This is a genomic window from Corynebacterium sp. L4757, from assembly GCF_043673995.1.
Taxonomy (GTDB): Bacteria; Actinomycetota; Actinomycetes; order Mycobacteriales; family Mycobacteriaceae; genus Corynebacterium.
The window spans coordinates 1-57,457 of sequence record NZ_JBIMEN010000013.1 but is presented as its reverse complement, the minus strand read 5'-3'; the positions used below and the strand labels follow the sequence as shown (position 1 = coordinate 57,457).

The 57,457-nt window shown below is 53.3% G+C and carries 50 protein-coding genes, 2 tRNA genes, 1 pseudogene and 1 riboswitch (1 of these 54 cut by a window edge); of the genes and pseudogenes, 31 read left to right on the top strand and 22 right to left on the bottom strand.

Features of this window, described 5'->3' with window-relative positions; translation table 11 throughout:
* Nucleotides 1-307, bottom strand: partial view of a helix-turn-helix domain-containing protein gene (locus ACG98I_RS12260; protein WP_394720833.1) — the 5' portion only. The gene continues 8 nt to the left of window position 1, outside the view; the window shows 307 of its 315 coding nt (coding positions 1-307); it begins with the start codon at nucleotides 305-307; the stop codon falls past the left edge of the window.
* Between the two features lie 36 nt (nucleotides 308-343).
* Nucleotides 344-682, bottom strand: a complete 339-nt coding sequence (locus ACG98I_RS12255) for a type II toxin-antitoxin system RelE/ParE family toxin (RefSeq protein WP_394720834.1) — start codon at nucleotides 680-682, stop codon at nucleotides 344-346.
* Between the two features lie 1,527 nt (nucleotides 683-2,209).
* Between ACG98I_RS12255 and ACG98I_RS12250 the strand changes: the two genes are divergently transcribed.
* Nucleotides 2,210-2,680: a hypothetical protein gene (locus ACG98I_RS12250; protein WP_394720835.1), complete on the top strand. Its 471-nt coding sequence runs from the start codon at nucleotides 2,210-2,212 to the stop codon at nucleotides 2,678-2,680.
* A gap of 507 nt (nucleotides 2,681-3,187) precedes the next feature.
* Entirely contained in the window at nucleotides 3,188-3,694 is a 507-nt protein-coding gene (locus tag ACG98I_RS12245) for a hypothetical protein (protein ID WP_394720836.1), read from the top strand.
* Between the two features lie 139 nt (nucleotides 3,695-3,833).
* On the opposite strand, the gene glnA is transcribed toward ACG98I_RS12245, so the two are convergent.
* Together glnA and ACG98I_RS12235 are read right to left on the bottom strand one after the other, a co-directional pair.
* Nucleotides 3,834-5,276: a type I glutamate--ammonia ligase gene (glnA, locus tag ACG98I_RS12240; protein WP_394720837.1), complete on the bottom strand. Its 1,443-nt coding sequence runs from the start codon at nucleotides 5,274-5,276 to the stop codon at nucleotides 3,834-3,836.
* 70 nt (nucleotides 5,277-5,346) lie between these two features.
* The gene (locus ACG98I_RS12235) at nucleotides 5,347-6,504 is read right to left on the bottom strand and encodes a tyramine oxidase subunit B (protein ID WP_394720838.1); all 1,158 of its coding nucleotides are present in this window, start codon (nucleotides 6,502-6,504) and stop codon (nucleotides 5,347-5,349) included.
* 324 nt (nucleotides 6,505-6,828) lie between these two features.
* Here ACG98I_RS12235 and ACG98I_RS12230 point away from each other — a divergent pair, with 324 nt between their 5' ends.
* Nucleotides 6,829-7,512 carry a sce7726 family protein gene (locus ACG98I_RS12230; RefSeq protein ID WP_394732573.1) on the top strand — a complete coding sequence of 228 codons (684 nt, stop codon included), beginning with the start codon at nucleotides 6,829-6,831 and terminating at the stop codon, nucleotides 7,510-7,512.
* Here ACG98I_RS12230 and ACG98I_RS12225 read toward each other — a convergent pair.
* Together ACG98I_RS12225 and ACG98I_RS12220 are read right to left on the bottom strand one after the other, a co-directional pair.
* The gene (locus ACG98I_RS12225; RefSeq protein ID WP_394720840.1) at nucleotides 7,400-8,425 is read right to left on the bottom strand and encodes a hypothetical protein; all 1,026 of its coding nucleotides are present in this window, start codon (nucleotides 8,423-8,425) and stop codon (nucleotides 7,400-7,402) included. The two genes, ACG98I_RS12230 and ACG98I_RS12225, sit on opposite strands and share 113 nt — an antisense overlap.
* A gap of 146 nt (nucleotides 8,426-8,571) precedes the next feature.
* Nucleotides 8,572-10,146, bottom strand: a complete 1,575-nt coding sequence (locus tag ACG98I_RS12220) for a DUF5129 domain-containing protein (RefSeq protein ID WP_394720841.1) — start codon at nucleotides 10,144-10,146, stop codon at nucleotides 8,572-8,574.
* Between the two features lie 270 nt (nucleotides 10,147-10,416).
* On the opposite strand from ACG98I_RS12220, the gene ACG98I_RS12215 reads away from it, so the two are divergent.
* From ACG98I_RS12215 to ACG98I_RS12205, 3 genes are all read left to right on the top strand, one after another.
* Nucleotides 10,417-11,661 carry a Fic family protein gene (locus ACG98I_RS12215; RefSeq protein ID WP_394720842.1) on the top strand — a complete coding sequence of 415 codons (1,245 nt, stop codon included), beginning with the start codon at nucleotides 10,417-10,419 and terminating at the stop codon, nucleotides 11,659-11,661.
* A gap of 127 nt (nucleotides 11,662-11,788) precedes the next feature.
* Complete coding sequence (locus ACG98I_RS12210; RefSeq protein ID WP_394720843.1) at nucleotides 11,789-13,057, top strand: TRIC cation channel family protein; 1,269 nt, start codon at nucleotides 11,789-11,791, stop codon at nucleotides 13,055-13,057.
* Between the two features lie 133 nt (nucleotides 13,058-13,190).
* The gene (locus ACG98I_RS12205; protein WP_394732577.1) at nucleotides 13,191-13,388 is read left to right on the top strand and encodes a helix-turn-helix transcriptional regulator; all 198 of its coding nucleotides are present in this window, start codon (nucleotides 13,191-13,193) and stop codon (nucleotides 13,386-13,388) included.
* Nucleotides 13,389-13,462: 74 nt separating this feature from the next.
* On the opposite strand, the gene ACG98I_RS12200 is transcribed toward ACG98I_RS12205, so the two are convergent.
* The 5 genes from ACG98I_RS12200 to ACG98I_RS12180 form a co-directional block, all read right to left on the bottom strand.
* Nucleotides 13,463-14,359: a histone deacetylase gene (locus tag ACG98I_RS12200; RefSeq protein WP_394720844.1), complete on the bottom strand. Its 897-nt coding sequence runs from the start codon at nucleotides 14,357-14,359 to the stop codon at nucleotides 13,463-13,465.
* A 247-nt stretch (nucleotides 14,360-14,606) separates the two neighbouring features.
* A complete protein-coding gene (locus ACG98I_RS12195) occupies nucleotides 14,607-16,421 on the bottom strand; it encodes a mechanosensitive ion channel family protein (RefSeq protein WP_394720845.1) in 1,815 nt (604 codons plus the stop codon).
* 41 nt (nucleotides 16,422-16,462) lie between these two features.
* Complete coding sequence (locus ACG98I_RS12190; RefSeq protein WP_394720846.1) at nucleotides 16,463-17,326, bottom strand: YwiC-like family protein; 864 nt, start codon at nucleotides 17,324-17,326, stop codon at nucleotides 16,463-16,465.
* Between the two features lie 45 nt (nucleotides 17,327-17,371).
* Nucleotides 17,372-17,935, bottom strand: a complete 564-nt coding sequence (locus ACG98I_RS12185; RefSeq protein WP_394720847.1) for a nicotinamidase — start codon at nucleotides 17,933-17,935, stop codon at nucleotides 17,372-17,374.
* 656 nt (nucleotides 17,936-18,591) lie between these two features.
* Entirely contained in the window at nucleotides 18,592-19,092 is a 501-nt protein-coding gene (locus tag ACG98I_RS12180; RefSeq protein ID WP_394732575.1) for a hypothetical protein, read from the bottom strand.
* Nucleotides 19,093-19,627: 535 nt separating this feature from the next.
* On the opposite strand from ACG98I_RS12180, the gene ACG98I_RS12175 reads away from it, so the two are divergent.
* Both ACG98I_RS12175 and ACG98I_RS12170 read left to right on the top strand, forming a co-directional pair.
* A tRNA-Ile gene (locus ACG98I_RS12175) sits at nucleotides 19,628-19,704 on the top strand.
* 322 nt (nucleotides 19,705-20,026) lie between these two features.
* Nucleotides 20,027-20,896 (top strand): hypothetical protein, encoded by an 870-nt coding sequence (locus tag ACG98I_RS12170; RefSeq protein ID WP_394720848.1) that lies wholly within the window; start codon nucleotides 20,027-20,029, stop codon nucleotides 20,894-20,896.
* Nucleotides 20,897-21,001: 105 nt separating this feature from the next.
* On the opposite strand, the gene ACG98I_RS12165 is transcribed toward ACG98I_RS12170, so the two are convergent.
* The gene (locus ACG98I_RS12165) at nucleotides 21,002-21,751 is read right to left on the bottom strand and encodes an IclR family transcriptional regulator (RefSeq protein WP_394720849.1); all 750 of its coding nucleotides are present in this window, start codon (nucleotides 21,749-21,751) and stop codon (nucleotides 21,002-21,004) included.
* A gap of 184 nt (nucleotides 21,752-21,935) precedes the next feature.
* Here ACG98I_RS12165 and ACG98I_RS12160 point away from each other — a divergent pair, with 184 nt between their 5' ends.
* Genes ACG98I_RS12160 through ACG98I_RS12150 form a run of 3 tightly spaced genes read left to right on the top strand, consistent with a single transcriptional unit; the run spans nucleotide 21,936 to nucleotide 24,938 of the window.
* Nucleotides 21,936-23,309: an NAD(P)-binding domain-containing protein gene (locus ACG98I_RS12160; protein WP_394720850.1), complete on the top strand. Its 1,374-nt coding sequence runs from the start codon at nucleotides 21,936-21,938 to the stop codon at nucleotides 23,307-23,309.
* Between the two features lie 25 nt (nucleotides 23,310-23,334).
* Nucleotides 23,335-24,684 carry a TRAP transporter large permease subunit gene (locus ACG98I_RS12155; RefSeq protein ID WP_394720851.1) on the top strand — a complete coding sequence of 450 codons (1,350 nt, stop codon included), beginning with the start codon at nucleotides 23,335-23,337 and terminating at the stop codon, nucleotides 24,682-24,684.
* 2 nt (nucleotides 24,685-24,686) lie between these two features.
* Nucleotides 24,687-24,938, top strand: a complete 252-nt coding sequence (locus ACG98I_RS12150; protein ID WP_394720852.1) for a hypothetical protein — start codon at nucleotides 24,687-24,689, stop codon at nucleotides 24,936-24,938.
* Between the two features lie 67 nt (nucleotides 24,939-25,005).
* Here ACG98I_RS12150 and ACG98I_RS12145 read toward each other — a convergent pair whose 3' ends face one another.
* Entirely contained in the window at nucleotides 25,006-25,284 is a 279-nt protein-coding gene (locus ACG98I_RS12145; RefSeq protein WP_394720853.1) for a hypothetical protein, read from the bottom strand.
* Nucleotide 25,285: 1 nt separating this feature from the next.
* Between ACG98I_RS12145 and ACG98I_RS12140 the strand changes: the two genes are divergently transcribed.
* The 8 genes from ACG98I_RS12140 to ACG98I_RS12105 all read left to right on the top strand — a co-directional run bounded on the left by ACG98I_RS12140 (nucleotide 25,286) and on the right by ACG98I_RS12105 (nucleotide 32,818).
* Entirely contained in the window at nucleotides 25,286-26,215 is a 930-nt protein-coding gene (locus ACG98I_RS12140) for an alpha/beta hydrolase (RefSeq protein ID WP_394720854.1), read from the top strand.
* Nucleotides 26,212-27,339 carry a PucR family transcriptional regulator gene (locus ACG98I_RS12135; protein WP_394720855.1) on the top strand — a complete coding sequence of 376 codons (1,128 nt, stop codon included), beginning with the start codon at nucleotides 26,212-26,214 and terminating at the stop codon, nucleotides 27,337-27,339. Before ACG98I_RS12140 ends, ACG98I_RS12135 begins: the two co-directional genes overlap by 4 nt.
* A 168-nt stretch (nucleotides 27,340-27,507) precedes the next feature.
* Complete coding sequence (locus ACG98I_RS12130) at nucleotides 27,508-28,176, top strand: CoA transferase subunit A (RefSeq protein ID WP_394720880.1); 669 nt, start codon at nucleotides 27,508-27,510, stop codon at nucleotides 28,174-28,176.
* Nucleotides 28,177-28,178: 2 nt separating this feature from the next.
* Entirely contained in the window at nucleotides 28,179-28,835 is a 657-nt protein-coding gene (locus ACG98I_RS12125; protein WP_394720856.1) for a 3-oxoacid CoA-transferase subunit B, read from the top strand.
* 1 nt (nucleotide 28,836) lies between these two features.
* Entirely contained in the window at nucleotides 28,837-30,006 is a 1,170-nt protein-coding gene (locus ACG98I_RS12120) for a thiolase domain-containing protein (protein ID WP_394720857.1), read from the top strand.
* Between the two features lie 5 nt (nucleotides 30,007-30,011).
* Nucleotides 30,012-30,227: a Zn-ribbon domain-containing OB-fold protein gene (locus ACG98I_RS12115; protein ID WP_394720858.1), complete on the top strand. Its 216-nt coding sequence runs from the start codon at nucleotides 30,012-30,014 to the stop codon at nucleotides 30,225-30,227.
* A 67-nt stretch (nucleotides 30,228-30,294) separates the two neighbouring features.
* Nucleotides 30,295-31,737, top strand: a complete 1,443-nt coding sequence (locus ACG98I_RS12110; protein WP_394720859.1) for a TIGR00366 family protein — start codon at nucleotides 30,295-30,297, stop codon at nucleotides 31,735-31,737.
* Between the two features lie 106 nt (nucleotides 31,738-31,843).
* A complete protein-coding gene (locus tag ACG98I_RS12105; RefSeq protein WP_394720860.1) occupies nucleotides 31,844-32,818 on the top strand; it encodes an alpha/beta hydrolase in 975 nt (324 codons plus the stop codon).
* Nucleotides 32,819-32,934: 116 nt separating this feature from the next.
* On the opposite strand, the gene ACG98I_RS12100 is transcribed toward ACG98I_RS12105, so the two are convergent.
* Nucleotides 32,935-34,107, bottom strand: a complete 1,173-nt coding sequence (locus ACG98I_RS12100) for a globin domain-containing protein (protein WP_394720861.1) — start codon at nucleotides 34,105-34,107, stop codon at nucleotides 32,935-32,937.
* 491 nt (nucleotides 34,108-34,598) lie between these two features.
* Here ACG98I_RS12100 and ACG98I_RS12095 point away from each other — a divergent pair, with 491 nt between their 5' ends.
* On the top strand, nucleotides 34,599-35,588 hold the full coding sequence (locus ACG98I_RS12095) for an iron-siderophore ABC transporter substrate-binding protein (RefSeq protein ID WP_394720862.1): 990 nt from the start codon (nucleotides 34,599-34,601) through the stop codon (nucleotides 35,586-35,588).
* On the opposite strand, the gene ACG98I_RS12090 is transcribed toward ACG98I_RS12095, so the two are convergent.
* Nucleotides 35,585-37,213, bottom strand: coding sequence for an alkaline phosphatase D family protein (locus ACG98I_RS12090; protein ID WP_394720863.1), 1,629 nt, complete (start codon nucleotides 37,211-37,213; stop codon nucleotides 35,585-35,587). The two genes, ACG98I_RS12095 and ACG98I_RS12090, sit on opposite strands and share 4 nt — an antisense overlap.
* Before the next feature lie 184 nt (nucleotides 37,214-37,397).
* Nucleotides 37,398-37,508, top strand: a riboswitch (TPP riboswitch).
* On the opposite strand from ACG98I_RS12090, the gene ACG98I_RS12085 reads away from it, so the two are divergent.
* From ACG98I_RS12085 to ACG98I_RS12065, 5 genes are all read left to right on the top strand, one after another.
* Nucleotides 37,500-38,189 (top strand): thiamine phosphate synthase, encoded by a 690-nt coding sequence (locus ACG98I_RS12085; protein ID WP_394720864.1) that lies wholly within the window; start codon nucleotides 37,500-37,502, stop codon nucleotides 38,187-38,189. Its footprint overlaps the riboswitch before it by 9 nt.
* A complete protein-coding gene (gene thiO, locus ACG98I_RS12080) occupies nucleotides 38,186-39,346 on the top strand; it encodes a glycine oxidase ThiO (protein ID WP_394720865.1) in 1,161 nt (386 codons plus the stop codon). The genes ACG98I_RS12085 and thiO overlap by 4 nt, the downstream gene beginning before the upstream one ends.
* A gap of 37 nt (nucleotides 39,347-39,383) precedes the next feature.
* Complete coding sequence (gene thiS, locus ACG98I_RS12075) at nucleotides 39,384-39,581, top strand: sulfur carrier protein ThiS (protein WP_394720866.1); 198 nt, start codon at nucleotides 39,384-39,386, stop codon at nucleotides 39,579-39,581.
* A gap of 2 nt (nucleotides 39,582-39,583) precedes the next feature.
* A complete protein-coding gene (locus ACG98I_RS12070) occupies nucleotides 39,584-40,366 on the top strand; it encodes a thiazole synthase (protein WP_394720867.1) in 783 nt (260 codons plus the stop codon).
* Nucleotides 40,367-41,512: a ThiF family adenylyltransferase gene (locus tag ACG98I_RS12065; protein WP_394720868.1), complete on the top strand. Its 1,146-nt coding sequence runs from the start codon at nucleotides 40,367-40,369 to the stop codon at nucleotides 41,510-41,512.
* Here the strand turns inward: ACG98I_RS12065 and betT are convergent.
* Nucleotides 41,509-43,810 (bottom strand): annotated as a pseudogene (gene betT / locus ACG98I_RS12060) (choline BCCT transporter BetT). The gene ACG98I_RS12065 and the pseudogene betT overlap by 4 nt on opposite strands.
* Before the next feature lie 316 nt (nucleotides 43,811-44,126).
* On the opposite strand from betT, the gene ACG98I_RS12055 reads away from it, so the two are divergent.
* Entirely contained in the window at nucleotides 44,127-44,930 is an 804-nt protein-coding gene (locus ACG98I_RS12055; RefSeq protein ID WP_394720869.1) for a serine hydrolase domain-containing protein, read from the top strand.
* A 73-nt stretch (nucleotides 44,931-45,003) separates the two neighbouring features.
* Here the strand turns inward: ACG98I_RS12055 and ACG98I_RS12050 are convergent, their stop codons facing one another.
* Nucleotides 45,004-45,954, bottom strand: a complete 951-nt coding sequence (locus ACG98I_RS12050) for an alpha/beta hydrolase family esterase (RefSeq protein WP_394720870.1) — start codon at nucleotides 45,952-45,954, stop codon at nucleotides 45,004-45,006.
* A 470-nt stretch (nucleotides 45,955-46,424) separates the two neighbouring features.
* Between ACG98I_RS12050 and ACG98I_RS12045 the strand changes: the two genes are divergently transcribed.
* The gene (locus ACG98I_RS12045; RefSeq protein ID WP_394720871.1) at nucleotides 46,425-46,922 is read left to right on the top strand and encodes a hypothetical protein; all 498 of its coding nucleotides are present in this window, start codon (nucleotides 46,425-46,427) and stop codon (nucleotides 46,920-46,922) included.
* 33 nt (nucleotides 46,923-46,955) lie between these two features.
* Here ACG98I_RS12045 and ACG98I_RS12040 read toward each other — a convergent pair whose 3' ends face one another.
* Together ACG98I_RS12040 and ACG98I_RS12035 are read right to left on the bottom strand one after the other, a co-directional pair.
* Nucleotides 46,956-47,732: an HAD-IIA family hydrolase gene (locus ACG98I_RS12040; RefSeq protein ID WP_394720872.1), complete on the bottom strand. Its 777-nt coding sequence runs from the start codon at nucleotides 47,730-47,732 to the stop codon at nucleotides 46,956-46,958.
* Nucleotides 47,729-48,013: an acyl carrier protein gene (locus ACG98I_RS12035; protein ID WP_394720873.1), complete on the bottom strand. Its 285-nt coding sequence runs from the start codon at nucleotides 48,011-48,013 to the stop codon at nucleotides 47,729-47,731. The genes ACG98I_RS12040 and ACG98I_RS12035 overlap by 4 nt, the downstream gene beginning before the upstream one ends.
* Nucleotides 48,014-48,047: 34 nt before the next feature.
* On the opposite strand from ACG98I_RS12035, the gene ACG98I_RS12030 reads away from it, so the two are divergent.
* Nucleotides 48,048-49,073 (top strand): alpha/beta fold hydrolase, encoded by a 1,026-nt coding sequence (locus tag ACG98I_RS12030; protein WP_394720874.1) that lies wholly within the window; start codon nucleotides 48,048-48,050, stop codon nucleotides 49,071-49,073.
* Nucleotides 49,074-49,134: 61 nt separating this feature from the next.
* Here ACG98I_RS12030 and ACG98I_RS12025 read toward each other — a convergent pair whose 3' ends face one another.
* Nucleotides 49,135-49,920: a GntR family transcriptional regulator gene (locus ACG98I_RS12025; protein WP_394720875.1), complete on the bottom strand. Its 786-nt coding sequence runs from the start codon at nucleotides 49,918-49,920 to the stop codon at nucleotides 49,135-49,137.
* Nucleotides 49,921-50,763: 843 nt separating this feature from the next.
* Nucleotides 50,764-53,526 carry a pyruvate dehydrogenase (acetyl-transferring), homodimeric type gene (aceE, locus tag ACG98I_RS12020; RefSeq protein WP_394720876.1) on the bottom strand — a complete coding sequence of 921 codons (2,763 nt, stop codon included), beginning with the start codon at nucleotides 53,524-53,526 and terminating at the stop codon, nucleotides 50,764-50,766.
* Nucleotides 53,527-53,840: 314 nt separating this feature from the next.
* Between aceE and ACG98I_RS12015 the strand changes: the two genes are divergently transcribed.
* Entirely contained in the window at nucleotides 53,841-54,221 is a 381-nt protein-coding gene (locus ACG98I_RS12015; protein WP_394720881.1) for a DUF3052 domain-containing protein, read from the top strand.
* Between the two features lie 157 nt (nucleotides 54,222-54,378).
* Nucleotides 54,379-54,454: transfer RNA gene (locus tag ACG98I_RS12010), tRNA-Val, on the top strand.
* Nucleotides 54,455-54,618: 164 nt separating this feature from the next.
* Here ACG98I_RS12010 and ACG98I_RS12005 read toward each other — a convergent pair.
* Nucleotides 54,619-55,242: a TetR/AcrR family transcriptional regulator gene (locus ACG98I_RS12005; RefSeq protein ID WP_394720877.1), complete on the bottom strand. Its 624-nt coding sequence runs from the start codon at nucleotides 55,240-55,242 to the stop codon at nucleotides 54,619-54,621.
* Between the two features lie 827 nt (nucleotides 55,243-56,069).
* On the opposite strand from ACG98I_RS12005, the gene ACG98I_RS12000 reads away from it, so the two are divergent.
* On the top strand, nucleotides 56,070-57,413 hold the full coding sequence (locus tag ACG98I_RS12000) for an IS256 family transposase (protein WP_394719581.1): 1,344 nt from the start codon (nucleotides 56,070-56,072) through the stop codon (nucleotides 57,411-57,413).
* Nucleotides 57,414-57,457: the final 44 nt, after the last annotated feature.

Below are 57,457 nucleotides of genomic sequence, written 5' to 3'. Positions count from 1 at the left end.
TGAGAACCAACGTCGAGCGATCGCCGTTTGCCGATTTGATGGTGAGTTCGAGTTCAACACCGAGGGCGTTGAGATAGCTTTGCAGCGTGGAGAGCTGAACGGTAAGCAAAACTCCATTTTCGATTTGTGAGATGCGGTGCTGCTTGACGCCGATCTTTTCGGCCAAGTTCGCTTGCGTTATTCCAAGGCCTTCTCGGAGTTCGCGGAGCTGAAAGGCGTCCTGTTCGCGCAAAAGGCCTTCTTTGATGGATTCGATCTTCTCCCGATTTCCGGGGCGCTTCTTGCGTAGAGCTTTCAGTGTGGACATTGGGCTGCTCCTAGTAGTGGTCGGTGGGGCGGGGTATTAAGATTTTCCTTTTAGATGATCTGTATATCGCTTGTCAGCGATTGGGATATTGTCGCGGTACCAGCGATCCCAGTTATTCGTTTTGTCGCCCGCGACGAGCAGGATGGCTTGTCGGAGGGGATCAAATGCAAAGAGAATTCGAAGATTTCCTCCGAGTGGGCGAATCTCTTTCATATTTTTGTGTTTTGAATTCTTAATCGTTCCGACGAGGGGACGTCTGAGAGAGGGGCCCTGTACCTCGAGAATTTCCAAGGCTGCTAAAACTTGGTCGTAATCATCGTCATCTAGATCCATAATCCACTCGTCAACGTAGTGGGTGAGGATTTCGAATTCCATAGTTCAAAATTATCACCCCTAACTGATATTAGTCAAGGGTGATAATTGGGGGTTGGGTTGCGTGGGAACTTTCGCGCTAATTAATCAGCTACACGTTGTAGTAGAGCTCGAATTCCTTTGGTGATGGGCCCTGGCGTAGGGGCTGGATTTTGCGGTCGAACTTGAGGTGGGCGTAAATGTCGAGAAATTCTTCGCTCAAACATTGTCGGCAGTGAGGAAGCAGTGGTCCTTTCTAAAGGCGTCGAGTGATGCTCCGAGGGAGCAGGGGACCGTTGGAATTCCTTTGAGCTCTACGAGCGCCAGCGCGTAGAGGTCCTTGTCTATTGGGCCGTGGGGTCGAGACGATTTAACGTGGCATCGATGCCTGTCATCTACTGCGTGTTAAAGCAATACAGAGGAAAGAGTTGGGGTCCACGGGGCAGTAGTGGACGATGTTACAGGAAAGAATTTTCATCTAATGTGATTTGTATATAGCGATCTGTATGCCTCAACAAATGAACGGTGTGTTGGTCAAAATTGCATCACCTAGAGATAAATCAGAAGAGCGAGCATGTGTACGGGAGCAGATTAATGATTGGAATATCAATAGCGGTCGACGCGCAGGCGTAGTTCTATTGCCATGGCTCTATGAACACAGTTCGATCACGGCGCTCGGGGGAAGAGCACAGTCAATAATAAATTCTCAAGCGGTCGATTGAGCAGACGTCGTAGTCGCGTTTTTTGATAGTCGGCTCGGAACTTCTACTGGAGTCGATGTTTCAGGCACTGCTGAAGAGATTAAACGGGCGCATGACCACAAAAAGCCGGTACACGTCTATTTTTCGAATGAGCCATTACCGAGAGACGTTGATTTAGAGCACCAAAGGGTTCTCCGTGACTTTAAGGAGGAATTGGAGCACGAGGGGCTCTTGGGAGACTACGACGACCCTGCCGATTTGGCTGGCCAAGTGATTCGCGCATTAGAGCACGACATAGATATCTCTAGATGGTCCAACACTGCTTTGGTACCTTATACTCAGAAAAGTGGGGCAAAGCTGAAATGGTGGCATGAGCATGAGCGTCAGCAAAATGGCATGGACAAAAATGGGAAAATGTAATACCAAACTATTAAGAACAATTTGATTGTCGAAAACTCCGGAGACGTTGGGGCTGAGAACCAAGAGTTTGAAGTGGAGGGGCTCGATGGCGCCGCCATACTCCTGCGCGGTAGTACTTCTGAAATTACTATCGAGCCCTTTTCATCGCGTCAGTGGATTGCTATTCCAGCAAATCGAGGGACGATTCAAATAGACGCAAATTGAGAAGAACCTGGTGAGCCTAAATCACAACGCTGGACGATCAGAGTTTGATGGCGACTACTAAAAGTTTATATATCAGAGAAAGACCATGTGGTTTCGATAGTTGTGGAGGACAGGCTGGCCCTTCACAAAAACCAGAGCGACAATAATGCAGCCAGTATTTGCTGGAGTATTGAATATTGAGTCTGAAATTCCAATCCCGAAACTTACATAGCGCAGAGGAGATTCTATGCCTAGACGCAACTTGACCGCCACAAAGATTTGGGTGCACCCTAAAAGGAAACCAAATGATTTAATTCAGCTAAACAAAATTCCGGACGCTGGCGGGTCAAAACATGACTACCTGCTTATGTTTAACGGATTCGCTCAAGCAGTCACGGATGATCAGTTGCAAGACACCTTGAAAGAGCAGTGGACATCGATTACTGAGGTCTCGTACCAGCGCGGACGTACGTTGATGCTCACCACAGAATCTGGTAAATATGGCGAAAACGGTGTCGGCGTGGACGTTCAAACCGGTAGTACAGCATTTAACTATGGTTCGCAGCATTCTATTCAAGTCACTACTCATGGGATGCTGATCGTTCCGGAAGATGCAGACTATGGGATCTTGTTCCAAGAGCGGGCGAGCAACCGGTGTGGTGCTGGACGGGTACACGACGTATTTATTGAGGCCTTTAAAAGCAGTTTCCGGACCTAAATGTCAAGACTTCGGCGCTTCTCGAATCTGAGGCTTGGCTCCAAGCCGCAGAACTAAAGGAAGTTGAGGTTGAAATAACCAAACCTTCAGATGACGAAGCCAATTTTGATATACCAGGGTTATCGAAGGCGACGTATTCTTACAACATTAGCCCGTCAAAAGGCCAAAAATCACTTCCGCGTCGCCTGTATGATCGACTGCTTGGACAGAGCATACAGCCGGGGCAACTTGTGAGCTTGTCCAAAGGCGAGAGCACTGGAAAGGTTTTTGTTACGCTTGCAAAAGACGGACGACGGAAGAGCTTCGAACTTCATAATGAGAATGCGCCTATTGCGAGTATCTTGTTGAGTGACCATGGGGAATCCGCACCTCAAGCTAGCGTAATAAGACGCCACTGCTTAGAGGAAGCGTCCGATTACTTTGCAAGAATGGGCATTGAGTGGGGCGAACATATGGCTATTGATGAATGGAGTCCGGATGATTTAGATGTGAGGACTGTGCAGCCTGATGTCGAAGAAACTTAGCCCTCTTCCTGTAATTCATGCACATTTAGATACCCTGCGGGACTCTCAATCCAACAAGCCATTGGTATGGGATTATTTAATGCTATACGGGTTACCGGTTTTGGTTGGTGGATTCTCTTTTTGGCGGAAGTTCCAAGCTCAGGATATCGGTTCTTTTCTCGGGGGCGTTGCGGTCTTTGCAGCTCTGCTCTTTGCATTGGTGGTGTTTGTATTTCAGCTTCGGCTTTCTGCCGGCAAGGACTCCGTTGCGTCCAGAAAACCTCGACTACTTAAGTTGCTTGATCAGCTCTTTGCCAATGTTAGCTACGCGGTTTTGGTGGGAATCGTAACGACGTTCCTAGGTATAGCCTCAGTTTGGCTTTCAGATGATGAAGGCACTGCCCCTATCTGGCTAAGTGTTCTGCTAGTAACGTCCGTTACCCACCTCGTATTAACAATTCTGATGTGCTTGAAGAGAATTAACGCGGCGTATAGACGTTTAACCAAATGATGGAGTCCGATGAGCGACCGTGGGAAATGCGAAGACGATGGGTTGGAAGTTTGGGCAGCTGACCCTCAACTGATCTGTTTTCTTCGACTTCAGTCAGTTTCAGCCAGCTACCGCTCCTATCTGGAACTTCATGGTCTAACTACACGTTGTAGTAGAGCTCGAATTCCTTTGGTGATGGGCCCTGGCGCAGGGGCTGGATTTCGCGGTCGAACTTGAGGCGGGCGTAAGCGTCGAGGAACTCTTCGCTCATCACGTTGCCGGCGGTGAGGAAGTCGTGGTCGGCTTCGAGCGCGGCGAGAGAACACTCGAGGGAGTGCGGAACCTTCGGGATTCCTTTGAGCTCTTTAGGTTCAAGTTCGTAGAGGTCCTTATCGACAGGCTCGCCGGGCTCGATGCGATTTAAGATGCCATCGATACCCGCCATCAGCTGCGCGGTAAATGCCAAGTACGGGTTCGCGGATGGGTCCGGTGCGCGGAACTCGATGCGCTTGGCCTTTGGATTATCGCCGGTCAGCGGGATGCGGATAGCCGCGGAACGGTTCGATTGGGAGTACGCCAGGTTCACTGGGGCCTCAAAACCGGAGTAGAGGCGGCGGTAGGAATTGACCGTCGGATTGGTCAGAGCCAGGACCGCTGGTGCGTGCTTGAGGAGGCCGCCAATGTAGTAGCGGGCGATATCGGAAAGCCCTGCATAACCCGTCTCATCGTAGAAGAGCGGCTTGCCATCTTTCCACAGGGACTGGTGGGCGTGCATGCCCGAGCCGCCATCGCCAGCCAAAGGCTTCGGCATAAAGGTTGCGGTCTGGCCGTGCGCCTCAGCCGTGTTGCGGACAATGTATTTGAAAGCCTGCATGTCATCGCCGGCCTGCAGGAGGTCGGCGTATTTGTAGTTGACCTCCTGGATACCGCCGGTGGCCACCTCATGGTGGAAGCGCTCAATCTCAAAACCGATAAGCTCCAGGTTATAGACAATGTCATCACGCACCGGGATGGTCTTGTCATAAGGAGCAACAGGGAAGTAGCCGTCATTAATACGGATCTGGTTGCCGCGGTTAGGGGTACCATCCATCATGGTTTCCTCACCCGAGCGCCACCAACCCTCATCAGAATCCACCTGGTGGAAAGAGTGATTGACGCCGGAAGAATAACGCACGGAGTCAAAGACATAGAACTCTGCCTCCGCGCCGATGGAACAGGTATCGGCGATACCGGTTTCCTTCAGATACTCCTGCGCGCTTTCTGCGATGGAGCGCGGGTCACGGCTATAAGAGGAGTGGGAGAGAGGATCGCGGACAAAGAACTGCATATTCAGTGTCTTATGCTCGCGGAAAGGATCGATGTATGCGGTGCGCGGATCCGGAATCAGCGTCATATCCGACTTGTCCACGGTGGCAAAGCCCGGGATGGATGAGCCATCGAAAGCAAAGCCTTCCGATGCCGTCTCCTCCGACAACAGCCGAGCCGGCACAGTGAGTGCATGCTCAGCGCCGAAAATGTCGCTGAAGCGAATATCTAAATAGCGCACCTCCTCAGCCTTAATAATTTGAATTACATCTTGTACTGAGGAAGCTTTAAAGCTCACTGTAAAAACACGCCTTCGTGTGTGATAGATAGTCGGTTGTTGGTGTACGTAAAAATGCCTAGGTCAAGGCTTAGGACAATGCTGGGGCATCCCACAGATTCAGCGGAGTGCCCAAGTTCTTGGCCAATGCCTGTTCGTAGACATCTGTAGCCCATGCTACGTCTTCTACCGGCATGCCGCCGATGGAATAGAAGAAGATTTCTTCATCATTGCTGCGTCCAGGGGCATTTCCATCTGCAATCGCGCCGATATTAGCGATATCAGATTCCTTCAACGTGCCTTCTTGAACCATGTCCCACCAGCGGTTGCCGGGGATACCCAGCAGCTGTTCATAGGTGACATCCGGGCCATTCTCATTGAACCACTCGGCATACAGGCCCTTGTAGTCCACGACCAGGCGGGCGTTGCCTTCGGTGATGAAGTCATCATCGAAACGCGCTGCTGCCGGTGCGAGCACAAGCGCGCCGGGCTTGAGCCAATCCTTGTTGAAGTAAGGGAATCCCTTTGGTCCATCCTGGGAGGTAGAGGTACCAGCGATGAGGATATCGGAATTCTCAATCGCTTCTTGTTCGGTTTCCACGACGGTGAACTCGATGCCCGGGTGTTGCTCGCGAAGGTATTCCGCGGTGCGCTCGGTGGAGGCTGGAGTACGGCCTTTAATCTTCACGCGCTTAATCGATGGGCGTTGGGTGATCGAGGATGCCAAGATGGTGCGGGACATAACGCCAGGTCCAATGATGCCTACTTCTTTAGCGTTCTCCACCGCGAGGTGTTTGACACCAACTGCTGGAACCGCACCGGTGCGGTACGCGGAAAGCAAGTTCGCTGACATGATGGCCGTTGGTGCGCCGGTGACCGTGTCATTGAGAACGAAGACGTGGATGGAACGTGGCAGGTCATTCTTGCGGTTTTCAGCATTGGAGCCGTACCACTTCACGCCGGTGTTGTTGAAGCGGCCGCCGATGTACGCGGGCATCGCCATAAAGCGGCGGTCCGGGCCATTCGCTGGCATGCCCTCGTGCTCAGGATTATCAGGGAAGTTGATCTGTGCGCCGTGGCTATTCGCGGATGCGCCCGCCATGCGGTAATCGCCCTTATCCAGCAGGATGAGCGTTTCTTCCATGGTGTCCACACACTTGGCGGTGTCCGTGACACCAGCTTCAATCATGTCTTCTTCGGACAACCAAATCAGGTCAATACGAGTATCGGCGTTATTACTTTCGGACATAGGCTCACTTTCAGTGTTGGGCACATCTGCGAGCTAAAACTTGCTTCATGTCTAACAGACCCGCTGATGTGCGCTTGCGAAATCTAAGGTCTACGTTGTGCAGCTTATAGAAGTCTCACAGGCTTTGTTTTGGTTCTCCGCAGAATCCAGCGGTTTAATCCCGGCCGATAACGTAACTGCCCTCTGCCTATGCCCGAACAATCGGTCATAAAATCGTATGCTGCGGAAATGCCCTATATTGGGGGTGTTTGGGTGTTGTTTGATGGGGCCTGAATATCGCTTTCCGCATTGCCGAAGCCAACTGAAGTCGGCATTTCCCCTTAGATGGAGGAGGGGAAATGCTGGTCGGGTAGGATCCGAGGAATGGGGAATGTCTCGGAGCTTGACTTAAGAACGGTGGTTCACCAACAACTTCCGCATGAAGCGGAAAGCAAAATCGTCGATGAATTCGTCATCGGTGAAGCCGGACGAATCGACGTTGCGGTAATCAGTGACATCCTTGAAGGGTATGAGCTCAAAAGTGATTTAGACAGCCTTTATCGCTTGCCGCGACAGATGGATGTGTTCGGCGCTGTCTTCGATTTCTGCACGCTGGTTGTCACTCCTAAGCACTTATCAAGCGCGCGAAAAGCATTGAAGCGTGGTTGGGGATTAGCTGTTGTGGAAAAGGATGAACGAGGCAATCTCGAATACAAACAGGTACGTCGCGCTTATCAGCGGTCTGCTCGAGACAACACGCTTTTGGCGTCCCTCTTGTGGCGGGATGAGCTGCTTTCGGCGCTCGACTCCCTTGAACTTTCTAAAGGAAGAAGCAGAGCTACGAGAGATGATTTGGCCCGATTTTTGGCCAAATCAACTACCCGAGTAGAGCTTCGGAATATTGTGACTGAATCTCTTATGGCACGCCAAGCGTGGCGAGTCGATCCAGAACTACATGAAAGTGACGATTCATCCCAATCTCGACGTGTGTCGTCGCGTTTCCTGGCCCGGAGGATGATGACGCAATAGCGTCGATTTTACTATCTGCCTCACTGAAGCTGGGGCCGCCATAATATGGTGCGCTGACGATATTGCTAGCAATTGATTGGATCTGTGGTGCAGGATTGCTTCGGGACGAGGCGCGGTGAATCATCCAATTGCTCCCCGCGGCATACTTCAAGTTCGGGATTGGACTGAAGGCAGCTTGGGAATACGACGGATTTCCGACACCATAATCTGAGTAGATGAGCGTCATTCCAGTCGATTGTACTGTCAATGTAAACGCTTGTGTATCATCGCGCGGGATTGCTGTGGTGCTGGACTTTTGAGCGACCTTCCCTAATTCGAATGGAAAAGCAGAGAAGGCGAGGACAGTCATTCTCCACGACGTTACGTTCAACGATCGAAGTGCTTGGATGGCCAAGGTTGATTGAACTATAGGTGTGCCTTCCAGAAATCCTCCGTCGACAAGAAGATTCACATCCTGCTGCCGCATTCCGAGTTCGTGGAGTGTGTCGTCGATGTATGAAGCGATATCCACAGACGGATCGATGAGATCCTCAACGTCAATTCGAAGCGTAACTCCATTCGATTGAACCATCGAAAGGCCAGAGTATGCTTGGAGAGTTTCAAGTTCTTCACTGACGGTCAGCACTGGAGTGATTAATGCAGTTGGACCTAATTTGTTGAAGAAATCGTGAACCGTGTTTGGGAAGTTAGGGTTTTCTGCTTCGGGGTCGTCGAAAAGTTGAATCCACAGAGGATACTGGTTGAAGTCCCATGCCTTGGGGATTGAAATCGCAGCTTTTTCAGGGGAGAGAACCTCCAAGAGCGGAGTGAGTTCTGAGCGGTTGATGTGCTTGAGGGCGTCGAGCTCGCCCTTTTTGGATTTGAGGATAGGGACATATTTAGTGCCGAGAAACTCGGAAACTGGGTTGGTCATAGTCAAAGTTTTACCACGCCAAGGATAAAAAGTATCTATTTTTTATGAATATATAGTCAACTAGAGTGAGCGTTGGCTGTGGTCACAATCCACTACTCTCTTCACCTTTGATCATGGAAGAGACGTAAAGGCGGGCCCGAGGAGGCTTAGAAACTCGATGAGCCGCCCGCGCCGGAGAAGCCGGAGCTGAAGCTGGTGTTGGCGCCGCCGCCGGAGGAAGCGGATTGTGCAGCGACGTTGTTGGAATGCCAAGTGCTCATCGCCCAGAATGGCACAAAGTTGTTGTAGCCGTAGCCAGGGCGGTAGTCGCGGGAGGTGATACCTGGGGCCACCAGGTCGGTGGTCTCGGAGTCGTCGAGATCATCGAATTCTTGCCTGCGGAGCTCTTCCAGCGCGGTGCGGTAATCGCCGAGGAGAATGACGTACTGGTCGAGGAAATCAGAATCTTGCGTTCGGTTCATCATCGAGTCAGCACGGTCGCGCAGGTTCTGTAATTCGACGTAGAGACCAGATTTGGAGTCGTCGAGGCTGACTTGGGCTTCCACGACGTCATCGCGTAGCGCTTGCAATTCAGTACGACGGACCACGTCATCGCCGTGCTCAAGGCGGTAAAGCTTGTCAATGTTGTCCTCCGCGAAGCTCAGTTCACGCGTGGTGAGCGCGGCTTGGTGGATTTCATCGGCGTTCTTCAAGAAGAGCTCATCGGAATCTTGGGACGTCAGGTTGCCCAGGGAATCAACTTGGTTGTGGATATTGAAGAAGCGGTCGCGGACTTCCTCCCATTGATTGCGCATGGTGACATTTGCAAATGGGGATGTCAGGGAGTGTGCGCGGATGTCAATGTGATTGAGTCGGGTAGCGAGCTCGCCGTATTCTTTGCCCACTAGGGACATCTCCGCGCGTGCTTGGGCAATCTTCTTCGTCTTGTTGCGGCGAAGGGAACCTGCCACCATGCCCGTGCCGAAGATGGCACCTGCGCCGCCGATGTCCGAACCAACGAGCATGCTGACGCGGTTTCCGATGGCATCGTTATAGGCGTCTTCTGCTAATTCGGAGGTATCGGTGGCGGCATTAGCACCGGCAAAAAGACCTGCCGGGATGTTATCGTCTTCGACTCCTGGTTTGATGGCATCGAGTGATTTGTCCAGATGGGAGCTTTCGCGCAGGTCGAGAGCTTCAGCCACGTCTTCGCCAGCGAAGATGAACGCTTGGCGTGGGTCTAGGCCAACGCCAACGATGAGCACTCCGTCCGCGAAGTAATCATCCCCTTTAAGATCCGGATGATTATCGCGGAGGTAGTTTTCAACAGTGTCATTGACATTGTCATCGTTTTCTTCAAACACCATGTAGTGCAGCTGCTCCACAACGGCGGGAGTCTCCAGGCGCTCAACATCGCGTTCCATGCGTGCTTCATCTTCTTGTGAGAGCACACCATCAGGATTGTGGATCTCCGTGGTGAAGTTACTGGTGATTTCCATGTCACCTTCGGTGGAAATCGCATAATCTGCGCGCTGCGGTGCATCATTAGCAACAGCCAGTCCACCCGCAAGAGCACCCCCGCCCAGCGCTGCGAGAGCAATGGTCACGCCAAACATCTTGCCCATGCCAGGGCGAGTCTGCTCCTTGACCTGCTGAAGTTCAGCTTCGGTTAAGGCCTGCTGTTCCTCAGCTCCTGCCGTCTTTTGGGCTACGTCCTTATTGGGCTTCTTCTTGGCGCTCATGGCCCCACGTTAGTTCACGTGGAGGTATTGCGGCTACTGAAAACCTTCAGTGCTCAATATTATTAATATATTCGTTATATTCTGATATTAACGGACTGATACTGCGGTCTATTTTGCAAAAATGGGATAAATTGTAAAATAGATTATTATAATTGGTCTCAAATATGCCGATTCCTTTGTTTATCCAGAGTGGATTCCTTTAGGGCGAGATTTTTCTGGGGTTGAAGAGAGCTGTGAACGGCGGAAATGCTTTTGGAATGGGAGAATGTGATGAAGGTGTCGGACTACAAACCTCTTAAAGTTGCCTATCACCGGGCTGGTTCTGACGAGCGTAGCGTCGTTGAATTAGAATTTAAGTCGCGTATAGGTTCTCCTTCAGCGTTGACTTGGAACTATAACGTCAACTCTCAGCCAGTCTTTGTGAATCTAACTAGCGAGCTTTCTGCTTCAATTGAGAAAATCCTTAGGAAAGAACTAGAGATTCAAAGATACTGGGCACGATTGCCTGGTGCAGCCAAAAATAGCTACCTGCACACACTCCTAATTAACGAAATTCTCTCGACCAATGAAATCGAAGGTATCCATTCGACGAGGCAGGAGATTGATGAAGCTATCCAGGCAGCGGAGAAGTCAAGTTCTGTGAGGACGGGGCTTCGGCGTTTTCATGAAATGGCGCAAACCTACTTGCTTTTGTTCGGCGAACTGGAAAGCGAACGCGCACATTTTCCGACTACTTTAAAGGAGCTGCGTTCGTTATACGACAAGCTCTTAGGTGAAGAAATTTCGGAGGATGACCAACTCGACGGTGAATACTTTCGGAAGGGAACTGTCAGCATCACCGATGGCGTGAGACAGATTCATCATGGCGTTACTGGCGAGGAGTTGATACATGCCGGGGTACAGACGATGCTTCATTCTCAGCAGGAATCTAACCACGTGTTAGTGAATGCTTTTGTAGGCCATTTCATTTTGGAGCATATTCATCCATTTTATGACGGCAATGGACGGTTGGGGCGTTTTCTCTTAGGTCTGCGACTTTCTGAGATTCTTTCTGCACCGACGGCAATTTCACTATCGTCAGCAGTGCTGCGTGAAAAAAACAAGTACTACAAAGCATTTAGAACTGCAGAAGATGTGCTTAACCAAAGCGAATTGACCTTCTTTGTGAAGGATATGGCGGATATTCTTCTTGGCGCGATGGAAGAGCTAACGGATACATTGATTGAGAAACTCGATCAGTTGAGTCTCTTGATTTCGAGGATTCAGGAGCTTGGAGTGGAGCTGGACGATGGAGAAACCGGAGTTCTCTTTTTGCTGGGACAAGTTAAGCTGTTCGGCCCACGTCTTGGGATGTCAATGAAAGAACTAAGCGCGGCGCTGGGGAAGTCTACGGGAGCCATTCGGCCACATACCATTACGCTGCGTGACTTGGGGTATATCGAAGAACTCTCGAAACGGCCGTTGGTCTTCGCCCTGACTGAGAAGTCGGAGACTTTCTTTGGCATTTCAGAATAGTTGGCTTGGTGGGATGTGCGATGCTTTGGTCTGGAGAGTCAGGCTTGAGCGGCTTCGTGAACAAATCGTGGCGATAACTCTTTCATAATTGGGGTAGCTCAGCCGAAATGTGTGCATAGTTTATACAATGAAGCGCATGCAAGAGGTTGATCCGCTCATTGATTTGTTATACCGCTGGTCTGATGTCAGCGGTGTATTGCTGATGGGAATCATTGGTGGAACCATCGCCAGACAGCGTGGCTATGACATCATCGGTTTCTTCTACATCGCGCTGTTCTCTTCCCTTGGCGGCGGCATGATTCGTGACGTGCTGATTAATCGGGGCACAGTTGCTGCGATGTCCCAGCCCGAGTATTTGATCCTGGCTTTTTCTGGGGCTTTGATTGCCCGCTTCGTGTACTTCAAAGGAAAGACCTGGGAGATCCTGCAAGCACACGGTGATGCAATTGTTTCTGGGCTGTGGGCCGGCACGGGCACGGTAAAGGCGTTGACGTTTGGCCTGCCAGTGGTGCCCTGCATCATGATGGGTGTCTTTACCGCTACTGGCGGTTCCATGATTCGTGACGTGGTGACTGGTCGTGTGCCCGGTGTCTTTGGTGATAATCAGCCAACGGTTATTCCGGCGATTGCGGCATCAGTCATCGTGTTGACTGCAGATTCCTTCGGCTATCTGGCCGTCGGCATGATTTTGGGCCCGCTAGTCAGTATCTTCTTGTCGCTTTTGGGCTATTGGGGCGGCTGGCGTCTGCGCTCTAATCCTGAGTGGGCGCCGGTTAATGACTCAGCGGCGCAGGTCGCTGAGCTTGCTAAGAAGGCAGAAGATAAAAGCCGTGCGGTAGGGCGCAAGTATGAACCAACCCGGATTCGGTCCTGGCGGCATCGCCAGATGGAGAAAGCTCTGCAGCGGCGTATCGAGTTGGAGGTCAAACGCGGTAAGCGTCGCTCGGCAGCTGAGACGGCGGCAGAAGAATTTCTGGAGACCTTCACCTCCGAATTCGACGGCGTGGAGCCAGGGCAGTCAGATGATCAGATAGAGAATCGCTCTAGTCAGCCGGCGCCAATGCTTCAGGAATCCGAGCGCAAGGCACCAGAGCCGTCACCGGGGTTAGCGGATCGTGTACGTGCGACCACTGCAAAAGGTGAGGCGGGGGATTCTGAGGACTCGCGTGAGGAGAAAGAATCTAGTACCGGTTTCTTTGCCGATATGGGCATGGACTTTTCCGGCGAAGCCTATGAGGACTATGACGAGGAAACCAATACGGACCGCTCAGATAAGGACGCTGAGCGTAAAGATGATGCGCACGGCGAGATGTTGGACATGATTCTTTCCGATGACAAACTCACTGATGAGCTGGTCAACCGTCTGATAGAGAAGTACAAAGAGCGCGAAGACTAAGTCCACAAGCTGCTTGAGGCCTTGAGGAATGAAACTGGCGCCGAAGAAATATAAGCTAAAACTTATGAGCGACGAGATTCAAAGTGAGCTTAAAGCACACGCAATGGAGATTCTCAAAGAGTAGCGCGAGTTCATAGAGAGCCTGATTAAGATTCGTGAAGCAAAAGGGTTATCGCAAGCCGATGTGGGTCAGCTACTTGGCCTTTCTCAAAGTGCGGTACCCCTTTTTGAAAAATACGATTCCAATCCCACGATGGGCTCGATCCGCCGTTATGCAATGGTCGTCGGGGCATCCATCAGCATGGATGCGAAGCCTCGGATTGCGGACTGAGAATTACAGAAAAGTGGCGCTGACCTCCTGGTGGGGAAGTCAGCGCCATTAATTTTTCTCAAGCACTCAGAATCTTAGAAAGGTAGCTTGAGGTCCAGGCCTGGGATGCTGAGGTCGCTGGAGGAGAAGCTGCTCAGGGAAGAAAGGTCCGGGCTTGGCTCGGATGGAGTGGAAGGCTTGGGGGTTTCAGAAGGTTCGTTGTCCTCGGAAGGCTCTTCTGGAGTGGTGGAAGGATCGCTTGGCTCAGGGGTTGGCTCGGTAGATGGTTCCGTCGTCGGATCCTCCGAGGTGGACGGGGTGGTCTCACCGGAGAAGTAGGAATCATAAAGCTCGGTGCGCTCGTCCTGAGTGTCCTCGCCAATTGCGCCACCGGTGGCTTCGGTGGAAGCAACCAGGCTCAGTGCTGGGTGAGCGCCGGAGGTGAAGTGGCCGTTGACGATGCCTAGCAGACCATTGTCGGTCCAGACTGGGGTGCCGTTGAGCAGGCCGGTGTTCACGCCGAAGTCGATGAAGTGGGTGCCGTTAATCTTGCCGGCATAGGTGCCCTGGCCGGAGACAGCAGGGGAGTCGGTGTACTCAGGCTGGCTGAAGTAGACCGTATCGCCAACATTTGGTGCGGTATCAAAACCATTGGTGGAGATGGTGTTGGCTTCAACTTCGACCTCATCAGTCCACTGGATGTAGGCCAGCTGCGCGCCGATTTCGCTTTGGCCGGAGGGATGGAATTCACCCAGGCCATCGATGGGCGCATTGTCCTCGCCGTAGAGGCGGGTTGAGTTCTCGGACTCTGCACAGTGGTCAGAGAAGTAGGAACGGTTGGTGGATGGGTCGTTGAAACTGACGTAGCAATTGCCAACCAGGTCGCCCTGTGCAACTGAAGCGGTCTTTTCCTGTGCGCCAGCGGTGGACACCAGTACGGCGGCAGCTGTGGCAGATACAGCTACCGTAGCCAATGCCTTCTTTAAAGCCATGAAAACTCCTGAAATGAAAAGTGGGGAAGGCCGAACCATGTTTAGCCAAGGGGGCATTTATGGATCGGTTGTATTAAGCAAAATATCAAAGTTTTCTCAGCTGAGAAAGAGGAAATTGTTAACAAAGTGACTAATGTGACCAACGTGGCGTTTAATGTCTGATTTTCAATACATATGATCCCCTTCGGCGTAAGGAAGCGGGTGAGCGTTTTACGCTCACCCGCTGGGGCTTGAGGAAGTATCCGAACTAGGGCAGAAGCTGCTCAATAGGTTCGGGAACCTCTATTGTGTCTGCACCAGACGCAGCGCCGGTATCTTCTGGAACCGCAGTGCCTTGCGCACCGGTGCCCTGCGCACCAGTGTCTTGCGTGCCGGAGTCTTGGGTCGTGCCGTCCTGGTCTTGCTGGTTCTGCTGATTCGGTAGATTAGGCTGCGTTGGTGCCTGGGAGTTCGGGGTGTTCTCCTGCGAAGGATCCGTAGATTCATCGAGCTGTTCCTGATTAGGCTGGATATCTTCCGGTGCGGTCTCCTCCGTAGGGGTTGGCTGCACGGAAGGCTCCGGGGTCTGCGGAGCGACAGATGGTTCTGGAGCAGTGGTCTCCACAGGCTCCTCAGGTTCCGTGGTTTCCGTGCTGGATTCTGCAGAGCGCTCCTGCCAATAGGCAGGGGATAAGAAGCCCGCGGAGCCATTTTCCGGATTGGAGGATGCCAGCGCCAAACTGCCAGTAAAGAGTAGCGCGAGGATAAGACCGGTGGTGGATACGCGGATGCGTCCACCGAAGCTCATGATCTTCTTCCAACGCTGGTCATAAGCGTCAGTGCGCCAGAAGTCACGGCGCTTCTTCTTGCTCTTCTCGCCGTCCGTTTCATTTTCGGGTTCATCGCTAGCGTTTTCTACTGACGTATCTTCTGATAAGTCAGTCGCGTCTAAGGTCGAAGTCTTTGCTGGACGGCCCGGGCCATCATCCTTGGCGGTGGGGGCGAGTTCTTCTTCCTTGCGTTCGTCCTTCTCTGCGGCCTTGGCTGCCTTTTTCGTTTCTTCCGGCGCTGCCGGGGTGACAGGCATTTCCTCAGTGGGGGACTCATCGGCGACGGTCTCCAGCTTTTCGGTGGGGGCATCGGTAAGCAATGGCTTCGGGGCCGGTGCCACCTTGTCCTGGCGGATCTGGTCCAGCTCCGCCAGGGTATCCTGGGTGAGCTCATTCTGTGGGGACTCGAAAGGCGTGCGGAAATGATCCCAAAAGACATTGAGCAACGCCGAGCGAATACCGCGCTCCACTGCCCACTGGCGCGCCGGGTTGACCACGACGAGGATGCGGAAATTGACCTTCCACGGCTGGCCGGCCGCTGTCGGCGCGGTTAAAGACGTGGCGGGCAGGATTTCTAGCTCGCCGGCGACATCATCCACAATGGATGGATCATTGATGGCTGATTGCGCGGTGTCTTCAATGATCTGCTGGATGTGGTCCAGGTTCTCACCGGAGCGCACCGGGACATCGAAGTTGACCACGGCGCGCGACCACTCTTGGGAGAAGTTAGTGACCACGCCCGCCGAGCCATTTGGAATCATGACGACTTCGCCCGAAGGCGTACGAATCTTGGTAGCGCGCAAGGTCAGCGCAACAACGGTGCCCTCAATGGCGGTGGCAGTGCCATCAAAGCTGACATAGTCGCCCACGCCGAATTGGCGCTCCGAAATGATAAAGAAGCCCGACAGGAAGTCACCGATGATGGTCTGCGCGCCGAAACCAATGGCTGCCGATGCAATCGTGGCCGGCACCGCCGCACCCAGCGGCGGCACGCCCAGATTGGATAGCGCGAGCACAACCAGGATGAAATACCCGACGATCTGCAGAACATAAATCAGCGCACCCAAGAGCGCCAAGCGGCCCTTGGTGGATTCTTCTTCCTCATCCAGCCGGCCCTCAATAATGGTGATTGTCAAACGGCCCAAGCGTGGGACCAAAATAGCCATGAGCAACAGGGCAATAAGCGGGATGACATGGTCAACCACCACGCCCCACAGCTGATAGAAGAAATATTCAAAATCTACAAACGCCATAATTGCGACTTTAGGCCGCAAATCTGAAAGGTGAGTGGAAGTTAGCTGCCAAATGCTGCGATGGCTGCGAGAACCACAAAAATGGTGATGACAGCGTCAATTTTGCCTACGGTTTTCGGGTCCGTGCGCTGGTTCTTCTTCTGCGCATTGCGCGGGATGGCATAGGCACGGGCGAGCAAGAGGGCAGCAACGACGGCGACGGGCCAGGTGTGCGGCTGGACGTTGGCCAGAGCGACCGCCGCAACCAGCACCACCCCGTGGAAAATGAGTGATTGTTGGAAGCGCTTCTTATCGCCGAAGTCCCGGATCAGCGACTTAACGTAGTAAATGGAGCCGCCGAAATATGCGGTAAACCATGCGGTGGCCAGCCAGATATCGGCGCTGATGGCCGCGGGCGTGCCGGTGGTGGCTGCCGATACCACCGTGGGCAACATCAGTGATGCCGCCACCACCGTTGACCAGCCCGACAGTAGTGAGCGCTCCCGGCGCTGAACCGCTTCATAGATGGCAATCGCGATAATCGGTACGAAGATCGGCAGCCACGCCACCAGTTGCCACTGGGCAAGCAGCGTAACGATGCCCGCCACCGCCGTAATCCCGCCATACGTCAGCACAGGTGGCAGGTGCTTGCTGCGCCGGCGGCCTTTGAGCCAAATAGTGATGGCGAAGTAGGTGAAATACCCTGCCCACCACGTCAGCGTCAGCGGCAGTGCCGCCCACGATGACGCGAAGATGGCGCCCATAATCGGTGGGACGATCAGCATGACCCACGCGCCATGTTGATTCGGCATCCAGCCCTGCGTGCGCTTGCGCTTCTTCTTTGCCGCCGGTGCTTGCTTACGCGGCTGTTGTTCCTTGCTGCCGCTCACTGAGTCTGGATGGGTAGAAACGCCTGCGCCGGACATGGCAAATGCTCCTGAGGTGGATGACGATATGGATGTTATCTCCAACTATCGTATGATATTCGCGCCCAGTTCCTCAAGCTGTTTGAGAGCATTCTCACCTCGGGTTTCATCAACAGGGGAGCATAATTTCGCAATCACATTCACGGCGAAACCCTCCGTCACCGCATCCTTGGATGTCGCCAATACACAGTGGTCCGTGGCGATACCCACCACATCCACTTCCGTGACGCCATTGCCTTTTAGCCAATCCGCCATCATGGTCTCATCATCTGATGCCGCATGCCCCTCAAACCCTGAATACGCCGCGGTGTACTCACCTTTGCGGAAGAACTCCCGAATCTTTGTGGCATCCAACTCCGGGTGCATCTGCGCCCCATCGGTATCTGCCACACAGTGAACCGGCCACGTATCCACAAAGTCCGGATCTTCAGCAAAGTGCCCCTCCGGATCGATATGCCAATCCTGCGTTGCCACAATCAGGTCATAAGAATGTTCACCGGTAATCAACTCATTGATTCCCCGCGCCACCTCATGCCCACGCTCCGTTCCGAGCGAACCACCCGGGCAGAAATCATTTTGAACATCAACAACAATCAGTGCTTTTGCCATGGCCCCAAGCCTAAACACCTACATGTGATCTGTCTCATCCTTGCTCGAAATGGCTTGGTCTCCACCGCTCGGAGTGGGGTCCATGGATCGGCGTGTGTAGCGATGGGAGCAATCTAAGTGCCACGAACCTGGGAAGACGCGTGGCGTTTAGTCATTGTTACAAAGGTCAATACTCATTAATGAGGCGTTTAAGAAAGCTGAGTATAAGCTATATGGGACCTATTCTTTTCTTAAGGAGTTCCTGTGAAGCTTCGTTCGCTTGCCCTAGCGTTATCCCTCTCCGTAGCTACTGCCGGTATTGCAGTGCCTGCAGTCCAAGCCCAAGAAACTCGGACAATGGCCGAGCAGTATCAACCAGAATTTGGTCTGATTCCCAAGCCGTTTACTACTGGAGGTTTTTCAGAAGAGGCTGCCACGATCCCAATTTCTGGGGTGCCCGCTGGCACAGAATTGACTGTTCTAAATCCAAATTTTAGCGATGACGGAGACAGTGAAAATGGCCTTCTCGTACGCGTTTACAGCAGCACGGAGTTATGGCTCCACGTTTTCCCTCGGAGTGTTAAGGGAACGGCTGCCTCGAACCCGGTAAAATTCTTTGTGTCCTACCCTGATGGTTCAAAGGAAATAGTTGAGCATACGTTCACCGTTTACCCTCTTCAAAAGCTTCTGTACTCGCCACGGATTGATAATCCTTGGGTTGTGGAAGGTCTTGAGTCCAATTTGGAGATTAATGACCTTCCTAAAGGGGCGAAAGTTGAGATCGCTGATGCGCCTGTGGGCTGGGAAGTAAGTGCAGCGGGGGACGTCCTTAAGGTCAATGCTCCTAAGGCTGGCAAGGGAGACGTGGTTGTTTTTGTAACCTTCGCCGATGGAAGTAGTACTGTAACAGGATTTGAAATCTCTGTTGAACCGAAACCTATTGTCGAGCCCGAGCCAACTGTCGAGCCTGAACCAACCGTCGAGCCCGAGCCAACTGTCGAGCCTGAACCAACGGTGGAACCTGAACCAACCGTCGAGCCTGAACCAACCGTCGAGCCTGAACCAACGGTGGAACCTGAACCGACCGTCGAGCCTGAACCGACCGTCGAGCCGAAACCGGACGCTAAGCCTGCTAAGGAATCTTCAACTAGTTCAAGTTCTTCCTCTGACGTTAAGATTATCGCCCTGATCCTAGGATTACTGGGGCTCGGCGGAGCTGCAGCATTCTTCTATAATTTTGTACCGGTGAAGAGTGGTGGAGGAGTTAAGTTCATTCCTCGTTAGAAGGGATGGGAATGCTCCTCGAAAGTTGGGCTAATGAGTGAAATGCCAACTTCGGGGAGCTTTCTGCGTGAACTTAAAGTTCGTTGCCAGTGGTTCAGTTCGGTCAACTACGAGATGATGCAGTAATTCGGGGTTGTAATGAGCGCACCCTGCGGCGCCTAAACATCCAGGAACTTTGTTTCGTCGAGTTTTTGGGGCATATGTTAAGTATCCAATTTTGCACTTTGCCTCATTCTTGCGGCCATTTTCGAATGAATCGTCCGCAATTAGGCTCAGCTTGAATATCAATAATTATTAGTACATTCGTCATGTTGGGAGATTCTGGACTCCTAAGTGCGAGCCTTATTTAATGTCTAAAACTCGCACCTATATAATGATTTAGGCGTGTTAGTGGACTGGGGTTTAACCTAGGTCCTGCTGCAGCGTGATGGGGCTATAGCTCAGTCGGTTAGAGCCGCGGACTCATAATCCGCTGGTCGCGGGTTCGAGCCCCGCTGGCCCCACCAATGTGAATTGCCTGGTTACTTCGGGTTTTTAATTGACAAATTCTGCGCCCAGACTACCTGAAACTGTCCTTTTACGGGGCAGCTACGGGTTAGTTTGGGCAAGATTGGCCGACTCTAGTACTTAGCAAAATGAACTAATTACAAGGCACTTCTAGTGTTCTAGGGGTCGAACTGCTCCCCGAAAGTTTGGGAATCTGGTAGTGCTGACAAGGAATGCTTCTTTGGATTAAACTTAAAGGTCAAAATGCGCTGTGATGCCGGCGCTTGGATTACCCTACCGTTCTGGTTGCTGCAAGGGTTCCGAGGTTCTGATTGAGGAAAGATGGACTTGACCCCAAATTTTGATCATGTGTTTGCTCGCATTAGCAATGCAAAAAGACACCGAGAAGCGATGTATCAGATTCATGAAGATTATCGAGTGAAGTATCCGGTCGAGCAATTTCATGAAGTCAGTAGGAGGGGAGCGCAGCTATTTGCTAAGGCAACTCACCCATATCCCTATGAAATGTCGATTAAGTTTGGAGAGTGGGCAAACGGTTTACGAGCCGCGCTGGACAGTTTGCTATATGAAATTGCAGTTTTTGACACGGGACAGAGACCACCGACTCGTGTGGGAGACCGTGCATTCCCAATATTTACCGATGAGGATAAGTTTAACAATCACAAATCCTTAAAAGGGTTGCATCCGTGGACTTTGGAGAGACTGCGAGTTTGCCAGCCCTTCAAATCGCCAACGGGGATGACAGGAAATGCGCTCTATTGGCTGCATGAACTTGCGAAAGTTGACCGACATAGGCATCTATTTGATGTCGAAATGATCGTTCTTGGGATTGATATTGAGATTCCAGCGGAGTTGGCGCAATACACATCATCTGAGTTTATAACCACCTGCGATGAGCAGCTGGCTTTCATTTATAAGGATAAGCCATTGAAGTTGGCAGAAATCGCTTTTCACACCCCTATCCCAAACAATCTTCGAAGTGGTATCGATGTTTCATACTCCGTTGGATTTGATGTTCCTGGATGGATGTTGAATGTGCATCCGGGGTATAGATGGCGGTTTGACTATCGGATGAACTCTGTTGAAGAGATCGTGGAAAAGCTGACGGAGATGTTTGCGCGGGAGATCAAGAGTCGCCCCGCTTCTAGAGGAACGATATCGTTTATTGACGGTCAATGGGTTCCAGATTAATGAGGCCGGGCTTCGCAGGTATATCTCATTTGATGTCTTCGGTGAAGAGCTGCCCATGTTGGGATAGTGGACTGCCGAATTTCGCCTGCTTGGATTTCCTGTTGTTTAGAACATCTGAGTGCTGATCCGCCGTGCGGCTTGAAGGACAGTTGGCTGGTGTTGAAGGATATCCTCGGCGTTGGTGAGGCCGTCGTGGCCGGTGATGTTGATTGAAGCAATGACTTCATCCTCGCCATTGCGGATGGGCGCGGTTAGGCTGACTGTGCCCTGGCTGCGTTCTGAGGCACTGACAAAGATTCCTGTCTCTTGGATCTGTGCGATGTCAGCTCGGAGCTTATCGGCCGTTTGAACGTTCTTATCCGCGAGGGGCATCGGGTCGCTGGCATTGATGATGCGCTCTTGATCCTCGGGAGATTTGTGGGCGAGTAAGATTTTGCCGCCGCCGAGGGTGAGCGACAGGATTTGGCCGATGGGAAACTCATATCCCAGCGCATTGGGGGCTTCGATGCGCGAAATGAGGATGCGCTGATCGCCAGAAGGCACGAACACTGATGAAGTCAGTGACGTCACGGAAGTCAGCTCCCGCAGGATAGGCGGAGAGATGAGGGCCAAGCGATCTTGTAATAAGAATGCGTGGGCGTGGGGGAGAACCTGCGGGCCCAAGGTGTAACCGGTCGGCGCTTGCTTGAGGTAGAGACGGCGCTCAAGTGTGCCCAAAATGCGTTTGGTGGTCGCGATATGCAATCCGGTGGCTTTGGAAATCTGCGTGAGGGTAAGCGGATCGGTTGAAGAAGAGACACATTCGATGACATCGAGCGCTCGTTCAAGCGTTCGACCCTGATTGCTTTCAGCCAACTTCTTTACCTCTCTTAGTCCCGGTGATTGGTTCCAGTATCTTCCACAACCCTGTGCGAAACAAGTTATCACCTCGTGAGAAAAATTTCTTGAAACACAATTGACATTCTGTGCGCCTTGGGTCACAATTTCTTCTAATCACTTCACAGAGTGATACAAAATATCATCTAGTGATAGAGGAGTTATGAAGGTAGCAATTCTAGGTCTGGGCGAAGCCGGCAAAATGTACGCTGCAGCTTTCGCCGAGCAAAGCAATGATGTTCGTGGATTCGACGTTCGCGAGGTCGAAGCGCCGAACGGTGTGACTATCGCGGCATCGGTAAGCGAGGCGGTAGACGGCGCGGATTTGATCATCAGCTTGGTCGCGGCACGTGCATCCGTCATCGTCGCCGAAGAAGCACGCGGCAGTGCCAAGACGGGGGCGGTGTACATCGACCTCAACTCGGCATCGCCAAGCAAAAAGCTCGAAGTCGCGGAAGCTCTCGGCACGGATATCAAGATGGTTGATGGGGCTGTTATCGGTTCCGTTATGCGCTACGGCGCCGAGGTTCACATGCTGCTTTCGGGCGAGCATGCCGATGCCGCCGTGGCGGCGATGCAGGTTATCGGCGCTGATGCGGAGTCTATTGGTGGCAAGATTGGTGATGCATCCCAGCGAAAGCTGCTGCGCAGCGTATTCATGAAGGGCCTGGGCGCGCTGATTACCGAGTCCATGCGCGCTGGCGAAGAGACCGGCGAAGTTGAATGGATGCGCAAGCAGATTGCTGACGCCATCGTGGATGGTGAAGCGGCGCTCGACAGGCTTTACGATGGCACCAAGCAACATGCCACCCGCCGCTCCTTTGAGCTTAAGGATAGCCTGGCGCAGCTGCAAGAACATGCTGGTGCAGCACTGAACTGGCCTGTGACCCGTGGTGCTTTGGACCTGCATTTGCACTGGGCGCGCGAGGGGCAGAAAGACCTGTCAGCTGAGCTGGCGAAGATACCGACCGCAGCGATTGGTGACGGCGGCGACCGCCTCGGACTGGTGGATAATGCCATCAAACCAATGTGGCCTTCGGCGCCATTGGCAGGAAAAGCCTTCACCATTCATACCCGCGAAGGCGATAACCAGGCGCTACACCGCGCATTGAAAGAAGTGACGCCCGGCGACATCCTCGTGATTTCCGGCAGTGGCTTCACCGAACGTGCATTGATGGGCGAATTAATCGCACAACGAGCACAAAACGCAGGCATCATTGGAATGATTATTGATGGCGCAGTGCGTGATGTTGATGAGCTGCAGAAACTGGGATTCCCAGTCTGGGCACGTGCGGTATCGCCGGCAGGTCCTTACAAGACCGGTCCGGGCAGGCTCGGCGTCGATATCGCAATCGGCGGAGTTGTTTGCCGCCACCGCGATTACATCGTGGCCGATGTCGATGGCGTGGTTGTTGTTCCAGCTGAAAGTGCGGAACAAGTGCTGGCCGCAGGCCAGGCTGTTGTGGCTGATGAAGCGCAACGACGAGAAAAGATTCAACAAGAAGCAGCCGAACTTAAAGCCCAACAAGTCACCTAAAAATTAAAGAAAGGAGGAAGAAGACATGCCTATTGCATTGATCGCACTGGTCGTATTCATTGCTGTCATCGTTGTGTGGAATGTGGTGTTCAAACGCAACATGGCAGAAGCGATGCTCATCGGCTTCTTGTCCACTCTCCTCTTCGCCGGTGCACAGGCGCCCGAGTACGTAGCTTCGGGTGTTTCGAATGCCATCGAAAATGAAGTCCTCTTCGCCGCCACAGCTTTCGTCTTTATGACCTACTTTGTGCAGCAAACCGGCGTGATGGACAAACTCATCGCAATCTTGAGTTCCGCTCTAGGGCGACTTCCTGGTGGGCCAGCCCTGGTAGATACCGTTGCTTCGGGCGCCATGGGCGCTTTGGCCGGCGGTTCCAATACTGGTAACGCAGCAGCCAGTGGTTCGATTACGGGACCGTGGATGGTGCGAACGGGTTGGACCAAGCACCGTGCTGCAACCGTCATCGCCGGCAACGCTGGTCTAGGTGCGGCTCTTCCACCAAGTGCTTCGATGGTCATCATGATTGGCTTCGCCGGCACGATGGTGACGACCAGCCAGGTTTACCTCGCACTGCTGGTTGCTGGTACCTACCAGGTGGTCTACCGAATCTTCCTCACCATGTGGTTTGTCTACCGTGACGGTATCAAAGCAGAAACTGGGGCGGAACACGTTCCGTTGAAGACAACAATGAAGCAGGGCTGGCCATCGACGCTCATCTTCTTCGGTGCGGTAATCCCTATCTTCTTGACCGTCGGTCCACTGGCTAATGCTCTTGAAAACTCTCCAGTCGGGGAAGCGATGGGGGATATCTCCCTGATTATGTGGATTCCGGTCCTCATCATCTTCATCAGCGCAATAGTGGCTTGGAAGAATCTACCTAAGTCACCTAAGGCCTGGTGGAAGTTCATGGAAGGCGGCATCTCGCATTTCTACACCATCGGCTCAATCTTATTCTTCGCCATTTTGGCCAGTGAGATTCTCGCGCAGCTCGGTCTGGACCGTGACGTTAACATGGTGCTGGAAAGCCTCAACCTTCCGCAGTGGCTGCTGGTTACCCTTGTTGGCCTGCTGGTTGTTGCCGTTGCCGGTCCACTGTCCTCATCTGCAACGCTGAGTGCTGTTGGTCAGGTGTCATTGTTTGCCATGGTCGGCGCAGGTGTCGAACCAATCCTCGCGCTCATCGCCATCCTGGTCTTCGCATCTACTGAAGGTGCATCACCTCCGGCTTCGGGCTCCATCTTCGTTGCTTGTGGTATTACCGGCGCCAAACCGGAAAAGACGTTCATCCCACTGGTGGTTTACTACGTTGTTCCATTCTTCATCCTTGGTGTTCTCATCGCCCTGGGTATTATTCCCGTACCGACTGGAGGCTAATCATGAAACAGTCAATTAACCGCGCAAGCACAGTACTCTTTGCTCTGGCAATGATCCTCTTTCTCATCTTGGGCTTCATTATTGTCTTCGGGCAAGCCCTGGGGCTGATTATCCAAAGCGGTGACATAGTCAGCGGCGCCTACAACACATTCGCGCAGCCTTCAATCGCCCTAGCGATTACCGCCAGCCTCTTCGGCTTCATCGCATTCAATACCGCTGAAAAGAAGCCAGTGCTCGAAGAAGACGAAGACTAGCTCACGGAACTTTGCAAAACTGGCGGAGTCTTCGTCAAAGTCTTGTGGTGAACCCGTTTGGAGTCAGTTACCCTTCGATTTTTGGAGAAATCAACATTTGCTGGCTGAGCATCAAGAGGTAATTGCCACACGAAGAAAAGGGTTCGGTGCGAGTGGAGAGCCCTAGGTCTTTCACCCAATAAGGCCCATTTCCATTGAATATATTTAACGGCTCAATACCGTAATGCGCTACCAACACCGAAATTTTGATGGTAGCGCATTCAAACTTTGTAATTCCCCTAGAAAAGTCGAACGATGCTGGCAGACTAAAGGTATTAATGGAAATATCGACGTGAGGAATTGCCACAATGAGATATGTTCACCCAGAAGCACAGGCGTTTTTAGATGCAACTAGCCAAGCGGTACCTCTTGATCTATTGAGTCCTGATGAGAACTGGGCAAATCAATTGAAGGGAAGCGCAGATTGGGGCGCTAAGATTAAGTTGGCTTCGGTTCCTGATACTACAATTGCCGGTGTTGAAGTGCGCGTTTATGTTCCAATTGATGTGGAGTTAGAACCTGGATCTACAGCTGGTCCAGCGTTTATATACTTCCATGGCGGTGGTTGGGTGCTGGGTGACTTAGATACGAATGATTCAACTGTGCGTGATATTGCAGATGGTACGGGGATGATTTGTATCAGTGTTCATTACCGTCGTGCGCCGGAGAATCCGTTCCCCGCGCCACTCGAGGATTGCCTAGCGGTAGTCGACGAAGTGTTAGCGGGAGAATCTGGCCTGCAGATAGACCCGAACTTGGTCGCGATTGGTGGCGACAGTGCCGGCGGAAATATTGCAGCGGAGATTGCGCAAGAGCGACGTGAACAGATTGTGCATCAGGTACTCATTTATCCGGTCCTGAATTTGTCGACTTTTGATACCGCATCGCACGATGAATTTGCCGATGGATATTTTCTGACCAGGCGTCGGCTGACATATTTCTATGATTCTTACGCGGGCGGGCACGATAGAAGCAATGTGAGGATGTCGCCCGGATTGAATGATCAGCTTACGGGTCTCCCGCCCGCAACAATCATTACCGCGGAATGTGACCCACTGGTGAGCGAAGTGAGTGATTACGCAGAACGCATGCTGAAGGCCGGAAACACGGTCAGCGCAATCGAGTTCAAAGGACAAGTACATCCGTTTCTGCAAATGGGTGGAGCGATATCGGATGCGCAAGTGGCGCGAAGAATGATAAGCGCAGAGCTACGCCACGCATTGAAGGAAAAGAAGTGAAAGGGCGCGAGCTCGAAGCGATTATCGGAGAGCTTGAATCGGCGCTTCCGCGACTCCAAGCAGAAACCGTTGCAGAAATTCTGGATCAACTTGATTCCTACGTTGACGTCACCGATGAAGCACTGCAGGCGTCCATTAGTCGCAATCTCAAGATGGCAGTCGAATTCCTTAAAGCTGACAAAGTTCCTACACCCGAAGATGTTGATGGGGCGGCGATCACGACGACAGAGCGGTTCCATAGTGGTGTCGCTGTTGACCAAGTGATTCTGGCATTTCGAATGTCCTTCTCAAAGATCCACGAGCTCTTCATTGACTTGGCCCTAAAGCGTCTAGAAAAGGAAGACTTGATTAGGGGATCTACGGTCCTGTCGGGAGTGAGCGATGCGTTCACCATCCGCTCTGTCAGCACTTTTAACAATCTTCAAATCCAGTCAGCAGTGGCTGATGCATCCCGGCGAGCAGCGGCGTTAAGGACATTGCTCTCTGGAAAGTCCCTAAATATCGAAGAGAAGAAAATACTGTCAATCAACTCAAGTGAGCATTACGCAGCGATGCGAGCGATTGTCCCGGATGGCCTGAATCCCGAAACCGTTAGGGCGAATTTGGAGAAGACCGGCAGTAAACCGGGCGCGAAAGCGATCGTGGTCATTGAAGACCAACAACGCTGTGTGGGATTGGTGGCGGTCAAGCCGCAACCACAGGGAGAGACAGTTATTGGAATTGGGCCGTTTTTATCAATCGTTGAAAGTCCCATTTCAAACCTGATTGCTACTCAATCGGCTAGATTGGCATTGAGGCTGGGGAGAACTGGTCTGCAGGGGATTACTGAGCTGAATTGGCGTCTTGTCGCAACTCAGGATGAGTTTGTAGATGCACTCTTCCGGCAGAGATTTTTAGAACCGATTGAGTCTAAGAGTGAGTTCTCGGAAGAACTCATTGATACAATTCGCGCTTGGATGCTCAATGGCCGAGTGGTGTCTCGCACCGCAGAAGTAATGCACGTGCATCAGAACTCAGTTCGATATCGGTTGAATAGATTTAGCGAGTTAACAGGGTTTGATCCTGACAATATCGACGATCTTATTGGCTTGGCGTGGGTGCTCGAGATTCCGAAGCCCTTGTAGAAAACTACAAAAATTCAACAGATTAAATTGTAGGAATTATCCTAGATTACCTTCTTGTGAAAACGTAACCTAAAGCACAGTAAGAAATTGATTTACTGGAAGGTGCGTAAATTGCGCAAGGTTACGGATAACTTTGAAGAACTCTTGAGAGAGAAGCTCTTCGATGGAATGACCATTGCCGTCGGAGGTTTCGGTGTTGCAGGTACCCCCAGCACACTGATCGAAATGGTTAGAGACTCTGGCGTCAAGGACCTGACCATTGTGTCCAATAATATGGGTATCGATGGTGTTGGGCTCGGAAGACTCTTGGAGAATGGTCAAGTCTCAAAGGTACTTGCGAGCTATATCGGAGAGAACAAGCTCTTCATGGAGCAGTATCTTTCTGGGAAAATTGAAGTTGAGTTTGTTCCACAAGGAACTCTGGCTGAGCGAATTCGCTCAGGAGGGTCCGGCATTGGTGGTTTCTACACACAAACCGCAGTTGGCACTGAGCTTGCTGAAGGCAAGCCGACTCGTGAGATTAATGGCAAGACTTATGTGCTTGAAACCGCGATTGAATCAGACGTAGCGCTTGTGAAAGCCCACAAGTCAGATGTCGAGGGAAATCTACGTTTCCGTCTCGCGGCACGTAATTTCAATCCATTGGTTGCACAAAACGGGAAGACGACTTTTGTCGAAGCGGAATCAATTCTGCCGCGGGGTGAATTGGGGCCAGATGATTTCCACACACCAGGTGTATTCGTTCATTACATCACTCAATCTGTGGTCCCTTCCGAAATTGAGAAAGTAGTCAACCGGCCATACCCCGTTCCAGCACACGAAATACAGGAGGCGTAACAATGAGTTGGACTAGAGATGAAATGGCTGCAATTGCCGCCGCGGAGCTAAAAGATGGTGACTACATCAACCTGGGCATCGGAATCCCAACGCTCATTGCGAGCAACCTTCCTGAAGGCGTGGATGTCAATATCCAAAGCGAGAACGGCATCCTCGGGATGGGGCCTTATCCCTATCCACTAGAAGAAGACCCAGACTTGATCAACGCTGGTAAGCAGACCATTACCTTACGCCAGGGTGCAGTTGTCTTCGATTCGGCAACATCTTTCGCCATGATTCGTGCAGGCAAGATGAAAGCGTCCTTCCTAGGAGCCATGGAAGTCTCAGCTACCGGGGACTTAGCGAATTGGACGATTCCAGGAAAGCTCGTTAAAGGCATGGGTGGCGCAATGGATCTTGTTGCGGGTGCTCGGCGCGTTGTCATTCTGACTGATCACACATCTAAACATGGCGATCCGAAAATCGTTCAGGAGTGTTCACTTCCGTTAACGGGCGCGGGTGTAGTCGACCGAATTATTACTGACTTAGCAGTATTCGACATTGTGGACCACAAACTCGTATTGCGTCAGATCGCACCCGATGTAACTGAAGACGAAGTGCGACAGAAGACTGGAGCGAGCTTTACCGTAGACATCGATTCAACGATTTCAGGAGCATAGAATGAGTGTCATAGTAGCTGGCATCGGCGAAACTCCGATGGGCAAATATCCAGACCGAAGCTTGCACGAAATGATCAAGCAAGCAGGCAATGCGGCGATTGATGAATCAGGCGTTGACCGTGAACTGATCACTGCAGCATATATCGGCAATTTCAATGGACAACAGCTATCCGGTCAAGGCCATTTCGGTCCGCTGGCAATGGAGGCCCTTGAGCTTTCTCATGTGCCTGCACTGAGGGTTGAAGGCGCATGTGCATCTGGAGGACTTGCGCTTCTTCAAGGTATTGAAGCGATCCGTTCTGGTCGCCATTCTGCCGTGTTGGTTGGCGGTGTAGAAAAGATGACCCACCAGTCCACTGCAAATGTTACTCATGCTTTGACAGCCGCGATGGACATTGAATTTGAAGCGAATACTGGTCTGACTTTCCCCGGTAGCTTCGCGCTCATCGCGCACCGCTACTTCCATGAGTATCGAAACGTGCAAAAAGAAATGGCGCAAGCTGCAGTTAATGCGCATGACAACGCATTACTCAACCCGAACGCGCAGCTTCAAAAGAAAATTGATGTAGAAAAAGTGCTTAATGCACCCCGTATTGCCGATCCTCTTGGTCTTTTTGATTGTTCGCTCGTGACAGATGGTGCTGCATTTATCGTGCTGATATCGGAAGAACTAGCAGCGGAAATCGGAAACCCAAACGGGCATCGTCAGGTGAGGATTGTTGGTTCAGGTCACGGCGGAGACGCTCTGACGTTGTATGGAAAGAACTCAATGACGTCATTTGGCTCCACGCTGCGTGCTAGCAAGCAGGCATATGCTCAGGCCAATCTGAGCCCAGAAGATATTGATCTTGCTGAAGTGCATGATTGCTTCACGATTACCCAAATTATTAATACGGAGGATTTGGGATTCTTCGAAAAGGGGAAAGGAGCTGATGCAGTTGCGGATGGCGTGACCGCATTGGACGGTGCAATGCCAATCAACACCTCCGGTGGGCTGAAAGCAAAGGGACACCCGATTGGTGCAACTGGAATCAGTCAGGCGATTGAGATCATCACCCAAATTCGCGGGGAAGCAGGTGAGCGTCAGATCAAGAAAGCAGACACAGGCATTACCCACAACCTCGGCGGAACTGCAGGAACCTGCGTCATCAACATCTTCGAAGGAGCATAACTGAAATGAATGGCGAGATAGTTTCATACACCATCATTCGAACCCCACCAACGGGGTTCGACGGCGCACCCTATTGTGTAGCCATCGTGGACACTGATTCTAAACGCGTGACTGCACGCGTAGCTGGGTACCAGGACGGCCAGCAAATCCAAGTAGGGGATAAGGTCGTATCTCTTTCAGAAGCAGATGAGTACGGCGCAACTTTCAGCTTTATCAACTAATATCATTCCCTTTCTCAAAGCAACCTGGTTCGTGAACCGTGGTGACTTTTAACCTTAGGAGTTTCACATGAGCTCTCCCTCGACAACACAGAAGCATGATGCCAGCAAGCAGACATTCTTGGACCGTTATCTCAGCTGGTTTACTCGCTGGATGCCAGAGTCTTTTGTTATTTGTCTAGCACTGACTGTCCTGGTCGGAATTTTTGCCTATTTTGCTACCGATGCTCCGGTCTGGAGTTCCGATACAGAAACCACGAGTGTTGTCAGCGCTTGGGCTGACGGTTTCTGGAGCTTACTCGCGTTTACAATGCAGATGACAGTGCTGCTCGCTACAGGTAGTGCGGTGGCTTCCTCACCACCCGCTCAGAGGGTTCTAACCCGTATCGCGCGTATCCCGAATAATCGCGTTCAAGCAATTCTTCTCGGGTCAATTTCTGCTGCATTACTTGGATACCTTCACTGGGGACTTGGAATGATGGCGGCCATCGTGTTGGGTAAGGAAATTCTTGCCCAGTCACGGAGAAAGGGCTACGACTTGCATCCGCCGGTGATGATTGCGGCGCTATTCATGGCGTTCCTCCCCTCCTCGGCCGGAATATCGGGAGCAGCGGTCCTATATTCTGCGACTCCAAATTATCTGCGGGATATGGTTCCCGATGAGTATAAAGAGCGAGTGCCCGAGACAGTCGGATTGACTGAGACGGTGTTACGCTGGGACTTCGTACTTCTTCTGGTTATTTGTAGCGTAGTTACAATCAGCTTTGCTTTGTTCATGCACCCGAAGAACAAAGACAAGATTGAAACCATTTCTGATGAGTTTCTGGCTGAAATTGAGGCGGGTAGTCAAAAAGTATCCATTCCTCGTGAAACCCCAGCTGAAAAGGCAAACGCCAGCCGTTGGATTATGTATTTCGTCGGCGGAATTGGTTTGTTGTACAGCATCTACAACCTGATAAGCAACGGCGTCACTGGTTTGAACCTGGACAGCTTCAACTTCCTCTTCTTGACACTGGGCATGGTATTGACGGCCAATTATGGCCCTGAGTACTACGGCAGACTTATCCGCGATGGAATTCAGGGAACCTGGGGATTCATCCTTCAGTTCCCGTTCTACGCAGGCATCTTCGGAATTATCTCTCTCACTGGGTTGGGAACTGTGATTTCGGGGTTCTTCACGTCGATTTCTACGGCGACCACCTGGCCAGTTATTGCCTTCATCTACTCCGGAATTCTGAACATCGCCGTTCCATCAGGTGGCTCCAAGTTTGTCATCGAAGCTCCATATATCATCCCGACAACGGTGGACCTCGGTGCTGATATGGGACTTGTACTGCAGGCATATCAGATGGGTGACGGCGTCACGAACCTGCTGATTCCGTTCTTCGCCCTGCCGTACCTGGCCAATTTCAAGATTAAGTTCAGTTCGGTGGTCGGATATACCGTTCCACCGGTGCTGGTGACTTTCGTAATCACCTGCATCTACATGTACGTCCGTGCGTCAATGGGCTAATTTCAGAATCCAATTCAAATCGGCTCTAGGGCAGAGATTGTGATCTCTCCTCTAGAGCCTGTTCTTGCATCGCGTTTGGTGAACGGTACTAGGTACTAGCTGAACTATGAGTGACAAACTAGAAGGCATGAATAGGAAATCCACAGTTTGTGTTCACCCCGACGCCCAAGACTTTGTCGATTCCCAAGAATCGGGACCACCGATTGAGACACTTGCGCCGGAGTTGGTGAGGAAAGCGCAGCACGCCGGGCTGAGCAAGCGTGGTGTGCCGGCTGAGATGGCATCGGTGCAAGATATTGAGATCGCTGGAGTGCCGGTGCGCGTCTATGAGCCCTTTAATGAGGAAACATCAGCTTCCCAAGCTGAGAGCGCTACCGTGCATCCGGCCTTTGTTTACTTCCACGGTGGAGGCTGGGTGATCGGTGACTTGGATTCGGTGGACTCCACGGTCCGAGCAATTGCAGAGGTATCGGGAATCATGTGCGTGAGCGTGGATTATCGACGCGCGCCTGAGAATCCTTTCCCGGCGGCATTGGACGATTGCATGGCTGTGGTGGATGCGTTGCTGGCAAGAGAATCCGGATTAAGCGTTGATTCGGGCAAGGTGGCTATCGGTGGTGATAGTGCTGGTGGAAACATCGCGGCAGTTATTGCGCAGCAGCGGCGCGAACAGGTTGCTCACCAGGTGCTCATATATCCGGTGATGGATGTCTCCAGTTTTGATACGGCATCGCATGAGACATTCGCTGCCGGCTTTGGAAATACGCGTGGGGAGTTGTCGTATTTCTATGATGCCTATGCAGCGGATGCTGATAGGCGCGATGTGCGATTATCGCCAGGGCTTAATACTGACTTGAAGGGATTGCCGCCGGCAGCAGTAATCACCGCGGAATGCGATGGTCTGCTGGATGAGGCAACTGTTTATGCTCGGTGCATGATTGAAGCCGGCAATCAGGTGAGCGTTCTTGAGTTCAAGGGACAGGTACATGGGTTCGTGCACATGGGCGCAATAATTGAGGATGCGAATGTGGCGCGCAGGCTCATTGGAACTGAGCTCAAAGCAGCGCTCGCAAGCCACTAAGTGTTTGCGAGCGGGATATGAAAAGCCGTTGACCCGGACATTAAAGGTCAACGGCTATTGCTGTGATGCCTCGGCGCACGGAAGCGGGAGGAGTCATGGTGCGCCGTGACAAGTTCTTAGTTGATCAGCCAATCATTGGGGCTAAACAGCTCAAAGTTGATGGAGGCAGGCTTTGCTTCATCATCAAGGGTGTCGATGTTGCTGCGGATGGCCTGCAGGAAGCTGGTGCCGCCACAGATATACACGTCGGCGCCGCCGAGGTTATGCGCGGTGACATCGAGCTTCTCACCATTGTTGCGGACCGCTGAGACCAATTCGCAGTGGCCGAGTTGCTCAGCGAGTGCGCGGACGTGGCCTTCTTGGGCCCAGGACTCGGCGGAATCATCGGCATGCAAATAGAGCACCGAACGGTCCGACTGCTGCTGGGCAAGATAGGACAGCATGCCGACCATCGGGGTGGAACCAATCCCGGATGAAATCAGGACAGCGGGACGGTTGGAATCCTGCAGCACCAGCTCACCCGCGGCGAGTGTGGCTTCAATGGTATCGCCGACTTCCACGTGATTGCGCAGGTGAGCGGATACTTCACCTTCGGTCTCCACCGCGATGCGGTATTGCTTCGCATCGCCACCGATGATGGAGTACTGACGCAGCTGGCGCGCGCCATCAGGCAGCTTCACGCCGATAGAGGTGTACTGGCCCGGCTGTGGTTCAGTGAAATCGCCCTCCAGAACATATTCAGTGACAAGGTCGGTGAGGGGATTCTTCTCCAGGACCTTGGCGGCGCGGAAGACATCGCCAGGTTCAACACCATCGGAGGCGTACAGATCCTTTTCGTGCTTGATTAGGACATCGGCCATGATCCAGTAGACCGCGGACCAGGCTTCGGCAACCTCGGCGGTGACGGCATCGCCTAGCACCTCAGCCACTGCAGCGAGCAGATTGTCATGCACAACCTGGTATTGCTCAGGTGTGATGCCAAGAGAAACATGCTTGTGCGCGATGCGGTTGAGCAGATTCACCGGATCCGGCGCATTGGGGTCCACCAGCATGGTCGCAAAGGTTGCCACCGATGCCGCGAGTGCCTTTTGTTGTTCGCCGGATTTCTGATTGCCACGGTTGAAGGTATCGCGCAGCAACTCCGGATGAGCGGTGAACATCTTGCCGTAGAAAGTATGCGCGATGGTCTCAATCTTTTCGCCGACCGCTGGAAGCGTTGCTTTGACTATCTCCTCATGGGCAGGGGATAGGCGTTGGGCCTTGGTGTCGGGCATCGATGTGACGAACATGAATCTCCTTGAATCTAAACCAATGGAATAAACACGACTTTATTCGGTCTTATTCAATTTTCAACGAAGGTTGGATATCAGGGTTCGGGCTCGGGCGGGGTTGGGTGTCCATTTGGGGGTATGCGGATTCTAATTTGGTAGTGGTCAGAAATGGGCGACAGGGAGATGCTTGGGCGGTGGAGAATTGTGCAGGTGGGTAGCGGTTTCTAAAGTTATTGACTCAAGTGGTCGGTGGCTTGTCGGTGAGTGGCGCTGACCTTTGGGGTGGGCAGGGTTGGTTAGATTCTCTGGGTGCTGAAAGTGACATTTATCAAACCGATTAATTAACTGGCCGGGTGAATAAACACGGGCATTTCGGGGGTAACTATCTGCGGGGTGGTGGGCGCCTTTGTCGGGGTCAGGCTTTTGGGTCGGCGAGGTATAAGGGTAGGCTAGCCTAATAGGCTTTAGGGTTGGCTGCAAGCGGAAAATGCATAAAGAGAGCTAAATAAATGAAGAGATTTTCACGGGTATCTGCTGCTGCGGCGGCATTGGTGGCAACGGCTGCGTTGGCGGTGGGTTGTGCGTCTGATTCCTCAACTGAAACTGCAAGTGTTGGAGCCGAAGGCGACGCACGCGTGGTGGACACCAAATTCGGCGAGGTAGAAGTGCCAGAAGACGCGGAGAGGATTGTGGCGTTGGGCTGGGGCGATGCCGAGACCGCGCTGGCGCTCGGCGTGCAGCCGGTGGGTGCATCGGATTGGATTGCCTTTGGTGGTGAAGGCGTTGGTCCATGGGCGGAGGGGCTCTATGACCAGGCGCCGGAGATCATCGGCACCATGGAGCCAGAGTATGAAAAGATTGCTGCTCTTGAGCCGGATTTGATTCTGGATGTGAAAAGTTCCGGTGAGCAGGAGCGCTATGACCGTTTATCCCAGATTGCGCCGACTGTGGGTGTGCCCGAAGGCGGGGATGCGTACCTGACGTCCGTTGATACCCAGGTGGAGATGATTGCGGCCGCCTTGGGTAAGGAAGAAGAAGGCCAGCAGCTACTAGATGATGTGGAAGCGAAATTCGCGGAAGCAGCCGAGGCGAATCCAGAGTTTGAAGGCAAGACCATCACGGTTGGTGCGCATACCTCTGAAGGCTGGGGTGCATATATCAGCAAGTCGGATCGCGTGAAATTCGTGGAGAAGCTCGGGTTTACACCAAACCCTGAGATTGAGGCGATGGAACCAGACGGGTTCAGCGTGGATATCGCTGAAGAGAACTTGAACGTTCTGGATTCGGACCTGCTGGTGATGTTCCCGATTTATATCCCAGCCACCGATGTGACTGATAATGAGCTCTTTAAGCAGATACCGGCTGTTGAAGATGGTCGGGCCATCGTGTTCACCGATGTGCAGGAGGATATCTCCAATGCCTTCTCACTGAACTCAGTGCTGTCTATTCCTTATGCCATCGACAAGGTCGTGCCACTGGCACAAGAAGCATTGAGCTAAGACGTAAACCCAGTGCCCTTCTGCCAGGTCAGCGCGATAGTATCGGTGACTGTGGCATTCGGGTCACCGATAGCGGACACGCGCAGCCAGTGCATGTCCACCTCCTGTGGGCGGATGGTGACATAGGCATAGCCGTGGTGCACCAGGTCCACGTGGCGGCAATGGGGGTTTGCCGCCTGAATGATCCGGTGCGCCATGGGGGTCAGCGGATTGGAAGGCTGTAGTCCGAGTTCTTCATCCACATTCGGGGCAGAAATGGATGCGCAGACGAGCTCCGCACCAAAAGGCTGGTCACCGCGGTCGATGGAATGCGCCCACTCGGTGTGGATATCGCCGGTGAGGAAAAGCGGATTCGCGCCGGTGTTCTGATTATGCCTGGCCAAGGTATCCAACAAGCGGGAGCGCTCATTGGTGTAGCCATCCCACTGATCGCCATTGAGCGGCATGTTGGTGATATTTTCACTTAAGACTGCTGCCACGGAGGATGTCTGGGCATCGGCTTCCAGCGTCATGAGGTTGAGCGGGGAAAACATCACCGAATTGCCCAGCACATTCCAGGCCACATCCGAAGATTCAATCTTGCGGGTCAGCCACTGATATTGCTCGCCACCCAACATGGTGCGGCTGGGATCAGTCGCGGTGGATACGGATGCGGTGGTGTCTTTATCGCGGTAGGTACGCAGGTCCATGATGGTTAGCTCCGCCAAGTTGCCGAAGGTAAAAGAGCGGTAGATATGGCCATTATCAGATGGACTGGTGGCGCGCACGGGCATCCACTCAAAATAGGCCTGCATCGCGGCATCGCGCCGAGATTGCCAGGAACCATGCGTTGCCGGGTCATGGTTTTCAGCACCATCACGCCAAGAATTATTAGCGGTTTCATGGTCATCCCACACTACAATCCACGGCAGTGCCGCGTGAGCTGCCTGCAGGTTCGTATCGGTGCGATATTGCGCATAGCGGCGACGATAATCCTCCAGGGTGACAATCTCATGCTGAGGATCATGAATGCGTACCGGGCCATTGCCGGCGTATTCGCCGGTGCCATATTCATAGATATAGTCACCGAGAAATACCGTGGCATCAAAAGCATCAGCGCGCTCGGCCATATCCCGGTAGGCGCTGAAATAGCCAGACTCCCAATTGGCACACGAGGCCACAGCCAAGGTCAATTCATCCAGAGGAGTGCCGGGCGCCGGTGCTGTTTTGGTACGGCCAGTCGGGGAGACCGTGCCGGCGTATTCACCTGAGCGCACGAAGAAGCGATAGAAATACACCGTCGCTGGTTGTAGATTCAAGGGGTCGATGTGGATGGTGTAATTGGAGGAGGCATCGGTAAGCACTGCTCCCGATGCCACGATGGCGGCAAACTCCCTATCGGCAGCAACTTGCCATTCGACGCTGACCTGCGGTTCATTCGCGGTGATGCGCGTCCAGAGGACAATGGAATTGGATATTGGGTCGCCGGAAGCCACGCCGTGGGCAAAGGGCGGCGGGGCAAGCTGTGGTTCGGGCCGGTTCGCTGTTGCAACAGGGAAATTGCTAGCGGTCAAGGTTGCCGCTGCGGTGGTGGTGCCAGCGGCATAGAGCATAGTTCGGCGCGAAAACTTCTTCACGTTATTCATCGTGGGGCTTGCGCGAAGGTCCGGCAACTTGGGAAAAGAAAATTCTTGTCTGGTTAGTTCGCGGTTTACCTAAACGTTAATTGTGCTCATCGCCGCACTTCTAATCAGAGTGAAAGACCAGCTTACAGGCGCGGTGGATGTGATGTTGTTGACAAAACTACCCAGGCGCGCTTGACTGGTTGCCACGTACCTCAACGGGTGCCCAATGCATTGGGCTGAGATGGCGCTAAAGCAGCGCGGGACCGTTTGAACCTGTTGGTTAATACCGTCGAAGGAAGAGAGGGGCATGTTAGTGCCTGCGTTAGATCTGCGCTGCTACATGATCACCGGATACGGCAGTGATGCCGATATCATCGCCACCGCCCGCAGTGCCGCCCATGGTGGTGCGGGCGTGATTCAAGTTCGTTCCAAGCCCATTGATGCAGGCCACCTGCTGGAACTTTCAGAAAAGATTGCTGTGGCGGTGGCGGATATCAACCCGCAGACCAGGGTGCTTATTGATGACCGCGTGGATATCGTCGCCATATTGATGCGCCGCGGGATTCCCGTCCACGGTGTGCACGTGGGGCAAAGTGATATTCCGGTCACCGCGGTGCGTGAGCTGCTGGGACCTGAGGTAATCATCGGGCTGACCACCGGCACCGCGGAGCTTGTCACCCAAGCCAATGAGCACGCAGACATCATTGATTATATCGGCGCAGGCCCATTTCGTCCCACCCCAACCAAAGATTCCGGGCGCCCGCCCATCGGGCTTGAGGGCTACCCGCAGCTGGTTAAGCTTTCACGCTTGCCGATGGTCGCCATCGGCGACGTTCAACCCTCCGACGTGAAGGCGCTTGCCGGAACCGGGATTGATGGCGTAGCGATGGTACGTGCATTCAGCGAAGCTCATAACCAAGGCTCTGAGCAGGTCAAGAGCCTTGCTGGGCAGATTATTGCTGACTTTGATGCTGGCCGGGCAGGTGTTTGTGCATGAGCCGCGCGATAGTCATTGGTGGCGGCATTATTGGCCTTGCCACCTGCTTTGAATTCCAGGACGCCGGATTTGAGGTCACGCTCATCGATCCGGACTCGATTTCTGGTGCGACCCATCATGCCGGTGGAATGCTGGCGCCCACAGCTGAGGTGCAATACCAGCAGCAATCCCTGGTGCCTTTGATGAAGGAGTCCGCGCAGCTTTATCCGGACTTGATTCATCGCGTTGCAGCACATACAGACTTACCCACGGGCTATCGCACCGAGGGCACATTACTCATTGGTGCCGATAGAGCAGATGCGCAGCACTTAAATGACCTGATTTCCTACATCCAGGCTGAAGGCTTAGAGATTGATGCTTTGACCACGCGTGCAGCGCGGCAGCTAGAACCAGCGCTGTCCCCACGGATTGCGCGCACCGCACTCATTGATGGTGACCACCAGCTAGACCCGCGGCTTTTCGCCCGCGCTCTTTTTGATGCCGTCTTAAACCGCGGTGCCGAGCATATCCGTAAGAAAGTGGTAGCTATTGCTCAAGAACCTGTCGGTGCCGGTGGCAGTGTCAGCGCTGCGGTGAGGTTGGAATCAGGCGAGGTCATTGAAGTGGGCCCTGATGACAAGGTGGTTCTGGCCGCCGGCTTGGGCGCTGCACACATCACCGGGTGGTTTGAGGGAGAGCATCCTTTACAACTGCGCCCGGTTTATGGCGATGTGCTGCGCGTGCGCGTACCGGAATCTTTACAGCCGTTGACCACGCGCGTGATTCGCGGATTTGTGGAAGATAGACCCATCTATGTCATCCCGCGCGAAGACGGCACGGTCACCATCGGTGCCACCAGCCGTGAGGACCAACCACATCCCAGTACGTCGGCGGTCCATGCTTTGCTGCGTGATGCCATCCGTGTAGTTCCGGGGTTGGAAGAAACGGAGTTCATTGAAGCCACCTGCGGTGCGCGTCCCGGAACACCCGATGACGTGCCATACCTCGGCAAAGTCGGGGAGAACCTGATTATCTCCACTGGCTACTTCCGCCATGGAATCTTGCTTGCAGCCTTGGGCGCGCGCACAGCCGTAGAACTCGCCACCGGCCACGAGGTATCGCCCGCAGTTGCGGCCTGCGATCCCTTCCGGCATGCCACTAGCCACGTGCATGCCTAACCCACACCCACATGTCATTTACTTAGGGGAGAGACCCATGATTACTTTTCACGTCAACGGCGAGGTCGTTGAAGCCCAGCCACTGAGCATTGCAGATTTGGTGGCAGAGCGCATTGGCAGTCCAGAAGGCGTAGCCGTGGCTATTGATGGCGCGGTGGTGCCGCGTTCACAGTGGAATCGGGACATCACCGATGGCGCTGCTATCGATATTCTCACTGCAGTCCAAGGCGGGTAAACATGCTGACTATCGCGGATAAGACGTTCAACTCCCATCTGGTTATGGGAACCGGCGGGGCAACCTCGCAGGAGCTTCTGGAAGAGTCCTTGCTGGCTAGTAAAACCGAGCTGACCACGGTGGCCATGCGCCGACATAGCGCCAACACCGGAGCCGGTGAGTCAGTTTTTGCGATGCTGCGCCGGCTTGGCATTGACCTTCTGCCCAATACTGCTGGCTGCCGCACCGCGCGTGACGCGGTCCTTACAGCACAGCTTGCGCGCGAGGCCCTGGGCACCAATTGGGTGAAAGTAGAAGTCATCGCTGATGAGCACACGCTGCTACCGGATACCACTGAGTTACTTGATGCCTGCGAGCAGCTGGTCATGGATGGTTTCACGGTGCTGGCATATACCTCCGATGATCCGGTGATCGCGTCACGGCTAGAAGATATCGGGGTCTCAGCGGTGATGCCTTTGGGCTCACCCATTGGAACCGGGCTGGGCATTTTGAACCCACACAATATTGAGCTGATTTGCTCGCACGCCGAGGTGCCTATCTTGCTTGATGCCGGCGTGGGCACCGCCTCCGATGCCGCACTCGCGATGGAGCTGGGCTGTGATGGTGTGCTTCTGGCATCCGCGATTAATCGTTCCCAAGACCCGGTCGCTATGGCTACTGCGATGTACCACGCGGTGGAAGCTGGCCGCTTGGCCGCTGGGTCCGGGCGAATTCCCAAACGTGAGCATGCGGTTGCCTCTTCAAGTTTTGAAGGCCTAGCAACCTGGTCAGAGCAGGTGTTATAGATGACCCTGCCAGAATCAGAACTCCGCAGGACAGCCCGGCACTTGGCGCTGCCTGGATTCGGGATTGAACAACAGCAGCGCCTTTATGATGCCCACGTGCTGGTCATCGGCGCCGGTGGTTTGGGATGCCCGCTCATGCAATCTTTGGCATCGGCCGGCGTGGGCACGATTACCGTGATTGATGATGACACGGTTGATATCACCAATATTCACCGCCAGATCCTTTTTGGTGCTGATGACGTGGGCCAGCTCAAGGTAGAGGTAGCCGCTGAGCGCCTAAGTCAGCTCCAACCGGGCATTAATGTCAATGCGCTGGCGAAGCGTTTGAACACCACCAATGCGGTGGAGCTCATCGGGTCGGTGGACCTGGTACTGGACGGCTCAGATTCTTTTTCCACCAAGTACCTGGTGGCAGATGCCGCCGAAATTACCGGAACACCCCTGGTATGGGCCACGGTTTTGCGATTTCACGGGGACTTGGCGCTCTTTCATTCCGGGCCGGATTATCGCGGCGTGGGCTTGCGTGATCTCTTCCCGCAACAACCCGATGCGGATTCGGTACCCGACTGCGCCACCGCTGGTGTGCTTGGTGCAACCACTGCGACGATGGGCGCCTTGATGGCCACCTACGCCATTGGCTATCTCACCGGCATTGGCGACATCACGCCGGGGGAGATGCTGAGCTATGATGCCTTCCCACCTCAAACGCGCAGCTTCCGCGTAGCAGCAGACCCAGAGCGTGCCCTGGTCACCGAATTACAAGAGAACTATAACGTTGCCCCAATTGGGGCAACGTGCGTAGCGAGCTCTCAAGCTCAAGAACTATTGGATGCTGTGCGGCGAGGGGAGATGCTTGCACTAGATATCCGTGAACCGCACGAGGTCCTGATTTCGGATGTACCGGACGGAATTGCGACGAAGAAGCTGCCATTGAGCGGCATCGACAGCGAAGATGATATAGCCAAGCTACTGGCGGATATTAAGCTGGACGTCGTGGTCTACTGCGCATCCGGGGTGAGAAGCAGCGCGCTTGTTGAGCGCTACTTCGATGTGGCCCAGCGCGCCGGGGTGAAGCTGGTCAGCTTGCCCGGCGGGGTTAATGGCCTTGGAGGGAACTTACCTAAGCTCGAGAGTTCCCGAGTTTAGAGTTCTTTGGGAGCCTCTGGCTCATTGCCGCTGACTTCTTCAACTGGGGCATCCACGGGTGCAGTACCGGCGACAGGTGGGGTGATGACCGTGTTGCTGAGGGCCTCGGCAGAGTAGCTCAAGAAGCCCAAGTGCGCCTCGAAGCGGTCAAGCACGTCATCGATGACCTGCTGCTGGTTGACGCCATAGAGGTCATAGCCTTCAGAGCCGGTGTGGGTAAAGACTTCCATGCGGTGGTACTTCTTCATCTGTGGTGCCGGGCGGGCACCGAAGATTGGTACTGGGGTTTCCACTGGTGCGACTTCATAGAGGAAGCTGCGGTGGTCGGGGATTTCCACGCGGAAGGAAGCCTCGGTTAGCGCTGTTTCTTCCTGGGCGCGGGTTTCCACGGTGACCAGGTAGCCTTCGCGGCGGAATTCATTGGCGACCTTATTGATCGCCGGGACCACGGTTTCAGTGGTGAACTTTTCTGCGGCGACATTATCTGGGTAAGAGCGCAGACTAGCAAGACGCTGGCGGATGGTGCGATCTGGGGTGGCGCCACCGGTAAAGGCCTCACTGCGGCGACGACGATGGTGGCCCTCGCGGTCAGCCTTTTCCATACGCAACGCGCGGGTGAAGGAGAACATCACGAGGTACGCCACGATGGTCACAGGCAGCGCGAAGATCAGTGTTGCGTATTCCATGGTGACCACGCCGCCCGCCATGAGCATGGCGATGGTCAGAACCGCAGTCAGTACTGCCCAGAAGATGCGCAGCCACTTTGGGCCGTCCTCACCCGGATCCGGGATGGAGGAGGAGAAGTTCGACATGACCATCGCGCCGGAGTTGGCCGAGGTCAAGTAGAAGAGCAGGCCAGACAAGGTAGCCAGACCAACCAGGAACATGGCACCTGGGAACATCTCGAGCAGCGCATACCAGCCCTGCTCAGGGCTTTCTTGGGCAAGCTCACCGAATTCGGTATTGCCCTGGAAGACGAACTCGAAGATAGCGGAATTGCCAAACAGTGAGACCATAACCAAGTCGCAGAGCACTGGAATGGTAATCGCTGCGACAATGAACTCGCGCAGCGTGCGGCCACGGGAAATACGTGCCAGGAAGAGACCCACGAATGGGCCCCAGGCGAGCCAGAATGCCCAGAAGAAGAGCGTATTACCGGACATCCATTCTGCGCCGTCGAGCTCATAGCCCATGGTTTGAGTCATGCGTTCCGGAAGAGTCCAGAAGAAGCGGCCGATGTTTTCCACCAGCGCATTGAGCAAGAAGGCGGTCTTGCCGGTGATGAGGATGTACAGCATCATCGCGCCAGCGACCCAGAGGTTGAGCTCAGAAATCAGGCGAATGCCCTTATCCATGCCGGACGTACATGCCGCGATGGTCACGACGACAGCAACAATGACGAGTGCGACTTGTAGACCCAGGCCCTGCGGCAGGCCGAAGAGAATAGAGAAGCCCACATTGAGCAGGACCACGCCAATACCCATGGAGGTTGCCACGCCTATGACCGTGCCGACTAGGACGACGATGTCAAGGACATCACCGGTGGCACCGCGCACGCGCTTGCCCAGAAGTGGGTAGAGGGCGGCGCGAACGGAAAGGGGCATGCCCCATCGGTAAGCGAAATAGCCCATCGCCATGCCCAAAAGAGAGTACATGGCCCAGCCGCCCATGCCGTAGTGGAACATGGTCCAAATAACGGAGTCTTGGAGGGCGGCGTCGCTGCCTGGTTCGGCATTAGGTGGGTTGACATAGTGGTTGATTGGTCCGCCGACGGAGTAGAAGAGCATATCAATGCCGACACCTGCGGCAAAGAGCATGGCAGCCCAGGTAACTAGTCCATACTGCGGGCGGGAGTGGTCAGGGCCCATGCGGACCTTGCCCTCAGGGGAGGCTGCCACCCAAATGACAAAACCAATGACAACCGTAACGGTAACAACATAAACCCAGCCCAGGTTGGTGCCGACCCAGCCAACGATGGTCTCCATCGTGCCGGCGGCATTATCTGGGGGCGAAAATAGCCCAGAGGGAGAAAGCAAAGATGATGACTGAGGCGATAATCAAGACCTGCCAGTTGACCTTAGGGCCACTGCGGTCCGCAATAGTGGGCCCATCCTTGAGCATATCTGCACTGGTTTTGGGTGCGCGTTGGTCTTCGCGCTCGGGGGTTATATTGCTACGTTGAATCGCGCGGCGCCCATCACGACGATTGTCTTTGTGGGTTCCGCCGAATTTTTCCCTATCCACCGTTGATTTGGAACGGTCGTGTTCAGGGGTGCTGCTGTCATGTGACTCAGCCATGCATACACACTGCCTTTCCATTTTTGATTATCAATTAAAGCGCCCGCCCAAAAAAGCCTTACTCTCCTCATCCGAAGGACAAGGAGAGTAAGGCGCTGGCATGTGAACTAGCGCATCTTAACACTTTAATCGATTATTTGCTAGTGATTAATAAGATTTACATCTCAGTTGATACCTGTGAACAAGCTTGATTTTTCCTGTAAGAAGGGCATACTCGCCGAATCTGACGCGTGCAGCCTTGCTGCACGTGCTGTGCCTAATCTCACCGCTTGAAGGTTCTTCGCTGTTCATATTTGATGCAGGTAGGGTTTAAATCATGAGTGCATTAGCGAAGATTTCTGATTGGCCAGTAGATAATGTTGCCGGGGCACTAATCGGCCCTGATGGCGTGGAGACAGTCGGGGAGACTTCCCGGGCATTTGATATTAAGTCCGTGACCAAACCCGTGGTGTCCATGGGGGTTATGCTCGCCGTTGAAGAGGGCGCGGTGGAGCTAGATCAGCCTGCGGGGCCGGAAGGATCGACTCTGCGTCATCTGCTTTCGCATGCCTCTGGCGTGGATTTTGATTCCCGCGATGCCAAGCGTCCGGTGGAAGACCGCCGCATTTATTCCTCGGCCGGATATGAGTGGGCGGCGGAGATTGTCGGCGATGCCACCGGAATTCCTTTTGAGCAATACCTGGATGAGGGCCTTTTTCGGCCTTTGGGTATGACCTCTTCGCGGCTAGCGGGCAGTGCTGGTCACGGCCTGATTTCTACCGTTGATGACCTAGCCAAGTTTGCAGCAGAAGTCCTCAACCCGCAGATCATTCACCCGGATACGGTGAAGGACATGCGCACCGTCCAATTTCCTGACCTACGCGGCATTGTTCCGGGCTATGGCATGCACCGCCCATGTCCTTGGGGCTTGGGCTTTGAAATTCACGGCGAGAAAGACCCGCACTGGATGGGAGCCAATATGCCTGCCGATGCCGCCGGCCACTTCGGCATGTCCGGCACCTACCTCTGGGTCGCCGGCGATTATGCCATGGTTGCGCTCGCAGACCGCGACTTCGGAGACTGGGCCAAACCGCTCTGGGCTGAGACGAATGCTGCAATCTGGGATGAGATCAACAACTAATAAATAAGGCGCAGCTGGCTTCGAGAATGAAGCGGCTGCGCCTATTTCTGTATGGAGTTAGTCTTGCGCGGATTTAGCGAGAGCGCAGGAAGTTCCACACGGTGCGGGTTGCGTGCGGGTCAGAAGTAAACCAGGTGTGGCCGCCGCCGTTGACCTTCTGCAAGACGGTGTCGCCGCCGCGGTCGCAGCCTTTATAAGTCTTGATTTCAGAACGGCCTGAGGTGGACGTGGTGGTGCTGTTCAGGTTGCAGTCATTGCGGTCACCAACATTGCGGAAGGTGGCGTCGACGGAGTCGTACAGTCCACCGGTGCCGATGCCACCAGCCCAGGTCATGTGATTGTCATTGGTGCCATGCATGATCAAGGTGCTGACATTACCCGCGGAGCAACCAGAAGTAACGGGGGTGTAATACGCGCCCGCGACGGATGCGACAGCGGAGAAGACATCAGGAGCTTGGCATGCCAGGCTTAGCGCCATACCGCCGCCATTGGATAGGCCTGCGGCATAGACGCGGGAGTTGTCCACGTTGTAATTGGCACGCAGCTGATTGAGGATGCTGCGGACAAAATCAACGTCCTCACCGCGGGAGGTCTGTGCGTAAGTAGGTCCTTCCCAGAATGCACCGCGGCCTTCTGGATAAACGATGATGGCATCATTTCCGGCAACTTCATCAAAGCGCATGTAATCCTTGGTGCGCTGCGCGGTGTGCTCCGCACCGCCAAAGGAGAAAATAACAGGGTAGGTGCCGCCAGAATTGATGCCGGCAGGCAGCTGCAGTATGTACTCGCGGCTGCCTTGGCCAAAGACTGATACGGACTTCCGATTGGACGTGCTGGCAGCCGCAGTTGTATTCGGGACGGCTTGAGTGATCGCCGAAGACAGCTGCTGAGCCATCTCCGGATTAGATGACAGCTGCTGACCAAGGCCAGAAGAGGAAGAGGACTGGGCCATTGCTGGGGCCACAGATAAAGTCACTGCAGCAGACAGGGCAGCAAGCGCTGCAGCAAGTTTATTCAAACGCATGAACAGATACTTTAGCGGCAATTTCATGCCCGGCAAATGCAAAGCTGGCGAAAGTAAGTGAAGTCACGTGAGAGCAGTTTAGACCGCTCGAGCTGCCATGATTTGGCGAGTTAAACAGTGATGTTCAAGTTTTACTTGAGCTTTAATAATCGGGGGTTAAACCGGTTATTGAGGGTTGCCCCTGGGGCGGAAGTGGGGTGACAATGCGGATGAGCACAAAGTAATTGCTAGTGGTTGATAGTAGCTCATGAGTCCGGAGTTTCCGGACAGAAATGAGAAAGTGTCGCCCGCTCGGAGTTACTCGCTGTTGTGTACGAATAATGAGCTCGTTGGGGAAGACGAAGCTCGTCTTGCGTCACATCAAACGCACTTGGCTTTCAAGGTACCTGTGTTAATCGATCCCACAGGTAGCTTGAATACGGATTTAGCCATGGGGCGGTGACGTTTATTGCCGTGAGGAGATTCGGCACGTGTCAACAGCAACACAATTAGCACAGCATGTTCACCATGCTGAGAATAACTATGCAGAACCTGCAGAATTTTTCGGACCTGCAGATGCGGCAATTAATGCTGCGTTTGCGTACAGCCAGGCATCGGCAAGCTATGCGGCTGAACCTGCCGTGGGCACTGCGGTGCTGCGTGTATCTGGTATGCCTGCCCGCCTGCGCCCCGCAGTAGAACGTGCGATGGTGCAGTGCATTCACACTACCTCGGAATACGTGGTCCCCGGTGATGATCCACTCACTGCGCAGTGGTGCACCCGCTGGTACCGGGATAATGGCATGCGCGATGACCTTGCATCCCTCGCCGCATTCCCCGGCGTGGAGCTTCCCGAACCACGCGCAGAAAAGTGCGTCGGCTGCCGCCAAGTCATCACCGGCACCGCAAGCGAGTTCCGTGCCCTCAATAGCGTCTTGACCACCCTGGCTGAAGAGTTCGGCTTCGACGCCTCCGTTCAGCGTGCTTGAAGCTGCCGCATTCACGCACAGAAGCGCATAGCTTTAAGCGAAAGGATCGAGGATGCGCTCGGGGATATCTGCCACCGAGTCAAGCACGCGGGTAGGGCGGAATGGATAGCGCGCAATCGCGGCATCCGTCATGATGCCGGTGCGGACCAAAATGGTGCGCATGCCAGCCTCCAAGCCGGCCTTGACGTCTGTGTCCATGCGGTCACCAATCATGACCGTGTCTTCTGAGTGCACGCCAATATTGTTCAAGGCCGAACGCATCATCACTGGGTTGGGCTTGCCCACATAATAAGGCTGGCGGTTAGTGGAAGCCGTAATCAGTGCAGCGACTGAACCCGTTGCCGGAAGTACACCTTGTGGTGCGGGACCAGTGACATCAGGGTTGGTGGCGATGAACCGTGCGCCGCCCAGAATGAGGTTAATCGCGGTGGTAATCGCCTCAAAAGAGTAGGTGCGGGTCTCACCTAAAACAACGAACTCCGGGTCATTGTCGGTTAAAATCCAGCCGGCCTCATGCAAAGCCGTGGTCAGCCCGGACTCACCAATCACGTAGGCAGTGCGCGTTGTGGATTGCGAAGATAAGAACTTGGCGGTTGCCAGGGCTGACGTCCAGATTTTCTCCGCTGGAATGTTCAGTCCCTGCGAGCGCAGCCGCGCAGCCAAATCGCGTGGCGTGGCCATGGAGTTATTGGTTAACACCATGTACTTAATGTCATTGTCATTGAGCTCCTGCAGGAACTTATCCGCGCCAGGGATCATCTCACCTTCTTTGATGAGCACCCCGTCCATGTCAGATAGGTAAGAAATCATTGCTTTTCCTCCACAAATTTTGCTACATCGCCCACGGTTTCGATGCTTAGGGCTTCTTCTTCCTCAATGCGTATCCCCAGGCGGTCTTCGGCCTTCACCACAAACTCAATGAGGTTCAAGGAAGTTAATCCCACCTCATCCAACCGGCGGTCGGGGCTTAAATCTTCAGATTCCTCACCAGTGATTTCAGCAATCAATGCCAAGTAATCAGGCGCGGAAGAGCTCTGTTGCGTGGGTGCAGATAAGTGTGCACGCAATTGCGCACTTAGGTCATTGGACATGCATCTCAGTCTAGCTTCTACAATGATGATTGATATGTATAGAAGAAATAGATTTGCAGCCGCATACCGCGGGCAGCGCCGGGAAAACCGTGCAGCGCAGCGGAAAGTGCATAAGACCCTGCATGATCACGCAACTCCGCCCGGATTGCGCAATTTAGATGCCGAGGGTGCCGTTGATAATGACGGGGTAGACATCGCGTGGTTTGAGGTAGGAAACCCCAACGCGGATGTCACTGTCGTTTTCATCCATGGTTATTCCTTGTCTTCTGAGGCGTGGTGCGACCAGGTCGAGCACCTGCGCCAGCGCAGTGACGTGCGCAGTTTGCTTGTCGATGTCCGCGGCCATGGCATGTCCGCCCGCGTTGATGCCGCACACTGCACCATTGATGACGCGGCCGATGATGTGCTGGCCGTGATCTTGGAACGGCTACCGAAAGATGGCGGGAAAATTATCCTGGCCGGTCATTCACTCGGCGGCATGATTGCGTTAAACCTCATCCGTCGGGCACCGCAGGACATCTTCGACCGCATGAGCGGTGCGCTGCTGATTTCTACCTCCATGCGCCGCTTCGCCGATAAGGGATTAGCGCGCATGCTGGAAACTAGCTTTGCCGGGGCGCTATATGCCGGCATGCATCGGGTGCCAGAAAAGTTCAACCGGCTGCGGTGGAATATCGCCCAAACCGCCGCGCCCTCGCTTGCTGCACTAGTAGCGGGCTTTCCACAGATGGAAAGACTGCAATTTCACACGGCGATGTTATTGGACACCCCGCTGGAAAGCTACGTGGGGTATTTCGATGATCTCATTGACCACTCTGAACGCGGCGCTGCAGAGCGTTTGAGACAACTCAAAGGCCAGGTCATTATTGGCTCGATGGATCTAGTCACCCCGATGGCACAGTCGCAGTTGATTTGCGATGCATGGGGCAAGCAAGAGCTAAAAGTCATTGATGGCTCAGGACATATGGTGATTTTGGAAGAACCCCAGCAAATCTCCCAAGCCCTCGATGCGCTGATAGAAGAGCTCATCCCCACTGTGCCGCTATCTCAGATTCATTAGCGGGGTCAGAGAAACCCCGCTTCTAATTCGCTCTCTTCTCAGGCGTCCTGAACAGCAGGTATTAGCTATTGACCGGTTCAGCTGCCCAATTGGTGGAGCCTTCGAGCAATAAGTCGGTGTGGATAGGAGTCCGTGCTCCCTTGACCACGGTGAGGGTATATCCCAAGATATTTGCTGGATAAAGGTATTCGGCATATTCCACGGGAGTACCAGAGTGATCGAAAGCCTCCAGACGAGATCCATTCAATGCGGTGCCCACGGGAATCTCCAGCAAATCAGCGACTTCCTGATTAGCTTGCACAGTCTCGATGGAACGACGGCAGCTATCAAAGTCGATTCCTTCACTAAATAGTTCCTCATGGATGGATTCGGCTTCGGGATCCATGGCCATGACGTGCTTGCCAACGTCGAGAGGAAAATACTGGCGCTCGACGATTAAAGGTTTGCCATCTGAGTGCCGGACGCGAGAGACAAAAATGACCGGGTCCTCTGGCTCGATACGTAAAGCCTTGGCAACGTGTACCGGGGCAGGCCGACGCGCCATCCACAACATAGTGGAGGAAGGGTTGAGGTTATGATCTTTCATCCACCTGTAATTAGACAGGATGGACATAAAGCTCTCGGACTGAGAATCTCCGAGCACAACTGAGCGGCGTCCGCGGCCTGAAGAAATGAGACCCTCCGCGCGTAAGCTAGCGATTGCCTGGCGGACTGGACCGCGGGAGGCAGCAAACTCTTCACACAGCTCGGCCTCGCTAGGCAGGAGATCGCCTTGGCTAAGTGCACCTGACGTGATGCGGCGCTGCAGCTCCTTCGCAATGGTTATGTGTAGCTGCTTACTTGGCATTGCAAAATCCTTCCATTGGTAATCGCTAAATCCACCAGATTATGGGGAGTATTGATGTCCATATTTACTTGACCAGAGTTTGCAAAAATATTGCGTCTACAAATTCTGGTTATTAGATTAGCTGGAAACCTTCTCGGTAACCCGGGGTGGTGTAGATACTATCATTTGCGGGGGGTGGTATCGCTGGGAGGGTTTTCATTCCGGGGGATATGCATCCAAGTCTCGGGCTTTAAATTTTGTAGAATGATCTTTCTCCAATTCAGCCTCATCTTTAATCTCTGAACCATGGCATTCAAAATTGACGACCATATAACTGCAGTATATGGAGCTAAGATAGGGAAATATTATTGAAGAGGATTTTCATTTCCCTATCGGGTTATTGTGGTTTGCAAGATTGTTCTTCAAATGTGGGCTATCAATCTTCGCCCACCGATTTATGGGGGTGTATTTGAGTGTCAATGGGGTGGGGTAATCGGGCAGGAAAGTTAGGTTCTGGTGCCAAATAATTACCCCCGAGAATGACCGTTCAGGGTGTATACTGCCCCGAGTGGATGTCATGATAACTATACTATTTATTAACAAGAAAACTTTGATTAAATAGTTTGACCTCGTGAAATCTGCGCGCAGGCTTGATGTCTAATTAGGATTAGAGGGGTGGGGCGGCGATTGATGATCGTCAAACCTCCTTTGTTCATATATCAACAAAGGAGGTTGGTAAGTTGCGGAGAAATATTGCGGGAATAGCGACACAAAAGCGCCTGCGTCCCATCCCGCCTAGCCCATCGTGATGGGGTAGATACGGTTGGAGCGCAGGCGCTTAATCTGGGCAGTGCAGCGAGCTAATTACTCAATGCCAGGAGCCTCTGTGGAATCCACGGTAGCCGTTGGGTCTGCCAACTTCAGGTCCTTAGCGGCCTTTTCTACGACGGACTGCTCAATCTTGCCGTCGCGTGCGAGACCGGAGAGAACAGCCACAACAACAGACTCGGCGTCAGTGTTGAAGAAGCGGCGAGCAGCAGCACGGGTATCAGCGAAACCGAAGCCATCAGTGCCCAGGGTGATGTAGGTGCCTGGGACGTATGGGCGAATCTGCTCGTGCAGGTCGGTGACGAAGTCAGAGACGCCCACGAATGGACCATCGACGCCCTCTAGCTGAGAAGTCACGAATGCCTTCTTTGGCTCGGTACCGTTCTGCAGCGCTTCCTTGCTCAAGCGGGCACCATCACGTGCGAGCTCAACCCAAGAAGTAACAGAGAAGAGGTTGGTCTTCACACCGTAGTCCTCATCAAGCAACTTCTGCGCGCGAAGAGCCTCATGAACGCCGACACCAGAAGCCAGGATATTAGCCTCCAGATCGCCATTACCCACGGTGTTGAACTGGTAGATACCGCGGTGCAGGCCTTCAACGTCCAAGTTCTCTGGCTCAGCTGGCTGGTGTACTGGCTCGTTGTAAACGGTCATGTAGTACATGACGTTCTCACTGTTTTCGCCGTACATGCGGTCAATGCCGCGGGTAACCAAGTGTGCGATTTCATAACCGAACGCTGGGTCATACTGCAGAACAGATGGGTTCGTGGATGCCAAGACAGGAGAGTGGCCGTCCATGTGCTGCAGACCTTCACCAGTCAGGGTGGTGCGACCAGCGGTTGCGCCAATGACAAAGCCACGGGCCATCTGGTCAGCTGCTGCCCAGAAGGCGTCGCCGGTGCGCTGGAAACCGAACATCGAATAGAAGATGTACAGCGGAATCATCGGCTCACCATGCGTTGCATAGGAAGTAGCTGCCGCAGTAAAGGAAGCGACGGCGCCTGCCTCAGAAATACCCTCGTGCATGATCTGGCCATCGGTTGCCTCGCGGTAGCTCAGCATCAAGTCATGATCCACTGGGACGTAGTTCTGGCCACGTGGGTTCCAAATCTTCAAGGTTGGGAACCAGGAGTCCATACCGAAGGTACGTGCTTCATCCGGGATGATTGGAACAACGCGCTTGCCCAATTCCTTATCACGCATGACTTCCTTGAACGTACGAACCAAGGCCATGGTGGTAGCAACTTCCTGCTTACCGGAGCCCTTACGCACGCTCTTCAGTTTGTCAATAGCCGGTGCCTGAAGCGGGGTGAACGTCGAACGACGCTCTGGCAAGAAGCCACCGAGTTCTTTACGGCGCTCCAGCATGTACTTGATTTCTGGAGCGTCCTCACCTGGGTGGAAGTAAGGAGGCAAGTAAGGATCCTTCTCCAACTCTTCGTCAGAGATTGGGATGTCCTGCTTATCGCGGAAGTTCTTTAAGTCATCCAGGGTCAGCTTCTTCATCTGGTGGGTCGCATTACGACCCTCGAAGTTGTGGCCCAGACCGTAGCCCTTAATGGTGAACGCCAAAATAGCGGTTGGCTTGCCGGAGCCCTTGCCTTCCATGACACGGGAGTAGGCAGCGTAAATCTTGCGGTAGTCATGGCCACCACGGCGCAATGCCCAAATCTCATCATCGGTCATATCTTCAACCAGCTTCAAGGTGCGCTCATCGCGGCCGAAGAACTTCTCGCGCACGTAAGCGCCGTCATTTGCCTTGAAGGTCTGGTAGTCACCATCAGAGGTGGTGTTCATGATGTGGACCAGCGCGCCGTCCTTGTCTGCTTCGAGCAGCTTGTCCCAAGCGCGGCCCCAAACAATCTTGATGACCTGCCAGCCGGCGCCACGGAAGAAGGACTCCAGTTCCTGAATAATCTGGGTGTTACCACGAACCGGGCCATCCAGTCGCTGCAGGTTACAGTTGATGACGAAGGTCAGGTTGTCCAGCTCGTATAGAGCTGCTTGGTGGATTGCGCCACGAGATTCTGGCTCATCCATCTCGCCGTCGCCCAAGAACGCCCAGACATGCTGGTCGGACGTGTCCTTGATGCCGCGCATCTCTAGGTACTTATTGAAACGAGCCTGGTAGATAGCGTTGATTGGACCCAAGCCCATGGAAACGGTTGGGAACTCCCAGAACCAATCCATGCCGTGTGGGTGTGGGTATGAAGGTAGGCCATTGCCTGGACCACGGGATACTTCCTGACGGAAGCCGTCAAGGTCATTTTCATCAAGGCGGCCTTCCATGTACGCACGTGCGTACATACCTGGGGAAGCGTGGCCCTGGAAGAAGACCTGGTCGCCGCCAGAAGGATCATCCTTGCCGCGGAAGAAGTGGTTGAAGCCAACCTCATACAAAGGTGCCGCACCAGCGTAAGTGGAAATGTGGCCACCGACGCCAATGCCTGGGCGCTGCTGGCGGTGAACCATTACTGCCGCGTTCCAGCGAATCCAACGGCGGTAACGCTTCTCCAATTCCTCATCACCTGGGAACTCAGGTTCCATGGTGGTGGGAATGGTGTTGACGAAGTCGGTAGACGTCAAAGCTGGCAGTGGTACGCGCTTCGCGGTTGCGCGCTCTAGGAGGCGCAGCATAAGGAACCGTGCACGGTCTGTGGAAGTTTCATCCAGCAAGCCGTCGAGCGATTCCAACCATTCTTTAGTTTCTTCTGGATCGTTGTCGTGCAAGTACGAGGCAACGCCGTCGCGAATGAGTGGGAAATTAGAATCGCCCTGTAGGGCATCCTTTTCAGCCATTCCATGAACCTCCTGGGTTGGGTAAACACATGTTGTTCTCCACGATACTCGCAAGTAGGTTACAACGCGCCAGCGAGGTGGCCTTAATCACTGTCCTAGCACGAAGAATGGGGTGTTTTTGTGTGGTGAATAATTAAAGGGGTCTAGCAAATTCATTGCATATCGATTAACTTTTGCTTGTGTAAGTGAGAAATCTTGCACCTGAAGAGGTAAGGTGCAATGCAATTACGAATCACTTCGTATTCTATTTTCAATAAACAAGGAGGAATACCACGGTGGCGGACGCTACTGGCGTAACCAACAACTATGCAACCATGCTCGGCATTTCAGAGGGCATGGTCGCTCTCGAATCTGGCTGGGACGAAGATTGCGATCCAGCAATCTCTGAGTCGATTGAGGCTGTTCTGGGGGAGGATTTCCTCGAGGAAGAGACTGATGAACTCGTCGACGTGGTTGTGATGTGGTGGCGCGAAGAAGACGGCGATCTCGTGGATGGCCTCGTTGATGCCCTCCGTCCATTGGGTGAAGGTGGCAGCGTTTGGTTGCTGACCCCTGGTGCTGGCAAGCCTGGCACCGTCGCTCCGGGCGAAATCTCTGAATCTGCTCAATTGGCAGGTTTGGTTCAAACCAAGGCTGAGCGCCTCGGCGACTGGCAAGGTTCTTGCCTCGTTGGCCGTGGCTCAACCAAGAAGTAGCTTTAGCTTCATCCGCGGCGCGAATCGATGGTTTAAATTACCACCTTGTAGTCCGTGAAAACCGCGATCTACAAGCCGATTTGTTTAAGTCGCGGATTGTTGGCTAGTATTATGCAAGTGCTCATGAGGAAGCGAAAAGCTTTTAAGAGAGCATGATGCGGCTTTAGCTCAGCTGGAAGAGCAACTGGTTTACACCCAGTAGGTCGGGGGTTCGATCCCCTCAGGCCGCACCAAATTTTAGCAGGTCACAAAGGTTTTGAAACCGGAGTGGCCTGCTTTTCTCGTTCCTGTCTCATCACCGACAGTCCGGGCTATGTGCCAAAATTGCTGTCTGCTATCGGCGTAGGAGAGACACACAAGGTTTTGAACGTGAGGTAATACTGGGCGTGCTTCATTTCTATTCTTTCGTCGGCTCCATTCCTTGCCACATAACATCGATAGCTGCTCGACATCGTTGCTCGGTCTCCGGATTGCTAAAGAACTCGCCACGGACAACAGTTTGGTAATAGAACACGCCGATCATGGCATCGATACACGCGTCTAGATTTAAATCAACGCATATGAGGCCTTTGTCTTGTGCATCCCGCAATACTTTGGCAATCGCTTCACGACGGCGCCTGACATTCGAATTCCAAAATGATTGCTGCAATTCTGGGTCTGCCATCACCATCTCCACGCGCTTACGAAAACGCTGAATAGTAAAAGCACCGTCATTTCCTTGGAAAGAAGGGCCCAGGAGATATTCAATGATTGCTTCCTTGTGACCGGTCTCCGAAGCGAGCACGATATCGTAGTGTCCGATACCCAAGATGGATGAGATCAAGTCATTGATGCTATTCCAGCGGCGATAGAGCGCTGAACGGGAGACACCACTTGCTTGAACCACTGCTTTGACCGTGACGGGTTGGTCTGTATCAATCAGCTTGAGCGTTGCTGCAATGATCCTCTCATCAATTGCTTCGTCTTTTGGGCGGCCAGGACGCTTAATGTCGTCCACGACTGGCTCTTGTGACTTTCTCATGATCTGTGGGTCCTCTAAATGAGTGCCTTCTGGAGGCAGCGTGTTAAACCGGCTGCATTAAGTGGAGACAGGGAAATATTGAAGTTGGTGGCTAAATGCTTCAGCCGACCTTGCGTAAGGGCAGATGGGCGCTCGATGCTTAACTCCGCATTCACAAAGCTCACGGCAGTGGCTGGAGCGGGGCATGAGAAGTCATGGAAGCGACCGGCAAAGCCGTAAGGAATGGCGCCCCGGTGTGAAGGGCTACCACCGAGGTCGCACCGATTAGCTGGCAAGTCGGAGATGCCGCTATTACGGGCAATGTCTTGGGTTATGTGGGATTGTAACTTCATGGCGGGGGAAAAGTCCTTTTGATTTGTCAACGACTTGAGTACTTGGCGGAATTATCTTTTGAAGGCTGTAATAGGGAAATGTACTCAGTCGGGGAAGGGCGTTCTAATATTTCGGTTACCAAAAGTAGCTATTATTATTTAAGTACTCTAGATTAATTGACCCTGGGAAGAAAGTTCTGAGCATTTGCTACGTTCCCAGTTGCCTGGGCGCGGCACACGAAGCTGGCGTACTGTGCTGGAGCTTCTCGGCCAGAAATGAGAACTTCCGAATCCTAGGTGTTCAAGACTTAATTTATGGTCGCGAGGTTTGTGGAGCTCTGGCACCTGACCCCGGGGTGTGTGGGGTGGGCTAGATTGCACGGCAGCGCTTTCTGTGGGTGGAGACAAGTTGATGCGTTGCGGATGAAGGGTTCGAATGTGGAGTATCGCTCGCTGGGAGAGTGTCTAATGGTTTGTGTGTGAGGGGTTTCCCTTACATGAAGGAGATAAACCATAATGGATTCTGTGGCGAAACGAGACCCGGAAGATTCCGCGAAGATCAAAGCAATCGAGCAAAAGCTGCTGGCGAACCCGGAGATAGCCAAGCTTATTGACGAGCTCGGCTCAACAGCAACGGATGCTAATGATTTAGTGCGTGGCTTGTTGCAGGCCTCGGTCACTCGCGGCCTGGAAGCGGAAATGGATGCTCACCTGGGGTATTCCAAAGGCGATCGTGAGGCTAAAGCGGCCGGTGGCGGCGATAATTACCGCAATGGTTCCTATGTCAAAAAGGTTGATTCGAACTATGGTCCGGTTGATGTCACTGTGCCTAGGGATCGTGAAGGCACGTTTTTGCCTACTATGGTGCCGAAAGGCTCTCGGCGGCTGACTGATGTTGATGACATGATCATCAGTTTGTATGCCGGGGGTATGACCGTTCGTGATATTCAGCATCATATGGCCACAGCCATGAAAGTTGATATCTCCCATGAGACAGTTTCAGCAGTCACGGATGCTGTCTTAGATGAGGTCATGATGTGGCAGAACCGGCAGTTAGACGAGTTCTACCCGGTGATATTTCTTGATGCGCTACGAATTAAAGTCCGTGACGGTGGGCGCGTGGTCAATAAGTCCGCGTATTTGGCCATCGGGGTGGATATGGACGGTATCAAACACATCCTGGGCATCTGGTTGGCGAAAGAAGAAGGCGCATCCTTTTGGGCACATGTATGCGCAAACTTAGCTAGCCGCGGTATCCAGGACGTGTTCATCGTCTGCTGCGATGGTTTGAAGGGTTTGCCGGAAGCTGTCGAAGCGACCTGGCCGGATTCGATGGTGCAGACCTGTGTCGTGCACCTGATTCGGGCTGCGAATCGGTGGGTGGCTTATGGCGACCGTAAGGCGGTATCTGCGGCATTAAAGAAGGTCTACACTGCCCCAGATGAGTCAACCGCGCGCGCAGCGTTGGATGAATTCGCCGAATCAGAATTGGGCCAGAAATATCCGCAATCAGTGAAAGTCTGGTCCGATGCGTGGGAGCGGTTCGTGCCGTTTCTGCAGTTCCCACCCATGGCCAGAAAGGTCATCTATACGACTAATTCCATTGAGTCGATGAATAACGAGCTGCGTAAAGCCACTCGCAACCGCGTGCAGTTTACCAATGATGATTCCGCGATTAAGACGCTGTGGTTGATGATCTGCAATATCGAAGATAAACGCGCGGCCAAACGAGCTAAAGAAGGTCGAAAAGCCGCCGCGACCAGCGGAAGACTCATCGAAGGCAGGAAAGTCACCAACTGGAAACAAGCCATCAACCAAATGGCCGTGGCCTATCCCGAACGCTTTACGAACTACCTATAAACACTCAGACCGAAAGCCCCACACACAAAATACTTGACACGCTC

Coding starts and splice junctions, on each gene's coding strand:
- ACG98I_RS12025 (WP_394720875.1), bottom strand. CDS start 49,920: ATGCCAAGTAAGCAGCTACACATAACCATTGCGAAGGAGCTGCAGCGC.
- ACG98I_RS12065 (WP_394720868.1), top strand. CDS start 40,367: ATGACCCTGCCAGAATCAGAACTCCGCAGGACAGCCCGGCACTTGGCG.
- ACG98I_RS12090 (WP_394720863.1), bottom strand. CDS start 37,213: ATGAATAACGTGAAGAAGTTTTCGCGCCGAACTATGCTCTATGCCGCT.
- ACG98I_RS12125 (WP_394720856.1), top strand. CDS start 28,179: ATGAGTTGGACTAGAGATGAAATGGCTGCAATTGCCGCCGCGGAGCTA.
- ACG98I_RS12185 (WP_394720847.1), bottom strand. CDS start 17,935: ATGGCAAAAGCACTGATTGTTGTTGATGTTCAAAATGATTTCTGCCCG.
- ACG98I_RS12005 (WP_394720877.1), bottom strand. CDS start 55,242: ATGAGAAAGTCACAAGAGCCAGTCGTGGACGACATTAAGCGTCCTGGC.
- ACG98I_RS12210 (WP_394720843.1), top strand. CDS start 11,789: ATGAAGCGCATGCAAGAGGTTGATCCGCTCATTGATTTGTTATACCGC.
- ACG98I_RS12155 (WP_394720851.1), top strand. CDS start 23,335: ATGCCTATTGCATTGATCGCACTGGTCGTATTCATTGCTGTCATCGTT.
- ACG98I_RS12220 (WP_394720841.1), bottom strand. CDS start 10,146: ATGAGCGCCAAGAAGAAGCCCAATAAGGACGTAGCCCAAAAGACGGCA.
- ACG98I_RS12250 (WP_394720835.1), top strand. CDS start 2,210: ATGCCTAGACGCAACTTGACCGCCACAAAGATTTGGGTGCACCCTAAA.
- ACG98I_RS12095 (WP_394720862.1), top strand. CDS start 34,599: ATGAAGAGATTTTCACGGGTATCTGCTGCTGCGGCGGCATTGGTGGCA.
- ACG98I_RS12040 (WP_394720872.1), bottom strand. CDS start 47,732: ATGATTTCTTACCTATCTGACATGGACGGGGTGCTCATCAAAGAAGGT.
- ACG98I_RS12215 (WP_394720842.1), top strand. CDS start 10,417: ATGAAGGTGTCGGACTACAAACCTCTTAAAGTTGCCTATCACCGGGCT.
- ACG98I_RS12035 (WP_394720873.1), bottom strand. CDS start 48,013: ATGTCCAATGACCTAAGTGCGCAATTGCGTGCACACTTATCTGCACCC.
- ACG98I_RS12085 (WP_394720864.1), top strand. CDS start 37,500: ATGTTAGTGCCTGCGTTAGATCTGCGCTGCTACATGATCACCGGATAC.
- ACG98I_RS12115 (WP_394720858.1), top strand. CDS start 30,012: ATGAATGGCGAGATAGTTTCATACACCATCATTCGAACCCCACCAACG.
- ACG98I_RS12255 (WP_394720834.1), bottom strand. CDS start 682: ATGGAATTCGAAATCCTCACCCACTACGTTGACGAGTGGATTATGGAT.
- ACG98I_RS12190 (WP_394720846.1), bottom strand. CDS start 17,326: ATGTCCGGCGCAGGCGTTTCTACCCATCCAGACTCAGTGAGCGGCAGC.
- ACG98I_RS12055 (WP_394720869.1), top strand. CDS start 44,127: ATGAGTGCATTAGCGAAGATTTCTGATTGGCCAGTAGATAATGTTGCC.
- ACG98I_RS12070 (WP_394720867.1), top strand. CDS start 39,584: ATGCTGACTATCGCGGATAAGACGTTCAACTCCCATCTGGTTATGGGA.
- ACG98I_RS12105 (WP_394720860.1), top strand. CDS start 31,844: ATGAGTGACAAACTAGAAGGCATGAATAGGAAATCCACAGTTTGTGTT.
- thiS (WP_394720866.1), top strand. CDS start 39,384: ATGATTACTTTTCACGTCAACGGCGAGGTCGTTGAAGCCCAGCCACTG.
- ACG98I_RS12170 (WP_394720848.1), top strand. CDS start 20,027: ATGGACTTGACCCCAAATTTTGATCATGTGTTTGCTCGCATTAGCAAT.
- ACG98I_RS12195 (WP_394720845.1), bottom strand. CDS start 16,421: ATGGCGTTTGTAGATTTTGAATATTTCTTCTATCAGCTGTGGGGCGTG.
- ACG98I_RS12000 (WP_394719581.1), top strand. CDS start 56,070: ATGGATTCTGTGGCGAAACGAGACCCGGAAGATTCCGCGAAGATCAAA.
- ACG98I_RS12245 (WP_394720836.1), top strand. CDS start 3,188: ATGTCGAAGAAACTTAGCCCTCTTCCTGTAATTCATGCACATTTAGAT.
- ACG98I_RS12030 (WP_394720874.1), top strand. CDS start 48,048: ATGTATAGAAGAAATAGATTTGCAGCCGCATACCGCGGGCAGCGCCGG.
- ACG98I_RS12120 (WP_394720857.1), top strand. CDS start 28,837: ATGAGTGTCATAGTAGCTGGCATCGGCGAAACTCCGATGGGCAAATAT.
- thiO (WP_394720865.1), top strand. CDS start 38,186: ATGAGCCGCGCGATAGTCATTGGTGGCGGCATTATTGGCCTTGCCACC.
- ACG98I_RS12230 (WP_394732573.1), top strand. CDS start 6,829: ATGGAGGAGGGGAAATGCTGGTCGGGTAGGATCCGAGGAATGGGGAAT.
- ACG98I_RS12150 (WP_394720852.1), top strand. CDS start 24,687: ATGAAACAGTCAATTAACCGCGCAAGCACAGTACTCTTTGCTCTGGCA.
- ACG98I_RS12100 (WP_394720861.1), bottom strand. CDS start 34,107: ATGTTCGTCACATCGATGCCCGACACCAAGGCCCAACGCCTATCCCCT.
- ACG98I_RS12160 (WP_394720850.1), top strand. CDS start 21,936: ATGAAGGTAGCAATTCTAGGTCTGGGCGAAGCCGGCAAAATGTACGCT.
- aceE (WP_394720876.1), bottom strand. CDS start 53,526: ATGGCTGAAAAGGATGCCCTACAGGGCGATTCTAATTTCCCACTCATT.
- ACG98I_RS12110 (WP_394720859.1), top strand. CDS start 30,295: ATGAGCTCTCCCTCGACAACACAGAAGCATGATGCCAGCAAGCAGACA.
- ACG98I_RS12235 (WP_394720838.1), bottom strand. CDS start 6,504: ATGTCCGAAAGTAATAACGCCGATACTCGTATTGACCTGATTTGGTTG.
- ACG98I_RS12200 (WP_394720844.1), bottom strand. CDS start 14,359: ATGGCTTTAAAGAAGGCATTGGCTACGGTAGCTGTATCTGCCACAGCT.
- ACG98I_RS12015 (WP_394720881.1), top strand. CDS start 53,841: ATGCTCGGCATTTCAGAGGGCATGGTCGCTCTCGAATCTGGCTGGGAC.
- ACG98I_RS12225 (WP_394720840.1), bottom strand. CDS start 8,425: ATGACCAACCCAGTTTCCGAGTTTCTCGGCACTAAATATGTCCCTATC.
- ACG98I_RS12130 (WP_394720880.1), top strand. CDS start 27,508: ATGACCATTGCCGTCGGAGGTTTCGGTGTTGCAGGTACCCCCAGCACA.
- ACG98I_RS12050 (WP_394720870.1), bottom strand. CDS start 45,954: ATGCGTTTGAATAAACTTGCTGCAGCGCTTGCTGCCCTGTCTGCTGCA.
- ACG98I_RS12140 (WP_394720854.1), top strand. CDS start 25,286: ATGAGATATGTTCACCCAGAAGCACAGGCGTTTTTAGATGCAACTAGC.